Origin of the sequence: Rhizobium sp. IBUN, assembly GCF_000510625.1 — a bacterium.
Taxonomy (GTDB): domain Bacteria; phylum Pseudomonadota; class Alphaproteobacteria; order Rhizobiales; family Rhizobiaceae; genus Rhizobium; species Rhizobium altiplani.
Map to the genome: position 1 here is coordinate 55,833 of NZ_AZNV01000020.1, position 52,552 is coordinate 108,384.

General features: G+C 60.0%; 47 protein-coding genes, 1 pseudogene and 1 riboswitch (1 of these 49 running past the window's edge). Of the genes and pseudogenes, 15 read left to right on the plus strand and 33 right to left on the minus strand.

Annotated features, from left to right (window positions below; genetic code table 11):
• The 3 genes in view from cobN to cobU are tightly spaced (at most 10 nt apart) and all read right to left on the minus strand, a layout consistent with a single transcriptional unit that may run on beyond the window.
• Positions 1–645, minus strand: partial view of a cobaltochelatase subunit CobN gene (gene cobN, locus RHIBUN_RS0118635; protein WP_025660711.1) — the start only. Its footprint begins 3,123 nt before the window's first position; only the first 645 of its 3,768 coding nucleotides appear in the window; the start codon lies at positions 643–645; its stop codon lies beyond the left edge, outside the window.
• 10 nt (positions 646–655) lie between these two features.
• Positions 656–1,705 (minus strand): cobalamin biosynthesis protein CobW, encoded by a 1,050-nt coding sequence (cobW, locus tag RHIBUN_RS0118640; RefSeq protein WP_025660712.1) that lies wholly within the window; start codon positions 1,703–1,705, stop codon positions 656–658.
• Positions 1,706–1,710: 5 nt separating this feature from the next.
• Positions 1,711–2,235 (minus strand): bifunctional adenosylcobinamide kinase/adenosylcobinamide-phosphate guanylyltransferase, encoded by a 525-nt coding sequence (gene cobU, locus RHIBUN_RS0118645; RefSeq protein WP_025660713.1) that lies wholly within the window; start codon positions 2,233–2,235, stop codon positions 1,711–1,713.
• 128 nt (positions 2,236–2,363) lie between these two features.
• A riboswitch (cobalamin riboswitch) is annotated at positions 2,364–2,761 on the minus strand.
• Between the two features lie 247 nt (positions 2,762–3,008).
• On the opposite strand from cobU, the gene RHIBUN_RS0118650 reads away from it, so the two are divergent.
• Positions 3,009–4,799: a chloride channel protein gene (locus RHIBUN_RS0118650; RefSeq protein WP_025660714.1), complete on the plus strand. Its 1,791-nt coding sequence runs from the start codon at positions 3,009–3,011 to the stop codon at positions 4,797–4,799.
• Here RHIBUN_RS0118650 and RHIBUN_RS0118655 read toward each other — a convergent pair.
• Positions 4,796–6,250, minus strand: coding sequence for a cobyric acid synthase (locus RHIBUN_RS0118655; protein WP_025660715.1), 1,455 nt, complete (start codon positions 6,248–6,250; stop codon positions 4,796–4,798). The two genes, RHIBUN_RS0118650 and RHIBUN_RS0118655, sit on opposite strands and share 4 nt — an antisense overlap.
• A 520-nt stretch (positions 6,251–6,770) precedes the next feature.
• Between RHIBUN_RS0118655 and RHIBUN_RS0118660 the strand changes: the two genes are divergently transcribed.
• Both RHIBUN_RS0118660 and RHIBUN_RS0118665 read left to right on the plus strand, forming a co-directional pair.
• Positions 6,771–7,769, plus strand: a complete 999-nt coding sequence (locus RHIBUN_RS0118660) for a glycine betaine ABC transporter substrate-binding protein (RefSeq protein ID WP_025660716.1) — start codon at positions 6,771–6,773, stop codon at positions 7,767–7,769.
• A 171-nt stretch (positions 7,770–7,940) separates the two neighbouring features.
• Complete coding sequence (locus tag RHIBUN_RS0118665) at positions 7,941–8,288, plus strand: hypothetical protein (protein WP_025660717.1); 348 nt, start codon at positions 7,941–7,943, stop codon at positions 8,286–8,288.
• 7 nt (positions 8,289–8,295) lie between these two features.
• On the opposite strand, the gene RHIBUN_RS0118670 is transcribed toward RHIBUN_RS0118665, so the two are convergent.
• On the minus strand, positions 8,296–8,451 hold the full coding sequence (locus RHIBUN_RS0118670; protein WP_007788385.1) for an entericidin A/B family lipoprotein: 156 nt from the start codon (positions 8,449–8,451) through the stop codon (positions 8,296–8,298).
• Between the two features lie 88 nt (positions 8,452–8,539).
• The gene (locus RHIBUN_RS0118675) at positions 8,540–9,481 is read right to left on the minus strand and encodes a LysR family transcriptional regulator (protein ID WP_025660718.1); all 942 of its coding nucleotides are present in this window, start codon (positions 9,479–9,481) and stop codon (positions 8,540–8,542) included.
• Positions 9,482–9,805: 324 nt separating this feature from the next.
• Between RHIBUN_RS0118675 and RHIBUN_RS0118685 the strand changes: the two genes are divergently transcribed.
• The 5 genes from RHIBUN_RS0118685 to RHIBUN_RS0118710 all read left to right on the plus strand — a co-directional run bounded on the left by RHIBUN_RS0118685 (position 9,806) and on the right by RHIBUN_RS0118710 (position 14,362).
• Positions 9,806–10,606, plus strand: coding sequence for a methyltransferase domain-containing protein (locus RHIBUN_RS0118685; RefSeq protein ID WP_037217164.1), 801 nt, complete (start codon positions 9,806–9,808; stop codon positions 10,604–10,606).
• 325 nt (positions 10,607–10,931) lie between these two features.
• Positions 10,932–11,159: a hypothetical protein gene (locus RHIBUN_RS0118690; RefSeq protein WP_025660720.1), complete on the plus strand. Its 228-nt coding sequence runs from the start codon at positions 10,932–10,934 to the stop codon at positions 11,157–11,159.
• A 194-nt stretch (positions 11,160–11,353) separates the two neighbouring features.
• Entirely contained in the window at positions 11,354–12,508 is a 1,155-nt protein-coding gene (locus RHIBUN_RS0118695) for a glycosyltransferase (protein WP_025660721.1), read from the plus strand.
• Positions 12,509–12,848: 340 nt separating this feature from the next.
• Complete coding sequence (locus tag RHIBUN_RS0118700) at positions 12,849–13,046, plus strand: hypothetical protein (RefSeq protein ID WP_025660722.1); 198 nt, start codon at positions 12,849–12,851, stop codon at positions 13,044–13,046.
• A gap of 296 nt (positions 13,047–13,342) precedes the next feature.
• On the plus strand, positions 13,343–14,362 hold the full coding sequence (locus tag RHIBUN_RS0118710) for a GlxA family transcriptional regulator (RefSeq protein ID WP_018854697.1): 1,020 nt from the start codon (positions 13,343–13,345) through the stop codon (positions 14,360–14,362).
• A gap of 15 nt (positions 14,363–14,377) precedes the next feature.
• Here the strand turns inward: RHIBUN_RS0118710 and RHIBUN_RS0118715 are convergent, their stop codons facing one another.
• The 8 genes from RHIBUN_RS0118715 to RHIBUN_RS0118750 form a co-directional block, all read right to left on the minus strand.
• The gene (locus tag RHIBUN_RS0118715) at positions 14,378–15,709 is read right to left on the minus strand and encodes a diguanylate cyclase (RefSeq protein ID WP_025660723.1); all 1,332 of its coding nucleotides are present in this window, start codon (positions 15,707–15,709) and stop codon (positions 14,378–14,380) included.
• 184 nt (positions 15,710–15,893) lie between these two features.
• The gene (locus RHIBUN_RS0118720) at positions 15,894–16,724 is read right to left on the minus strand and encodes a response regulator (RefSeq protein ID WP_025660724.1); all 831 of its coding nucleotides are present in this window, start codon (positions 16,722–16,724) and stop codon (positions 15,894–15,896) included.
• A gap of 145 nt (positions 16,725–16,869) precedes the next feature.
• A complete protein-coding gene (locus RHIBUN_RS0118725) occupies positions 16,870–19,383 on the minus strand; it encodes an FAD-dependent oxidoreductase (RefSeq protein WP_025660725.1) in 2,514 nt (837 codons plus the stop codon).
• Positions 19,384–19,590: 207 nt separating this feature from the next.
• Entirely contained in the window at positions 19,591–19,854 is a 264-nt protein-coding gene (locus tag RHIBUN_RS0118730; protein ID WP_025660726.1) for a hypothetical protein, read from the minus strand.
• Positions 19,855–19,975: 121 nt separating this feature from the next.
• Entirely contained in the window at positions 19,976–22,522 is a 2,547-nt protein-coding gene (locus RHIBUN_RS0118735) for a mechanosensitive ion channel family protein (protein ID WP_025660727.1), read from the minus strand.
• Positions 22,523–22,604: 82 nt separating this feature from the next.
• Positions 22,605–23,162 (minus strand): DUF924 family protein, encoded by a 558-nt coding sequence (locus RHIBUN_RS0118740; protein ID WP_025660728.1) that lies wholly within the window; start codon positions 23,160–23,162, stop codon positions 22,605–22,607.
• A gap of 40 nt (positions 23,163–23,202) precedes the next feature.
• The gene (locus tag RHIBUN_RS0118745; protein WP_025660729.1) at positions 23,203–24,642 is read right to left on the minus strand and encodes an MFS transporter; all 1,440 of its coding nucleotides are present in this window, start codon (positions 24,640–24,642) and stop codon (positions 23,203–23,205) included.
• Between the two features lie 183 nt (positions 24,643–24,825).
• Positions 24,826–25,689 carry a cysteine hydrolase gene (locus RHIBUN_RS0118750; RefSeq protein WP_245271688.1) on the minus strand — a complete coding sequence of 288 codons (864 nt, stop codon included), beginning with the start codon at positions 25,687–25,689 and terminating at the stop codon, positions 24,826–24,828.
• Between the two features lie 186 nt (positions 25,690–25,875).
• Between RHIBUN_RS0118750 and RHIBUN_RS0118755 the strand changes: the two genes are divergently transcribed.
• Complete coding sequence (locus tag RHIBUN_RS0118755; protein ID WP_025660731.1) at positions 25,876–26,988, plus strand: acetate/propionate family kinase; 1,113 nt, start codon at positions 25,876–25,878, stop codon at positions 26,986–26,988.
• A gap of 10 nt (positions 26,989–26,998) precedes the next feature.
• Here the strand turns inward: RHIBUN_RS0118755 and RHIBUN_RS0118760 are convergent, their stop codons facing one another.
• Positions 26,999–27,655, minus strand: a complete 657-nt coding sequence (locus RHIBUN_RS0118760; protein WP_025660732.1) for a CBS domain-containing protein — start codon at positions 27,653–27,655, stop codon at positions 26,999–27,001.
• A 241-nt stretch (positions 27,656–27,896) separates the two neighbouring features.
• Positions 27,897–29,051, minus strand: a complete 1,155-nt coding sequence (locus RHIBUN_RS0118765) for an amidohydrolase (protein WP_025660733.1) — start codon at positions 29,049–29,051, stop codon at positions 27,897–27,899.
• Positions 29,052–29,305: 254 nt separating this feature from the next.
• Between RHIBUN_RS0118765 and RHIBUN_RS0118770 the strand changes: the two genes are divergently transcribed.
• Complete coding sequence (locus RHIBUN_RS0118770; protein ID WP_025660734.1) at positions 29,306–30,091, plus strand: IclR family transcriptional regulator; 786 nt, start codon at positions 29,306–29,308, stop codon at positions 30,089–30,091.
• Between the two features lie 201 nt (positions 30,092–30,292).
• Positions 30,293–30,652, plus strand: coding sequence for a response regulator (locus RHIBUN_RS0118775; RefSeq protein ID WP_018117053.1), 360 nt, complete (start codon positions 30,293–30,295; stop codon positions 30,650–30,652).
• A gap of 79 nt (positions 30,653–30,731) precedes the next feature.
• Here the strand turns inward: RHIBUN_RS0118775 and RHIBUN_RS0118780 are convergent, their stop codons facing one another.
• The 11 genes from RHIBUN_RS0118780 to RHIBUN_RS0118830 all read right to left on the minus strand — a co-directional run bounded on the left by RHIBUN_RS0118780 (position 30,732) and on the right by RHIBUN_RS0118830 (position 43,430).
• Positions 30,732–32,396, minus strand: coding sequence for a phosphoethanolamine--lipid A transferase (locus RHIBUN_RS0118780; RefSeq protein WP_025660735.1), 1,665 nt, complete (start codon positions 32,394–32,396; stop codon positions 30,732–30,734).
• A gap of 147 nt (positions 32,397–32,543) precedes the next feature.
• Positions 32,544–33,122, minus strand: a complete 579-nt coding sequence (locus RHIBUN_RS0118785; RefSeq protein ID WP_025660736.1) for a dual specificity protein phosphatase family protein — start codon at positions 33,120–33,122, stop codon at positions 32,544–32,546.
• Positions 33,123–33,216: 94 nt separating this feature from the next.
• Positions 33,217–34,731 carry a glycerol kinase GlpK gene (gene glpK, locus RHIBUN_RS0118790; RefSeq protein WP_025660737.1) on the minus strand — a complete coding sequence of 505 codons (1,515 nt, stop codon included), beginning with the start codon at positions 34,729–34,731 and terminating at the stop codon, positions 33,217–33,219.
• A gap of 138 nt (positions 34,732–34,869) precedes the next feature.
• Positions 34,870–36,594, minus strand: a complete 1,725-nt coding sequence (locus RHIBUN_RS0118795; protein WP_025660738.1) for an ABC transporter substrate-binding protein — start codon at positions 36,592–36,594, stop codon at positions 34,870–34,872.
• A gap of 77 nt (positions 36,595–36,671) precedes the next feature.
• The gene (locus RHIBUN_RS0118800) at positions 36,672–36,953 is read right to left on the minus strand and encodes a DUF2160 domain-containing protein (RefSeq protein WP_018117058.1); all 282 of its coding nucleotides are present in this window, start codon (positions 36,951–36,953) and stop codon (positions 36,672–36,674) included.
• A 16-nt stretch (positions 36,954–36,969) separates the two neighbouring features.
• Entirely contained in the window at positions 36,970–37,797 is an 828-nt protein-coding gene (locus RHIBUN_RS0118805) for a carbohydrate ABC transporter permease (protein WP_025660739.1), read from the minus strand.
• A 14-nt stretch (positions 37,798–37,811) separates the two neighbouring features.
• Positions 37,812–38,678: a sugar ABC transporter permease gene (locus RHIBUN_RS0118810; protein WP_018117060.1), complete on the minus strand. Its 867-nt coding sequence runs from the start codon at positions 38,676–38,678 to the stop codon at positions 37,812–37,814.
• Between the two features lie 2 nt (positions 38,679–38,680).
• Positions 38,681–39,751 (minus strand): ABC transporter ATP-binding protein, encoded by a 1,071-nt coding sequence (locus RHIBUN_RS0118815; RefSeq protein WP_025660740.1) that lies wholly within the window; start codon positions 39,749–39,751, stop codon positions 38,681–38,683.
• An 11-nt stretch (positions 39,752–39,762) separates the two neighbouring features.
• On the minus strand, positions 39,763–40,839 hold the full coding sequence (locus RHIBUN_RS0118820) for an ABC transporter ATP-binding protein (RefSeq protein WP_025660741.1): 1,077 nt from the start codon (positions 40,837–40,839) through the stop codon (positions 39,763–39,765).
• A gap of 41 nt (positions 40,840–40,880) precedes the next feature.
• Positions 40,881–42,398 (minus strand): glycerol-3-phosphate dehydrogenase, encoded by a 1,518-nt coding sequence (gene glpD, locus RHIBUN_RS0118825; protein WP_018117063.1) that lies wholly within the window; start codon positions 42,396–42,398, stop codon positions 40,881–40,883.
• A 213-nt stretch (positions 42,399–42,611) separates the two neighbouring features.
• The gene (locus RHIBUN_RS0118830; RefSeq protein ID WP_025660742.1) at positions 42,612–43,430 is read right to left on the minus strand and encodes a helix-turn-helix transcriptional regulator; all 819 of its coding nucleotides are present in this window, start codon (positions 43,428–43,430) and stop codon (positions 42,612–42,614) included.
• 108 nt (positions 43,431–43,538) lie between these two features.
• Between RHIBUN_RS0118830 and RHIBUN_RS0118835 the strand changes: the two genes are divergently transcribed.
• From RHIBUN_RS0118835 to RHIBUN_RS0118850, 4 genes are all read left to right on the plus strand, one after another.
• Positions 43,539–44,750, plus strand: a complete 1,212-nt coding sequence (locus RHIBUN_RS0118835; RefSeq protein ID WP_037217171.1) for an MFS transporter — start codon at positions 43,539–43,541, stop codon at positions 44,748–44,750.
• Positions 44,751–45,171: 421 nt separating this feature from the next.
• The gene (locus tag RHIBUN_RS0118840) at positions 45,172–45,645 is read left to right on the plus strand and encodes a nuclear transport factor 2 family protein (protein ID WP_025660744.1); all 474 of its coding nucleotides are present in this window, start codon (positions 45,172–45,174) and stop codon (positions 45,643–45,645) included.
• A gap of 3 nt (positions 45,646–45,648) precedes the next feature.
• The gene (locus RHIBUN_RS0118845) at positions 45,649–46,230 is read left to right on the plus strand and encodes a TetR/AcrR family transcriptional regulator (RefSeq protein ID WP_025660745.1); all 582 of its coding nucleotides are present in this window, start codon (positions 45,649–45,651) and stop codon (positions 46,228–46,230) included.
• A 53-nt stretch (positions 46,231–46,283) separates the two neighbouring features.
• On the plus strand, positions 46,284–46,580 hold the full coding sequence (locus tag RHIBUN_RS0118850) for an AraC family transcriptional regulator (RefSeq protein WP_245271690.1): 297 nt from the start codon (positions 46,284–46,286) through the stop codon (positions 46,578–46,580).
• A gap of 1 nt (position 46,581) precedes the next feature.
• Here RHIBUN_RS0118850 and RHIBUN_RS0118855 read toward each other — a convergent pair whose 3' ends face one another.
• The 6 genes and pseudogenes from RHIBUN_RS0118855 to RHIBUN_RS0118875 all read right to left on the minus strand — a co-directional run bounded on the left by RHIBUN_RS0118855 (position 46,582) and on the right by RHIBUN_RS0118875 (position 52,392).
• Positions 46,582–47,349, minus strand: a complete 768-nt coding sequence (locus RHIBUN_RS0118855) for an SDR family oxidoreductase (protein WP_025660747.1) — start codon at positions 47,347–47,349, stop codon at positions 46,582–46,584.
• Positions 47,350–47,752: 403 nt separating this feature from the next.
• Positions 47,753–49,012, minus strand: a complete 1,260-nt coding sequence (locus RHIBUN_RS0118860) for a glycerate kinase (protein ID WP_025660748.1) — start codon at positions 49,010–49,012, stop codon at positions 47,753–47,755.
• 78 nt (positions 49,013–49,090) lie between these two features.
• Positions 49,091–49,339 (minus strand): annotated as a pseudogene (locus tag RHIBUN_RS37375) (GMC oxidoreductase); the annotation flags it as partial.
• Positions 49,340–49,377: 38 nt separating this feature from the next.
• Positions 49,378–50,493, minus strand: a complete 1,116-nt coding sequence (locus RHIBUN_RS0118865; protein ID WP_025660749.1) for an ABC transporter ATP-binding protein — start codon at positions 50,491–50,493, stop codon at positions 49,378–49,380.
• A gap of 4 nt (positions 50,494–50,497) precedes the next feature.
• Entirely contained in the window at positions 50,498–51,442 is a 945-nt protein-coding gene (locus tag RHIBUN_RS0118870; RefSeq protein WP_018117075.1) for a carbohydrate ABC transporter permease, read from the minus strand.
• Entirely contained in the window at positions 51,439–52,392 is a 954-nt protein-coding gene (locus tag RHIBUN_RS0118875) for a sugar ABC transporter permease (RefSeq protein ID WP_025660750.1), read from the minus strand. The genes RHIBUN_RS0118870 and RHIBUN_RS0118875 overlap by 4 nt, the downstream gene beginning before the upstream one ends.
• Positions 52,393–52,552: the final 160 nt, after the last annotated feature.

The window sequence follows — 52,552 nt, forward strand, 5'->3', positions numbered from 1 at the left end:
ATAGAAGCTGACCGCGACCACAGGCGTTTGTGACACTCCCTGTACGAAGCGCACCCGTTCGTCGCACGCCGACCTCCACTCTTCGACGCCGACGACGCCCTTGCCCGGCCACCAGATCCCAGCCTTCATCAGCGGCGATGCCGCCTCCGGCTTTTCAGTTCCCGAGAGCATCGCACCGGCATAGTCCAGAAACGCCCGCGAATTGGCATCGCCGCCTTCGATGAGATAGGCCCAAAGGGCGTTCAGGTCTTCAAGCGGTACATTCGAAAATGGTGTCAACCCCGCATCGGACTTCGAATCTCCGGGCAGCACGGCGATGAACGCGCCAGATCGAGCTGCCGCCGTATGGAGGGCCTCCAGCGCATAGTGGAAGTAGCTGGCGCCACCCAGCGCCCTCACGACGATCAGCTTGGAGTGGCGGGCCGTCCGCTCGATATAGGCATCGACCGACATTGGATGCTTCAGGCTCATCAGGCTTGCCAGCCGCAGCGAGAAGCCGGCCGACGGTTCGTCATAAGCGGCGGCTATCGCGGCAAGCTCGGTATCGGCAGCCGACAGGAACAGGACATCGCCGGGCGATTGACCGAGATCGATCGCCTCCTCGGCGTCACTGATTGTTCCCTGCTGTGCCAGAAGCAGATGCATCGGTCTTGCCTTATGCCAGCGCTTCGATCGCCTTGCGCACCGCCGCTTCGTCCATCTCGTGCAAGCCGATGACGACAAGACGGGTGCCGCGTGCTTCGCCCGGCGCCCAGGCGCGATCGAAATAGTGGTCGATCCGGCTGCCGACCGCCTGCAACTGCAGGCGCATCGGCTTGCCGGGAACATCGATGAAGCCCTTGAGCCGCAGCACGTCATGTTCGCCGATGATGCCCCTCAGCGCATCCACGAAGGCTGCCGGATCGGCAACAGGACCAAGCTCGACCACGAAGCTGTCGAACTCGTCATGATCGTGCGGCACGCCGTCCTCGTGTTCGAGTTCATGGTGGGACTTGCGATTGACCACATCGTCTTCCGTACCGACGCCGAGCCCGAGCAGCACGCTTGCCGGAACCTCGCCATTGCGCGCCTCGATCATGACAGGCTTGCGAGCGATACGGGAAGCAACCTCATCGCGCACGCGACCAAGGCCGGCGGTGTCGAGAAGGTCGGTCTTGTTGAGTACGATCATATCGGCGCAGGTCAGCTGGTCCTCGAAAAGCTCCTCGATCGGGCTCTCATGGTCGAGCGACTCGTCTTCGACCCGACGAGCCTCGACGGCATCGTGATCGTCCGCGAAGCGGCCCGCGGCAACGGCGGCGCTGTCGACAACGGTAACGACGCCATCGACGGTGACCTGCGTGCGGATATCAGGCCAGTTGAACGCCGCAACGAGCGGCTGCGGCAGCGCGAGACCGGATGTTTCAATAACGATATGGTCGGGGCGCTGTTCGCGCTCCAGAAGCTTGGTCATCGTCGGAATGAAGTCGTCGGCAACCGTGCAGCAGATGCAGCCATTGGTGAGCTCGATGATGTCATTCTCGGTGCAGTTCTCTGCGCCGCAGCCCTTGAGCACGTCGCCGTCGACGCCGAGATCGCCGAATTCGTTGATGATAAGCGCGATCTTCTTACCGTTGGCATTGGAGAGCAGATTGCGGATCATCGTCGTCTTGCCGGCGCCGAGGAAACCCGTGATCACGGTCGCCGGAATTTTCTGCTGGTTCATGAAATTCAACCCTTCATCTTCAACGGCAGTCCAGCCGCGATAAAATACACATCCACGGCCTCGGCCGCGATCATTTGATGCAGACGGCCGGCATGGTCCCGAAACTCCCGCGCCATGCGGTTTTCCGGCACGATACCGAGACCGACCTCATTGGAAACGATGACGAGACGGGCTTGTGCCGTCGGCAGATACGCCACAAGCGAGGCAAATTCCGCCCCTATGTCGCGGTCTTCCATCATCAGATTGGTGATCCAAAGCGTCAGGCAATCCACCAAAACTGCCCGCTTCTCGCCATCGATCGCCCGCAGGCAGCCGACAAGATCCAGCGGCTCTTCATGGGTATGCCAGAGATCGCCGCGATCGGCTTTGTGCTTGTCGATCCGGGCGCGCATCTCGTCGTCCCAAGCCCGACCCGTCGCCACGTAATGGTGCTCCAGGCCGCTCGAGACGACCAGTTGCTCGGCAAAACGCGATTTGCCCGAGCGCGCGCCGCCCAGGATGAAAGTCGCGCCTGATGATATCGGGCTCATGGAAAACGCTGACCGATCTTCGGAAGCCTTCCGCGAGAGACCGGAACGACTGCGGAGCGCAGCCGGCAAATCTGTCTTTCAGCCATGACAACCTCCGTGCTGGCAGCGGGCATCACCCAGGAATGGGCTTTTCGCCCGGCACAGTTGGCAGGTCTCCTGGCTCGCGGGTCTTGGCCGCGATCGGGGCAAACCGGAAACCGGTCGCCCCAGATCGTGCCAGCGGATCTTCCTCGCCTTCCCGGCTGCATTTCATGAAAAGGCGGACGATTCGTAGACGTAAGAGGCGTCCTGCCCCGGTTGATCATGATGCACTGCCAGTGACTTTTCCGTCGCCACTTTCGCACAGCCCGCCTGCACCCTTGCAGGCTGTCAGCCACGCGAAACCAACGCCGGACGGAAAACCCTGACCGCTCTACAGTCGCGGGGTCGGCTATGATGACGGTGCCCGAATTGGGTCCACCGCTTCACATTCCCTTTTCATCCGCACCGATTCAACCGGTCCGGAACCATCCGTTATGGCGTCATCGTTAGGCAAGGCCACTCCTGAAGTCAATCAAAAGCCGTCGCTCCTAAGATTGCCGTCATCGCCGCGAAACGCTGTCAAGTCGACCTACTCTACAAGATTTATCGTCTTTTATCAGTGGCTTACGTCATAAATAATTATTGTCCGCGCCGGTCTTTTGCCGCAATTGCATCGCAAGCGGGTCGCGCCACTGATTTGCACCTCCCTTCCTCGCACTTGAACGCGCCTGCGCCCGCCTAGTTTTCCTGCCATGCTCCTCAAAATCGATATTCGCCGCTTCGGTCCGTTTCATACCCTTCTCGATATCGGGCGGATGCGCGCCCTGCTGCGCCGCAGCGAGATGGGGATGGTCATCGCCGGCGCGATCGTCGGTGTCATATCGGGTTTGGCGGTGACCGGTATGGGTCTCATTTCCCGCGAAATGCACAGCCTGATCTTCGGAATCAGCGACGTCGAGAGACTGAGTTCGTCGCAGATCGACAACAAGCTGCTGTTGCTGACGGCGCCGGTCTGCGGCGGCATTCTCCTGGGTCTGTTGCTGTTCGTGCTTGCCAAGACCCGCAAGAAGCCGATGGTGGACCCGATCGAGGCGAACGCACTGCATGGCGGTCGGCTATCTCTCACCGATAGCATTCTGGTCGCAGTCCAAAATCTTATTTCTAATGGTTTCGGGGCCTCCGTCGGCCTGGAAGCCGGCTACACGCAACTGGCGGCCGGACTGGCCTCGAAGCTCGGGCTGAAGCTGCAGCTTCGCCGCTCGGACCTGCGCGTTCTCGTTGGGTGCGGCGCAGCGGGTGCGATTGCCGCTGCCTTCAATGCCCCGCTGACCGGCGCATTCTACGCCTTCGAGCTCATCATCGGCTCGTACACCATCGTCTCGCTAACGCCGGTTGTGGTTTCTGCGCTGGTTTCGACGCTGGTGGCTCGGCTGCTCGGTGGCAGCGATTTCCTGATCGACGTTGGCGAATTCGGTACGGTCATGCCGGCTGATTACGTCCCGGCTCTCCTGCTCGGCGCATTCTGTGCGGGTGTCGGTATCATGATCATGCAGGGCGTTGCCTGGATCGAGGAATTGGCTCGCCGGAGTTCGATCGCGACGCCGCTGCGCCCTGCCCTTGGCGGCATCGTCGTTGGCCTCCTCGCGCTGATCACACCGCAGGTGCTGTCGGCAGGACATGGCGCGCTCCACCTCAACCTCGGGCGCGACGTCGCGATTCCGGTGCTCGTGGGCCTGTTCCTCCTGAAAGCCTTCGCCTCCGCGATCTCGATCGGTTCGGGCTTCAGAGGCGGTCTGTTCTTCGCGTCGCTGTTCATGGGCGCGCTGGTAGGCAAGTTCTTCGCCTATTCCGCCCCCTACTTCGCTCACGCTACGCTGACACCGGTCATCTACGCGGTCGTCGGCATGAGTTCGCTTGCGGTCGCCGTCATCGGCGGGCCGCTGACGATGACGTTCCTTGCTCTCGAAATTACCGGCGACTTTCCGATCACGGCGCTTGTGCTGGCGTCGGTCATCACCTCCTCGCTCGTCGTCCGCAGCACCTTCGGCTACTCCTTCGCAACATGGCGCTTCCACCTGCGCGGCGAGAGCATTCGCAGCGCGCACGATGTCGGCTGGATCCGCAACCTAACGGTTGACCGGCTGATGCGCGCCGATGTGAAGACCGCCAATGCCGCTCTCTCGATCGATGAGTTCAAGGAACGCTTCCCCATCGGCTCGGCGCAGCGGGTCGTCCTGGTCGATGGTACCGGCAAGTACAGCGGCCTCGTGCTCGTTCCGGAGATTTACGCGAACCTGACCGATACCGACGAAACCGGCAAGGATCTCAGCGAATTTGTCCGCTACAAGAACGATTTCCTGCAGCCGCAGATGAACGCCAAGCAGGCAGCCGCCATCTTCGACAAGACCGAAAGCGAAGCGCTCGCCGTCGTCAACAATCTGATTGAGCGCAAGGTTGTCGGTCAGTTGAGCGAGGCGCATACGCTGCGCCGTTACAGCGAAGAACTCGATCGCCGCCGCCGCGAAATATCCGGCGAGATCTAGCCGAGAAGTTCGTCCAGCCAGCGCCGGTCAAGACAGGCTTCCAGCTCGGCCGCAACGTCGTCCAGGGCTTTCTCGACGCCGGCACGATAGTCATTCGTGTCGCCCGAAAGGCCAAAGCTGCGCAGCAAGCGAGAACGGTAGATGTCGCTGGCGAACAGCCCATGCAGATAGGTTCCCGCAATCCGGCCGTCTGCCGATACCGCGCCATCCGGCCTGCCATCGACGATCGCGAACGGCCGGCCACAGTCTTCGCCGGAGGTGATACCGAGATGGATCTGGTAGCCGGAAAGCGGGGACCCGTCCTCCACTGCTGTCGCAACACTTTTGCGGACGGTCTTTTCAGGCGCCATCTCCGTCTCGACGTCAAGCAGCCCGAGGCCCGCCATATCCACCGCATGTCCCTCGATGCCCAGGGGATCATGGACCTTGCGCCCGAGCATCTGATAGCCGCCGCAAATCCCGATCACCCGACCACCCCGCTTCACATGGGCCAGTATGTCGGCATCCCAACCCTGCGCACGCATATCAGCCAGGTCTGATATCGTTGATTTCGAACCGGGCAAGATCACCAGCCGCGCGTCCGCAGGCAGCCGCTCGCCCGCGCGGACGAAAACCAAATCGACATCCGGCTCCGCCTTCAAGGGGTCGAGATCGTCGAAATTTGCGATGCGGGTAAAGACCGGCACGGCGACCTTGAGTGCCCCCGTGCCGCCGCGTGCGAGGCGTTCCAACGCCACCGCGTCCTCGGCCGGCAGACGCGAAGCGTGCTTGAGCCACGGCACGACACCGAAGCATGGCCATCCGGTGAAGCGGCGCACCGCATCGATACCCGTATCAAAGAGCGAGACGTCGCCACGGAACTTGTTGATGAGGTAGCCGGATATCATTGCCCGGTCGCCCTCGGAGAGGATCGTATGCGTCCCAACCAGCGAGGCGATCACGCCCCCGCGGTCAATATCGCCGACAAGCACGACAGGCACACCGGCACGGGTGGCAAATCCCATATTGGCGATATCGCCGGCCCTGAGATTGATTTCGGCGGGCGAACCTGCGCCTTCCACGATCACAAGATCCGCTCCGGCCGAAACGGCCGAAAAGCTCTGTATTACGTAGTCGAGGAGCGCTGGCTTGAGTTTCTGATAGTCCCGTCCCTTGGCCTGCCCCCAGACCTTGCCCTGAACGATGATCTGGCTGCCGTATTCGGATTGCGGTTTGAGCAATACAGGATTCATGTGCACCGAGGACGGCACACGCGCGGCAAGCGACTGCAGCCATTGCGCCCGGCCGATCTCGCCGCCGTCGTCGGCGACCGCGGCATTGTTCGACATGTTCTGCGGTTTGAAGGGACGGACCGAAAGGCCACGATTGGCAGCAAGACGGCAAAGCCCCGCGACAAGAACGGTCTTGCCGACATCGGAGCCGGTCCCTTGCAGCATGATGGCCTTGGTCATTGTCACGGAACTCCGGAGAACCCGACCCCGGCCTACAACGGCCTCTCTGCCGTGGTCAATCGCAAGCGCCGAAAATGCGAAGGCCACGTCACCCGCTTAGGGTAGCGCGGCCTGCCGAAATACGCTGGCGCATTCGCCCATACACGGCGAAGCTCACGTTCTCCGGGACGCATTACCTGATCCGGAGAAGCGGCGGTGTCCCCCGCCACGGAAGAACAGATAGCGCCACATTGTTACCGGACGGTTAGCAACTCCCTAAGCAAAGATGAATTTCGGCATTTTCCGGCTTTGGGACGCTCGTGGTAACCTTTTGGTGGGGCTGGCAATACGTTTTCAAATCAGACGCTTAGACTTCACGCCTCATGCACAGAAGAACGATTGATTTCCACAGCCGAACGCGTAGGCTGCCATTCCAAGGCATCAAGACGAGCGCCACAGCAATAGCCGGACAAACAGGATAAAGATCTCCGCAAGACGCGGAACGCCTAGTTGTGGCGGGGCAGCAAGAATGGGAAGGCAAATGAGATCTCTCTGCACGTCGATCCTGCTCGCCGCAGGAATCTGTGCGGCCGCTACGACTGCGCAGGCTGCCGAATGCGGCAACGTCACCATCGCTGAAATGAAGTGGGCTTCGGCGGGTATTGCGGCCAACTTCGACAGGTTCATTCTTGAGAAGGGTTATGGCTGCTCTGTCAAAATCGTCCCGGGCGACACGATGCCGACCTTCCTGTCGATGAACGAGAACGGTGAGCCGGATATCGCTTCGGAGTTCTGGATCAATTCCGTCCGCACAGAACTCGACGGTGCGGTCAAGGAGGGCAGGCTGATCCTGGCGGCGGAAATCCTTTCGGAGGGAGCTGTCGAAGGTTGGTGGATACCCAAATTCGTCGCCGACGCTAACCCCAATATCCGCAGCGTACAGGATGCGCTCAAGCATCCGGAACTCTTCCCCGCGCCGGGAAATGCATCGCAGGGCGTCGTCTTTAGTTGCCCCGTCGGCTGGAGCTGTCAGATTTCGACATCCAACCTGTTCCGCGCGCTGGACGCCGAGAAGAGCGGGTTTCAGTTGATCGAAACCGGCAGCCCACAGGACCTTGATGATTCTATCGCAAGCGCCTTCCAGAAAAAGGAGGGCTGGCTTGGCTATTACTGGGCACCCACGGCCGTCCTCGGCAAATACGACATGACGCGCCTGAGCTTCGGCGTGGGTCATGACAAGGCAGAATGGGATAAGTGCACATCTGTCCCCGGCTGCGCGCGGCCGCAGGTGAATTCCTATCCCGTCTCACGGGCCTTTACGATTGTCACCAAAGCCTTCGCCGACCGTGCCGGACCGGCCATGGATTACCTGAAGCTCCGCTCGTGGGACAATACGACAATCAACGAAGTGCTCGCCTGGCAGGATGACAACCACAAGAGCAACGAGGAAGCCACCGTCTACTTCCTCCAGAACTACGCCGCGCTATGGACCAAATGGGTTCCTGCCGATGTCGCGCAAAAGGTCAAGGCCGGGCTCTAGGAAGAGCAAAGCAATCGCTCACCAGACGGTGCAATATTCTTCGATTGGTCAGCGCAGGATTCGCGCAAGAGTGAGCGGGCAAAAGGAGCAGCCGTCTTCTGACGGTATCGGTTTCCTGTAAGCGGCGGCACAAATCGTGCCAAGCTGCTTGCCCAGACGAAGAGAAAAAAGATGACATCCGCCCCGTTTCCCGACCGCGACACAATCGCCTCGAAGCTTGCCAGCCTGGAGGAGCAGGAAAAATCCTACGTCTCCCTGCTGATGGAAAATGCGGCACAGGACGAGAACGTCATCAATGGTCTTCACCGTCACCTGAACAATGCCGCGAGCGCGCCATTCCTGAATACGCTGAAACTCGAGAGCCTTGGGAAATGGATTGGCGGCGCAGCGCCGGCCCGCCTGCAGATACGCCTCATGGAGGCTGCGAAATCAAGCCAGCACCCGGCCTATGCGGCGTTCCGGAGTGGGCTTTCGCGTTCCGGCGGGCTGGAAAGGGCCTACCCGCCGGCGGTGATCTGACGCCGTCTTACCTGGTGGCCGCGCGACCGACCGAACGACCTGCATCCTGAGTCGCGTTTACGGCATTTGCCGTGTCGCGACCGATGCCGCGGATTGTGTTTCCACACGAAGAAAGCACGAGCAGAATTGCGAGGGCGGAGCCGATCTTGGCCATTGTCGTCATTGCGAAATCCTTCTTTTCAATCGTCCACGCGCGGGTGACTCCGCGCGCATTAAACCCCAGAGGAAGAAAAGAGGTCCGTACTAAGTTGTCAAGCCGCTACGGCCTTGGCTTTTTCCGCAAAGGCAAAGCGGATGCTATCGGCTACCGCCCGCATCGGGTTGTTCATCTGTGACGCAGTGAGCAGCCTGATGTCGAAGGAACCGAGTTCGGGTAGCCCCTCCTGCACGCCGAGAATTGTCATCTCATCAGTGACATAGGAGCGCGGCAGGGGCGCGATCGCGAGGTCGGAAACGACGGCCGCTCGCTGGGCCATGGTGTGACCGCTAAGAAAAGCGACACGATAGCCGCGCTTCATTCGCTCAAGCTGAGACAGTGCCTCAGAGCGCCAAATGCAGCCATCCTCCCAGATCGAGATCGGCAGCGGATCGCGGCGGTGCGCCGTACCACATTTGGCACCGGCCCATACAAGCCTCTCGCGGAAGACGATCTCCCCATCCGTCGGCAGCGGACGCGTCGCGCAATTGATCAGTGCCAGGTCCAGGCGCTGCTCTTCCATGCGCTTCTTGAGGCCGATGCTCATGTCAATGGTGACATCGACCATGATGCTCGGGAAACTCTCTGCGAAGCTTTTCAGGATATTCGGCAGCAGCCGTTCGCCGATATCTTCAGGCGCGCCGAGCCGCACCACGCCGCTCAGCTCGGGCATGATGAACCGCGAGACGGCCTCGTTCGACAGAGCGAGGATGTTGCGCGCGTAGGAGAGCAGCACTTCGCCATGCTGGGTCAGACTGACCGATCGCGCATCACGCAGAAACAGCGTGGCGCCGAGTTGCTCTTCCAGCTTCTTGATCTGCATGGATACCGCCGACGGCGTCCGATAGACGGCTTCCGCGGCCGTGGAAAAATTGCCGGTCTCTGCAATGGCAACGAAGGTGCGCAGCACGTCGTTGTCAAGCAAAGGAATGGGACGGCGAAAGGGAATGCTCATCGTCACATCTTTCAATTTTTCTGAATTTGACTTCCATATCATTTTGTTTGATTGAAAGTCAACCCGACAATACCCTTGGTGCATAGCGGCTAGTACTGATGAAAGGAGGCCGCGATGAACACGCTTATTGTAATCTTCGACATCTTCTACGCATTCAGATCTCGTCAGATCTCACGTCAGACACGCAATCGCACACGAGATCAGTTGGCTCGGCTGCCGAGGCATCTCGCTGATGACCTCGACCTACAGGCACTAGGTATGACCGTCCCTCGCTGAAGATGCGAGCGCCGCCACCGGCTTCAAAGACGCATCGAAAGGTTCTAATATACGCTCCGGGCGCGGCGACGGAGCGTAAGGACGATCGCGATGAACGATGCGTGTTTCCAAGGCGATATCCCTGCAGCATACGATCGGTATCTGGTGCCGATCCTGTTTGACCCTTATGCCGCCGATCTGGCGCAGCGCCTGGCATCGGTTCATCCGCACCGCGTTCTCGAAGTCGCAGCAGGGTCCGGGGCCCTCACGCGCGCGATATCGTCGGCGCTTCCGGACGCCCAAATCATCGCCACCGATTTGAACCAGGCGATGCTGGATGTCGCCGCATTGAGACATTCTGGCGGGCATATCGCATGGCGACAGGCTGACGCGTTGAGCCTGCCCTTTCCCGATCAGATCTTTGACACCGTCACATGCCAGTTCGGTGTCATGTTCTTTCCCGATAAGCAACGCGCCTACCGCGAAATCCTCCGCGTGCTCAAGCCGCAAGGGACCTTCCTCTTCAGCACCTGGGACTCCCTCGAGAGCAACGCCTTCGCAAAGGTCATCATGACTGAGACGGATGCATTGTTTCCAGAAGATCCGCTGGACTTCTTCCGGCGAACGCCGCACAGCTATTTTGATGCCGAGGCGATCCTCTCGGAACTCAAACGGGCCGGATTCGAGTCGGCCGCTTTCACCAAGGTCGAAAAAACTGCCCATGCGTCCTCGGCAAGGGACGCCGCAACCGCCTTCTGCAAGGGCAGTCCGCTCCGCATGGAAATCGAAGCCCGCAACCCGAAATTCGACGTCGTGGCACGAGTCACGGCGGCTCTCGAGCAGGCTTTCGGCAATGGTCCGATCGAAGGGCCGATGTCAGCGCTGGTGTTCACCGCCGAGGCGCCACGGTAGATATCACGCGCACGGCAGCCGCTCGTTGTGCCGACGCGCGAAGGCGCGCACCAAAACACGGCTCGTCCGACAATGCCTCGAATTGTCGGAACATCCGATGCAAGGAGGCGTTCCTTCTGGGCAACGCACGCTTTGCTTTGTCGTTGCGCTGACTGCGTTTCCCTCAACTGCAGTCGCAGAGGCCCGGCGCTGTCCGAAGCAGCACCGGGCTTTGTCCGCTCATCTCGACGATCTCCCCTCCATCTATTTCAGTAATGACTAAAATAAAACTTGAAATCGCCGCGTCGGAAACGATGATGCTTGCTGTCAGCTAGGAGGGGCGTTGATGTCACAGTATCAGGAGACGCGGCGGTTCAAATGCACGGGCGGCGCAGGAAATCCCTGCATTGTCATCGAACAGATCAGGGTTGCCGATGAAGCCATCCCTAGGCCCAGAACCGATTACATGACAATGGATGGCGACGTCGCCAATCGCCTCGACAAGAAGCACTTCCTGATCTTGATGAAGGGTGAGGTTGTGAAGATCCAGAGGGCGTTGAGGAAGAAACACTGAGCCGGAGCCTGTCGGCATCGGCGTCGCGGCGGGCAAGCCGGCCCTCGTCGGCAGACAGATCCTGTGGATCTTCGCATGACTGAGGCGTCACCGTTGGGTAGATGTCATCATCGCGTCATCTGACGGTGATGTTTTGACTCACCGAGCGCTGAGACTCGTTTTCATTCCGGCGCTGTTCACCGCTGGAATGACTGATGCTGTATATCATTGCCGTCGCCGGTGCCCTGCTGGCAGCCAATACCCTCAGCCTTATGATCGCGGGATGGCGAATTCGGTCCCGCCAAGACAAGACGCCAAGTGTCGCTGGGCGTCCGCCTGTCTCGATCGTGATACCCCTTTGCGGCATAGAACAGTTCTCGCGGGAAACACTCGAAAGCGCGCTGATCCTGGATTGGCCCGACTACGAAGTCATTTTTTGCGTTGCAGACAAGGCCGATCCGATCATTGGTCTGGCGGAGAACACCCTCCGAGCAAGGCCGCTGGCAAATGCAAGGATTTTGATCGGGGATGACCGCATCAGCGCAAATCCGAAACTCAACAACTGCGTCAAGGGCTGGAGCGCGGCGGCGCATGAATGGGTCGTCCTTGCCGATTCCAATGTCCTGATGCCGGCGAACTATCTCGCACGCCTTATGGCCGCATGGCGACCCGACAGCGGCCTCGTTTGCTCGACGCCACTTGGCTCCCGTCCGAGCGGATTTTGGGCGGAGGTCGAATGTGCTCTTCTCAACACCCACCAAGCCCGTTGGCAATATGCCGGGGAAGCGCTTGGATTCGGCTTCGCGCAAGGCAAGAACATGCTCTGGCAAAAGACGATCCTCGACGCCCACGGTGGCATCCAAGCCCTTGCGGCCGAGATCGCAGAAGACGCCGCCGCCACAAAGCTGGTCAACAGCATGGGCCTCAAGGTGCATCTCGTCGCCGGACCATTCGAGCAGCCCCTAGGCAGAAGGACCTTCCGCGAGCTCTGGGCCAGGCAGTCTCGTTGGGCGCGGCTGAGACGCGTCACTTTCCCGCACTTCTTCGCGCCGGAGATCCTGCTTGGCGTAGTTCCTCCCCTATTGCTGGGCCTGAGCGCTGCCGTCGTTTCCGGCACCAGTCTCGTTACTACAACCCTGGCAGTCTTATGCACCGCCTACGCGCCGGAAGTTATTCTTGCAGCCCGCAAGCATTGGCACCTATCCCTGCTGTCACTCCTCGCAATGGTTACCCGCGATGTCTTGCAGCCAGCGATCTGGACACGGAGTTGGTTGAGAGGCAGTTTCGATTGGCGCGGAAACATTATGGTGATCAGATCGCAGGAATCGCGCCTGGAGGGTGGAGTAGCCGAACCGATTGCAGGCCCCTAAACTAGGGCAATCGACATACCGCGGCGGCCGCCAGCCGCCCAAGTTGCCCTCGGGACATATGAATCCGCCCCGCCAGATCGGCCACTGTTCCGCCGGCAGCGCTGTGCCCGCATCTCCCTTTAGATCAACACCATGCGTGGCGGCTCCTCCCGCGCCGCCGGTAGGCACGACGCCCCTCGAATTGAATTGGCCGTGTCGGCGGATATCCAATCCGCCGCGCGTCGCCATCGTTCAAAATCACTGATGATATCCATAAATGCTATTCGTTTGATTGATGGGACGAAAACACCCATATTTTACTCATCAAACAAGGCGTCATCCGACGAAGAAAGGAACGGCTATGACGACGATTACCTTCAGGCACACCAAGGCGTCCTCAAGCGAAGTTCATGCGCATATTGTCGACTATGCCCGCAAGCTGGTTCATGCTTGGCACCAGTGGCAGGCCGCCCGCGAAATCGAATCCATGCCCTTCGACATGCGTAAGGACATTGGCTGGCCGTCGGCGGATGGCGCGGATGAACGCAAGGTTATGTAATGAATCCGACATTCCTCCCCGCGTGAGAGCGGCGCCCGCCTTCGTGCAGCGCCGCTTTCTCCGTCTTTAGGGGCTCCTAATTAAATCTTGAATTTCAGACACATATATTTTCTTCGAGCACCTTTTTCGAACTTTTGAAGAACTCAAACGTCATTTGACCATCGTCAATTTCAGCAATGTCGCAAATTTGCTCTTTGCGGCCGCATTTATCCATGAGAATGTCGCTTTCAGGATATCGAAACGACGTATTCCAAGCAACGAATAGTGCATTCGCACCTCCAGAACGGATTTGTCTCATGAACAAGATGTCGCACAAGCAACGCTCTCTCGTCTTCTTCATGGTTCCGCAGTTTACGATGCTGCCCTTTTCAGCGGCGATCGATACCCTGCGCATAGCCAACCGCATGCTCGGCTACCAGGCCTACACGTGGCGGCTGACCTCGGTTGACGGGCAGAAGGTCTATTCTTCCTGCGGCATCGGCGTCGAGGCAAATACGTCGCTGGCCGATGAGCGCCGCAATCTCGGCGGCGAATATCGCCCGAGCATGGTGCTGGTCTGTTCCGGCATCGATGTCGAAGACTTCAACAACAAGTCCGTCAGTGCTTGGTTGCGCGAATCCTACAACCGCGGCGTCGCCGTCGGCAGCCTTTGTACCGGCGCGCACATCCTCGCACAGGCGGGGCTTCTGAACGGCAAGCGCTGTGCTATCCACTGGGAAAACCTGCCGGGCTTTTCGGAAGCCTTTCCGCAGGCCGAGGTCTATGCCGATCTCTATGAAGTGGACAGTAATCTCTACACCTGCGCCGGCGGCACGGCGTCGCTGGACATGATGCTGAATCTGATCGGCCAGGATTTCGGCGAAACGCTGGTGAACCGGGTCTGCGAGCAGCATCTGACGGATCGCGTCCGCAGCCCGAACGATCGCCAGCGCCTGCCGTTGCGCGCGCGCCTCGGCGTCCAGAATGCCAAGGTTCTCTCCATCATCGAACTGATGGAAGGCAACCTCTCCGAACCGCTGTCGCTGCTTGAGATCGCGGACGGCGTCGACCTGTCACGCCGCCAGATCGAGCGGTTGTTCCGTCAGGAAATGGGGCGCTCGCCGGCGCGGTATTATCTGGAAATACGGCTGGATCGCGCCCGCCACCTGCTGGTGCAGTCCTCCATGCCGGTCGTCGAAGTCGCCGTCGCCTGTGGCTTCGTTTCGGCCTCACACTTCTCCAAGTGTTATCGCGAACTCTATCATCGCTCGCCGCAACAGGAGCGCGCAGAACGCAAGATGACGATGGCAACCGCACGCCAGGCCATCGCCGCGTGATCTCAGCCCGGGCGGCTATTGAGCCGCCTCCGCCGTCATCCGCGCGTCGGAATAGACCTGATTGCGCCCTTTGTGCTTGGCCATATAGAGAAACTGGTCGGCGGCATTGAGATAGTTGTCGAAGGTTTCATAGTCGGAAATCTCGGCAACGCCGATCGAAACGGTGACGGAAAGCTCCTCGTCATCGGCCATCACCTTCATGCGTGAGATATCCGACCGTATCTCATCACACAGCTTGCTCGCGGCCATTGAATCCATCATCGGGAACAAGATCGCAAACTCCTCACCACCGAGGCGCGAAAGAAGGTTGTCGCTTCCCTCGAAGATCGTTGCAAGCCGGTCTGCGACCGCCTTCAGCACCTCGTCTCCGATCTCGTGCCCGTATGTATCGTTCAACCGCTTGAAATGATCGATGTCGAGGATCGCGACAGCGGCCGCGGTCTTCTGGCGCAGGCAGTCATTCACCAGCTTCGGCCCGAGATCGTAGAAGTAGCGGCGATTGTAGAGGCCAGTGAGGTAGTCGCAGGCCGCAGCCGCCCGAAGCTGCTTCAGCTGCGCCAAAGTCTCGACGTTGTTGGCGACCCGGCACTGCAGTTCCTCAGCCACGAACGGCCTATAGAGAAAATCCGAAGCGCCGGCCTTCAGGAAGCTCGCAGAGAGCAGGCGATCGCTCGAAGATGAAACCCCGATGATCCGCAGCCGGTCAGAGCAGAAGTGCCGCCGTATCCGCCGCGTCAGCTCGCAACCGCTCATGTCGGGCATATGATGATCAGTGATGACGACCTCGATATCGTCGTAGGTCTCAAGCGCGGCGAAGGCCTCGAGGCCGGAAGCGGCTTCCACAACCATATACTGTTGCGCTTCGAGCAACCCGACCAGGAGTTCGCGCGCGGAAGGGACATCGTCGACCACGAGCACCCGTATCTTCCTGTTCGATAATGCCCGCCTGACGCTGGCAACAACGCTATCGAGCGCGAACTCGTTGTCTTTCAGCACATAGTCGATGACATTGCGCTCCATGATGCGATTGCGCGTATCGAGGTCGAAAGTGGCGGTGAAGACAATGGTCGGGATACTGGCCTGTATGGTGCAGTCGAGCGCCTCGCCATAGGGTGCGTCCGGCAAATTGAGGTCGACAATCGACATTGTGTAATCGTTTGGCGACTGGGCGATCGTCTCTTCGAGGATTTTCAGGGAGGCGCACGGTTTGACGTTCAGGCCGAGTTCTGCATGAAGCCGGTGGCACAGAACCGCTGAAAACATCCGGGAATCTTCAACCAGGAGTACCCGCTGGCCACCAAAACGTGGCCCGAATCCATCCCGATGGAGATCCTCCTGGAACGCCATTCACTCCTATCCCCCAGAAAGCCGCCGCAGTCCGAATCGACCGTCTTCTCGACTTTTATGAAGATAACTCACAGAAACACGCCTGAGAAGATATCGAGACTTGGCAACACCGGAAATTGCATAAATCTCCGTTTCCGGGGGCGTGAATGCGTCCCACCTACAATCCTCGAGCGCAGGAAGTGCGTCAGGCAACGGCCCGCTCCCTGCGCATCGACTGGATCTGCAGCAGCGTGTCGAGGTTCTGGTTGACGCGGCAGTAGAACTCTTCGTCGATGAATGGGCGCAGCATGAAGTCGTTACCGCCGGCTTTGAGGAACCGCGCCGACAGAAGCCGGTTGGACGATGACGACACGCCGATGATGCGCAACTCGTGCGAGCCGATGTTGGCGCGTATGCGTCGCGTCAGCTCGAAGCCATCGATATCGGGCATGTTGTAGTCGGTGATCATCAAGCCGATGTCGCGATTCGCCTTGAGGATTTCGAGCGCCTTGGCGCCGCTCTCCGCGGTGTTGACCCGGAAATTGTAGCGCTTGAGGCGGCTCGAGAGCAGCGCGCGGGCCGTAGCGCTGTCATCGACAATCAGAACATGATGACGATGATTGGTAAGGAAGCGGCAGATCGATTCGGCAAGAAGATCAACCGCGAAGACATTGTCCTTGAGGATGTAATCGACGATGTCCGTGGCGATCAGCTTGTCGCGCATACCTTCTTGGAACGTGCCGGTGAAGACGATGGTCGGGATGCTGAGATCGACCAGATATTCCAATGCTTCGCCATTTTCGGCACCGGGCAGATTGATGTTGGAAATGGCAAGCGTGATCGGGTCGGTGGACTTGTCATATGACAGCTGCAGCTCTTCAAAACTCCGGCAGATCTCCACGTCGATATCGAAAAGCTCCTTCAGCCGCCTGCCGATCATCGATGTGAAGACATTGGAATCCTCGGCGAGAATAATGCGCGCACCGGCAAACATGCCTCCGGAATATTGCATTCCTGAAATACCCAAAAACGCCATTTCGAAACCTTTTGATAAAATAGTATCCCCGCTTCAAAGCGGTACAGTAGCCGGTTTGAATAAGTATTAATCGGCTGCGGTCACTGACCAACAAAAAGGCGGCCACGAGGGCCGCCCTGACTTTCTTCGAAACATGCTTAAAGGACTATGCCCTCAGCGCGGCGTTGTCCGGATCGAAGGGGCTCTCGCCGACGACGGTGGCGTTGTACGTCGTGCCGAGGATCTTGATCTTCAGCTTCGTGCCTTCCTTGGCGTAGTCGGGACGCAGCATCGCCAGCGCCAGCGACCGATTGATGCGGAAGCCGAAGGTGCCGTTTGTCGCACGTCCGACGAGCTCGCCAGCCTCGTTGTAGATGGCTTCGGAACCGCGGGCATCGACATCGTTGCCGGTCTCGACGACGAGGGTCGCGAAGTTCCACTTCAGCCCCTTGTCCTTGTAGGCCAACAGCCCCTCACGACCGAGGAACTCCTTCTCCGGCTTGATGAAGCGATCAAGCGCCGATTCATAGGCGTTGTACTCGATCGACATCTCGCGGGGGATGAGACGGTAGGACTTCTCGATCGACATCGACAGCATCGCGCGAATACCGAACGGCTTGATGCCGAATTCGGCCCCGGCTTCCATCAGCTTGTCGAAGATGTAGTTCTGCATCTCGATCGGATGATGCAATTCCCAGCCAAGCTCGCCGACGAAATTGACGCGCAGCGCATGTGCGCTCGCAACGCCGATCGAGATCTCCTTGCCCGACAACCACGGGAAGTCCTTGTTCTCAAGGCTCGTCCGCGTGAGCTTCTTGAGCAGGTCACGCGACTTGGGACCGGCAAGCACCAGCACACCGAGTCGCTGCGTGATCTGCTGCAGCCGAACGGAACCATCAGTCGGCGCGAGCCGGCGCAAATAGTCATGGTCGTGCGCCTCGTAGGCGCCGGCTGACACAAGGTAGAAGCGGTTCGGAGCCCATTCGTAGACCGTGAACTCGGCGCGAACGCCACCGTGAACCGTCAGCATGTGGCAGAGCGCGATGCGACCGCGCTTCTTCGGGATGGCGTTGGCAAAGATCGATTCCAACCAGGCGCGTGCGCCGGGGCCGGAGACTTCCATCTTGGCGAAGGCGGACATGTCGAGCACACCGACATTCTTGTGCACATTCATGACTTCGTTGCCGACATGCTCGAAGTAGTTCGAGCGCCGGAACGACCAGCGTTCAAGGATGCGACCATCCTCTTCAGGATCGGAGTGATTATGGTTGGTGAGGACATCCTCGCCAACGCCAATCTGATCCTTCGGCAGGTCGTAGCCTTCAGGTGCAAACCAGTTGGCGCGCTCCCAGCCATAGACGGAACCGAAAACAGCACCCAGCTTCTTCAGGCGATCGTAGACCGGCGTCGTCTTCAGCGGACGAGCGGCACCGCGCTCTTCATCAGGATAATGCATGGTGAAGACGTTGGCGTAGGCCTCTTCGTTCTTGGCGATGAGGTAGCCTTCGGTCGCATAGGGACCGAAACGACGCGGATCGACGCCCATCATGTCAACGGTCGGCTCGCCATCCACGATCCATTCCGCCAACTGCCAACCGGCGCCACCGGCTGCGGTGATCCCGAAGGAGTGCCCCTCGTTGAGCCAGAAATTGCGGAGGCCCGGTGCGGGACCAACAATCGGGTTGCCATCGGGCGTATAGGCGATCGCGCCGTTATAGACCTTCTTGATGCCGACTTCACCAAAAGCGGGGACGCGGGCAATCGCGGTCTCGATATGCGGCATCAGGCGATCGAGCTCTTCCTGGAAGAGTTCGTACTCGCTCTCATCCGACGGACCGTTGACATAACAGACTGGCGCGCCGTGCTCGTACGGCCCGAGAATGAGGCCGCCATTCTCTTCGCGCATGTACCAGGCGCTGTCGGATTCGCGGAGCACGCCCATCTCCGGCAGGCCCTTGGCCTTGCGCTCGAGGATCGCCGGATGCGGCTCGGTGACGATGTACTGGTGCTCTACCGGGATAACCGGAATGTTGATCCCGACCATCTCTCCGGTCTTGCGGGCAAAGTTGCCGGTACAGGAGATGATGTGCTCTGCCGTGATCTCGCCCTTGTCCGTCGTCACCTTCCAGAGACCATCATGCTGCTGCTCGATCGCGGTGACTGTGGTGTTGCGATAGATCGTGGCACCGCGGTCGCGCGCACCCTTGGCGAGCGCCTGGGTCAGATCTGCAGGCTGGATGTAGCCGTCATCGGGATGCTGGATCGCGCCGAGAAGACCATCCGTCTCGCAGAGCGGCCAAATCTCCTTGACCTGCTCCGGCGTCAGTACGTTGACCTTGACGCCAATCGTCTCCGCGATGCCGGCATAGTACATGTACTCGTCCCAGCGATCCTTGGTGCGCGCCAGACGAATGTTGGAAACCTGGCTGAAACCGACATTCATGCCGGTTTCCTTTTGAAGCTCCTGATAGAACCGAACCGAGTACTTGTGGATCTGACCGACCGAGTAGCTCATGTTGAACAAAGGCAGCAGACCCGCGGCATGCCATGTCGAACCGGAGGTCAGTTCCTTGCGTTCGATCAGGACGACATCGTCCCAGCCCTTCTTGGCGAGGTGATAAAGCGTCGAAACGCCAACGACGCCGCCGCCGATGACCACTGCGCGCGCATGTGTCTTCATGGAGAATTACCCTCTGTTCTACTAACCTGTCCGACGAATGCCGCCGACGCAAATCGCCTTAGCGAACTATGCAGCGAGGCCGGGCTTGCCAAATGCCTGTTTACGACATGCGAAAAGCTTGCCGCGACTGCATGCAAATAGGCAAGCCGCAAAAGGCCTTTGGTCGAAAATCCGTGGACAAAAATTGTGATCAGAGCGCGCCGTCGTTCACTTTACGACGGCCGATCCCTTGATGATGTCGATCGTTTCGCCGCCATCGAGCCCGATGCGATCACCGTCAGGCGCTGTGATGAAGCAGCCCGACTGGCAGAACGTCTCGGATGCACCAGCATCGAGCACGAGCTGCATCTTGTGACCGCCCTCGGAAAGGACGATCACAACAGCGGCGCTATCGGTATTGGTGATGGAAGCTGCGTGAGTTTGGCCTACGGCCATGAGCGAAAAAAGCAGTACGACGGCAAATCTTGCCATGCAGTGCGGCGCGGATGTTGCGCCCTCCCTCGGAGCGTCTCGGCGCTGCTGCCCCCAGCAGCGAAAACCCGATTGCAGGCGTTATACGGCGACCGCTATGAACGATCGCTGAACAACGCCTTTACCCCTTGAGATTGCCATCAGCCGACTTACCGCGCAACCGGCGCACAGTGCCGGCCTCGTCGTCCATTTCGCTCGTCTCGGAGACATCTTCGATCTTCGCCGGCGCCTTGCTTGCGGGAGTTGCCCCTCCGACTTGGTCCGGCTGGCGATGGAATACGACATCGCTTTGCGGAAGCGGGATTTGGACGCCCTCCTCCCTGAATCTCTTAAGGATCGCGATCCGGAGATCGTTCCGGACCTTCAGGCCGTCCCCCATGTCAGCAAGCATGAAGCGAAGCTCGAAATCCAGCGAATACGGCCCGAAGCGAAGGAACTCGACATGCGGCTCAGGATTGCGCAGGACGACAGGCACGGCATTCACCAGCTCCAGCAGGATGTCCATCACCTTCTGCGGATCGGAATCGTAGCTCACCGAAACCGGAATTTCGGAGCGCCCCATCTTGTTGCGATGGGTCCAGTTACCGACCGATGCGTTGATCAGCTCGGAATTCGGCACGATGATCGACTGCTTGCGGAATGTCTCGATCTCGGTTGCGCGCACGGAGATGCGCTTCACGATGCCCTCAGCGGTACCGGAAACCACGTGGTCGCCGACCTTGAACGGCCGTTCTACGAGCAAAATCAGACCGGAAACGAAGTTCGACACGATGTTCTGGAGGCCGAAACCGATGCCGACCGAAAGCGCCGAGGCAACGAGCGCGAGGTTTGAGAGGTCGATGCCCGCAGCGGAAACGCCGACAATCGCCGCAAGCCCAACGCCAAGGTAGCCGATTCCTGTCTTGACCGAATTTCGAACGCCGAGGTCGACGTGGCTCCGCGCCATGACGTTGCTGTCGAGCCAGCGCTGGATCCAGCGCGTCAGCAGGTAGCCGCCTGCAAAGAGAAGGACACCAGTCATTATCCCGACCAGCGAAATGCTGATCCCACCCAGCCTGACCTCCGTGAGAAGGCGATAGGCGATAAGTTCAAGATCCTGGATGTGGAAGCCCCACAGGAGCAGCACCAGCGGAATCCCAACTATCAGCGCGACGGCCGAGATGCACATGCCAACCAACAGGCCCGCTTGGTCGATGGCAACAGGGCCGAGTTTGAAACGCTTTTGGAGGAAACGACCAAGCGATGTCTCGCCAAAAGTCTCGCTGCGTGAAATCGCTTTGCCCGACAGGAGACCGATATAGGTCGTGACGATGATCGCGCCGGTGATGATCAACTGGGTCGCAACAAAGCGCGCAAGCCCGACATAACCAGTCAGCGCGGTTATGATCAGCCCCGCACCCAGGACGCGCAGAATGATCGCCATGCCCCGCGGCCAATGGCGTCCCGGCGCGTCAGGATCGCCATTTCGCGCCAGCATCGGCCTGCCAAACGAGGCAGCGATCAGGATGAAGCCGATGATCAATGCCGCAATCAAACTTTTGACCACGGTCAGGACGAGTGGGGACCCCATCGCCTCGCTGATGCTGCCGAAGAGGTAATCAAGCGCATTGACGATGGCCATCGCGAGCAAGCAGGCTCCGATGGAGCTCGCACCGCGGTTGGAAAGCTTGACGAGACGCCATTGCGGCTCCTTCGGTGCGAACACCGCATTGGTGAAACGCCTGACGAAATAGATCAACCCGATCGCACCGAAGAGCGCCCCGATGATCGGCGCGATATCCGGTCTCAGAACGTTGAAACTGTTGAGGAAGAAATAGGAGGTCACCAGGAGCGTAGTAAGCGCGAACGTCCGGATCAGCGTCGACCAGAAAGCAATCGAGAGACGATTGATATAGGAGGGCTGCTCGTCCGTTTCCTTACGCTGCAGGTAGCGACCGAAGATGCGGTAACCGCCGGACAACAGCACCAACGCCGTCACAAGCGACATGAAGATGGCCGCGAAGAACGCGAAAGCCTTGAACTTCAGTACAAATCCCAGCCAGCTTCCAAGGGCTTGGACAAACTCCGACCCCTCCTGGACGAAGGCGCGCGCCGCATCGTCAATAACGGAAACCGAGACATCGGTGCGTCGCAGCAAGGTCGCGGCGAAAAGCTGTCGGCGTGTTTCAGCGATAACGTTACCAAGCTTACTGATGGAAGCAGACAGGGTCTCGGCATCACCGGTAACGGCGTTAATCTGGGCGCGCTCGGCCGTCAGGGCGTTGCGTTCGGTCGTAACGATCTCCGCTTCGGCCGGCTGCCCTTCCTTTGGTGGATCGCCTAGCTCGCCAAGGCGGTTCTTGATCTGGTCGAGCCGCGGCCGGAGGCCGACGGATATGTTGAGAACCGAGCGCCCAAGTTCGTCGGTCTTTCCGGCGAGAGCCACCAGCGCGTCGTCATCGTCGCCTTTCTGCCTTACGCCGTCCTCGAGCGCGACGAGGTCCTGCTTCGCCTTCTCCAGCGCCTTAGCGGCCTGCTCGATCGGACCGTCAGCAACTGAAGCCTGCTCGGTCGCCTGGGGCTGTTTCTCGACCTGCGGTTGAGGCGCCTGCGCGCTTGCAAGGCTCGCGCCAGCGGTCGCCAGCGCAGCGACTAGGAAAATGCGAAGCAAGAGTTGGGTCGGCCGCAAAATATCCCCGCTCGGAAGGTTCTGGATCAAAATTGGAGTCCAGTTTTTCATAAGAAAGAAAGGCAACAGAAAGGCGACGCGCTCAGAAGCCTGCGCCCGGCTGTGCCAGATATTCTAGTTCTGCCGCGGTCGATTGTCGTCCGACGATGGCGTTTCGATGCGGAAATCGACCGTAGGCGGCAATCACCTTATGGTGGCGAAGCGCATAGTCGATATATTCCTCATCGCCAAGCGCCCTGAATAGTGCCACGGCACGATCCTGCTCGGCCAGATCTTCGCAGTGCTCGAAGGGCATGTAAAAAAACGTCCGGCATTCCGGGCTGACCTGCTGGTCGGCGCCAGCTTCCACGGCAAGCTTTGCTTCGTGCAAAGCAAGCCCATCGGTAGCAAAAGCGAGCGGTGTCGCGCGGTAGATGTTGCGAGAAAACTGGTCCAGCACGATTACCGCGGCAAGCCTGCTGTGGGGCGTCGCACGCCACTCCTCCGACACGTCGCGCGAGAGCGCAAGATGCGTGTCGCGGAAGCGCTTGCGAATATCCCGATCAAGCGCCGTCGACGCTTTGAACCATTGATCGCGGCCGCACTCCTCGAACCAGAAGTCGAAGACCTCCTCTGGCGTGCAGACATATCCGAGTTCCATATTTCCTCCCGCAAGAGCCGCCCGACTGCACGGCGGCCAACTATTTCGTGCCGATCTTGTGACCCGAAACCTCGGCGCCTGCATCCGGCACCAGCCGCAGGAAGCTCACTGACGATATGATGCCGATTGCGCCGACGACAAGAAACGCCCATCGGAAATCGACGAGCCCCGGCCCCTCGACACCGCGCAAGGCGACGGAGATGTTGAGCACCGCCGCCGCGATCGCCACGCCGAGCAACATCGAAATCTGCTGCAGCATGCTCGACAGAGTGGAAGCCGAACTGCGTTGTGCAGAACTGATATCGGCAAAGGCCAGTGTATTCAGTGCCGTGAATTCCATTGAGCGCGAGAGACCCGCGGTCATCAACAGCACGTAGATAACAATACGCGGCGTCTCGGGTACGAGAAAGCCGCAGGCGGCAATCGCCGATGCAGCAATCAACCCGTTGAAGAAGAGCACCACGCGAAATCCAAACCTGGCGAGCAGCGGTGTCGTGACGACCTTCATGCCGAGGTTTCCGAGAAAGTAGACCAGCAGATAGGCACCCGCTTCGATCGAGCTCAATCCGAATCCGAGTTGGAAGAGGAGCGGCAAGAGGAAGGGCGTCGCGTTGATCGCGAGACGGCTCGCCGTCCCGCCTGAAAGGGTCGCGATCGCAAAGGTTTGCACTTTGAAGGCAGACAGATCGAGCAATGGATTGCTGACTCGCCGGAAATGCCGGGTCGCCATGACCGAGAGCACGAGCCCTGCCACCAGCATCAGCAAAATTGGTACCAGCCCGCCATGCCATTTCACCGAGAACTCAAGTGCTGCCAGCAGGAAGGTCAATCCGCCGCCGCTGAGAACGAAGCCAAGTAAATCCAGCCGCCCGGCATCTTCCTCGCGCTGTTCCGGCACGAAACGAAGAACCAGCGCCATGCCGAGCACCCCGATCGGCACATTGATGAGGAAGTTCCAATGCCAACTTGCGTAGGTGGTGATGAAGCTGCCGAGCAGCGGACCGACAACGGGAGCCGTCAGCGCCGGCCAGGTTATCAGCGCGATCGCCTGGACGAGCTCCGATTTGCGGGCATTCTTGAGGACAATGATCCGGCCGACCGGCGTCATCAGCGCACTGCTCGCGCCCTGCACCGCGCGGGCGATGACAAACTCCGCAAGCCCATCGGAGAGCCCACAGAAGAGCGAGGCGATCGTAAAGACGGCGATCGAGGCCATGAAGACGCGCCGTGCGCCGTATCGATCCCCAAGCCATCCCGAAAGCGGAATGAAGGCCGCCATCGTCAGCATATAGACCGTGATGCCGATGCTCATGGATATCGGTTGAACGCCAAAACTCGCCGCCATCTGCGGCAATGAAGTGGTGACGATGGTGCCGTCGAGAATCTGCATGAAAAACGAAACGGCAACGACCAGCGCGACGATCTTTGCCCTGCGGATGCTCTCCACATCGTCTTTCTCAGTCGTCTGCATAGCTGTCATTGGTCTGCCGATGTGGAATTGGATGCATCCGGATAGAATGGACACAGAAGCGGGATCCGAGGCGTGCCGAACAGCACTACCGCTTGATAGGCCGATCGGCGCAACCCGAAAAGAGAAAAATCCTGAGATCTCAGAGGATTTTGTGAGTAGGGGCACCGATCAGCGGCGGTTGCGGCTTGCCCCCTACCCGGCTTTTGCACTTCTGGATAAGGCGTCAATCACCGCCTCGGACTCCGCTGTCCAACCGAAGAGCAGCTCGATTGCGAGCAGCGACGCTTCATGGTTGCTGCGCATTGTGTCAGCCGCGATTAGTTCTGCCGTACAGTCCCTAAGCACGATGCAACGATAGTCGCGAAAAGTCGCGTCACGGACTGTGGACTCAACGCAGATGCTGGTCGTGGCACCGGTGAAGATGAGCGTGTTGATCCTCCTGGCGCGAAGGAGGGTATCGAGCGACGTTTCGAAAAATGCACTGTAGCGATGCTTGGAGATCACGGCGTCACCTGGCTGAGGCTCGAGTTCCGGGATAATTGCAGTGTTCCAGGTATCGCGCACCAGGATTTGGCTTTGGATGCCGTTTGGGGCTACCACGGCTGCCCCGATATTCAGGCGCTTGTGCTTGATGCGATGCGGAGCATCTTCGTTACCGGCATCGGAAAGGTCCGCATTATGCTCTTGCCTGGTGTAGACGATGAGCAATGCGTTACGCCGCGCCGCTTCGAGCAACCGCGAAATCGGCTGAACGAGATGCGCGATGGGCACGACGTCAAGGCCGGCGCGATCAAACATTCCACCACGGCAGCCGAAGTCGTTCTGCATATCGATGACCATGACGGCAGTCCGGCTAGGATCGAAGCTGACCGCTTCAGGGCGAGCAGGAATGGATAGCTGCATTTCCATTCCCATCCCTCCCAAATCGAGTAGCGTGGTGCTCGAGCGGCCCACAACAATAACACGCTGGAGTCTGCCTGCATCGACTACGGCAAGTCCAAACCCTCGGGAATAGAGCCGGCGACCATAACCGCATAAAGGCAGGATTTGATCCACCGCAACGCCACCTGACAAAGAACTCGTTATACGCGAATCCTGAAACAGAAACAATTTGACACTTGCATCTTCTGCGGCCACCCTGCCGCAGCAGAGGGGTACTCAGTGCCGGCGCAGGGCAATTGCGACGCCCTGACACACCGTCCCGCTTTTGTACTCTCTTGATCGGCCTCGGAGCACAATTCGATGATCGACACGCTGCTTGTTCTCAACACCGGTTCATCGAGCCTGAAGTTTCAGATCTTCGCGGAACGGGACCTAAACGTGCTGATGAGCGGCAAGGTCACCGGTATTGGTGACACGCCTGAGATGCGTGCGAAGCTTCCCAATGGTGAGGAGACGCGAAGTACCCTGCCCGCGAGCACTGATCACAATCTAGCACTCCGCGCGGTGACCGAGCTCATAGGCGGGCACGATCACGGCTGGCACACAACAGCCGTTGCCCATCGCGTCGTCCATGGTGGACAGACCTTCCGAGAGCCCGTCATTGTCACGCCGGATGTGATGCGCCGCCTCGAGGCGCTGATCCCGTTAGCGCCGCTTCACCAACCCCACAATCTCGCCGGTATCACCGCTTCGGCGAGAATCGCGAGCGGAGCGCCCGATATTGCCTGCTTCGACACAGCCTTTCACGCAGGCCACGACGAGTTGACCAGCAGCTTCGCACTACCGCAGGAGATGCGCGACAAAGGCATGCGCCGCTATGGCTTCCATGGGCTTTCCTATGATTGGATTTCTCAGGTGCTGTCCAAAGACTATCCGGACCTCCGTGCCGGCCGTGTGGTTGTTGGCCACCTCGGCAATGGCGCCAGCCTCTGTGCGTTGAAGAACGGCGTCAGCGTCGATACGACGATGAGCATGACCGCGCTCGACGGCATTCCTATGGGAACCCGCAGCGGCTCAATCGATCCGGGCGCCATTCTCTACATGATCCACGACCTGGAGCTTGGCGTCGAAGCGGTCCAGGATATCCTCTATGAGTGTTCGGGCCTGAAAGGCTTGTCCGGCATCAGCAACGACGTCGAGGCATTGCTTCAAAGCGACGATCCCAAAGCCGCCTTTGCGCTCGAGTATTTTGCCCGCAAAACGGCTCAGCATATCGCGATGATGGCCGTCTCCCTAGGCGGCATCGATGCGCTTGTCTTTACGGGCGGGATTGGCGAGCACGCCGCCCCTGTCCGCGAGGCAATCCTGCGAAGGCTGCGCTTCCTGGGTGATTTCAAAACGCTAGTGATCCCGACCAACGAAGAACGACTGATGGCAACACAAGCGAAAAAGCTTCTCCGTACGGTAGCCTGAGGATCTCCGATCAGGCAACACCGAGCTTGTCGATGAAGCCGCTGACGCCCTTGACGTTCTCTACCAGGACACGGATGGCGCGCCGCTCCAGTTCGCTCGATACGGTCCCTTCAAGCACCGCTCTGGAATCCTGAACCGATACCTTGATCGCATCGGTGTCGAGACCAAGGTCACCCTGCAGTCGCGCGCGGATGGCGCGGGCGAGAGCATCGTCACCACTTGCCGTTCTCTCGGCCGGCGACGCAACGATTGCTTTGAGGAGATCGATACGGCTGACGATACCGAGAAGGCGCTTGTCGCTGACGACGGGCACCCGCTTGATCTTGTGCTGGAACATCGCCTCGGCGATCGCCGCAACCGGCGTATCCGGCGTCACGCTGATCACGCTTGCGGACATGACATCCGATACCCGCCAGCTGCGGCTTCGGATATAGTCGTCGAGGTCGACGAGTGACGTCTCATCCGGCTTGCCGGCCGATCTGCCGCCACCGAACTCGATGCGCCGGAGGAGGTCTCCTTCTGTCAGCAGGCCACAAACATTGCCATCGTTGTCGATAACAGGCAGGCCGCTGATATTCTTGGCAACCATCAGGTCTATTGCCTGATGGATGCTGCTATCGGCGCTGATCGTTGTGATGTCGGTGTTCATGATGTCTTGAGCAAACATGCTAATCCCATTGCACTCTGGAGGAAGTCAAATGGTTCCGACGTGACGCTGCGCGAACCGCGCATGCATCCGATGCTGAAAATATTGCGCAAATCCACTCCCAAGTCGATCAGGGATTGCGATCTAATTTGACCGGAGATGCGAAGGCACCGCGCCGACGGAACGGAAGCAGGGTCCTCGCCATCGGCCAATCACCGGCGGGAATGTCCGGCACCTACTACAGGGGCCGCCGGAGGGTAGCTCAGCCGAGAATGTTCCTGATGGCCCGCATGAAGACCCGCGATCCGGTCGCGATCAGCTCATCGGGAAAATCGTAGTCGGGGTTGTGCAGTCGCGGATGATCTTCACCCGCCCCGAGAAAGAACATCGCTGCGGGCGCCACAGTCCGGAACAGACCGAAGTCTTCAGAAGCTTTCATTGGCAGCAGGCTACTGGCATCGTCATGGCTGACGCCCTCGTCATCCAGGGCACGCCGCAGCTCCTTGACCGCTTCGGCGGAATTGTAGCACTGGCGGAACACGTCCTCGTAGCTAATCTCCACTTGCAATTGCCCGGCCTTCGCCTGGGTCTGCACCAGTTCCTCGGCGCGGGAAACCAACGCGGCCATCGCTTCATCGGTCAGCGTCCGCAGGGTCGCCCAGATCTGCGCTTCGCCGGGACTGATCCCAAACGCCGGCTCCCCGAGCCGCGCATGTGTGACCGTAACCAGCGAGTAGTCCGGCCCAAGCGGCCCATTGTTGCCCAACGCCGTCAGATCACCGAGCAACCGCGCCAGCACGAAAGTCGGCGCAATGCCCTGCTCCGGATAAGAGGCGTGCGATGTCTTACCCTTTAGAATGATCTTCATTCCGCGCGATGCGCAATTGACCGGCCCCTCCTTGAGAAGGACGTGTCCGAGCCGGATACCCGGGAAGTTATGAAGCGAGAGCGATAGATCCTGCGTCAGCGTCGCAAACTTCGGATCGGCAAGCACGGCCGCTGCCCCTGCACCGTTCTCCTCGGCGGGCTGGAACATCAGGATAACCCGCCCCTTCGCAGGCCGCTCGTGCCCAAGACCCTTCGCGAGTGCCATCAGGATCGCCATGTGACCGTCATGGCCGCAAAGGTGGCCCTTGCCCGGCACCGTCGAACGGTGCGCGACATCGGAGATTTCCTCGATCGGCAGGCCATCCAGTTCCGCACGGATCATGATCGTCGGACCTGATGCCACTCCTTCATAGACGGCCGCGAGGCCATGGCCGCCGATGCCGGCAACGATGCGATCTGGCCTCGTCCGGCCGAGTTCCTCTGTAACGCGGGATGCGGTTTCCGCCTCCTCACCCGAGACTTCCGGATTGCGATGAAGTTCCCGTCGAAACGCTTTGATTTCGCTTAGTTCTCCATCAGTCAAAAACATCACCAGAATCCTCGGAACACGAACAGCCTCACCCCAAGAGCGCGAGCCTAACCTGCCTGTTTTCCATAGTCGATGAAGAAGTTCACTACTAAGGTCCGCCACGCGCTGCGGATCGGCAGTTCGCGCCGGCAACTACCCATATATGAGGTTCCTTTTCATATACAGGCGACGCTACCGACCGAACCGAGCTGCACGCTGCGCTTTTCGGCAGCTACGCATTTGTATATGTAAGGTGGCATTCACAGGAGAAATTGATGGAAGCAGATGACGCTGATCGGTACCGCGCTCCGGCGCTGGACAAGGGGCTCGATATCCTCGAGCTTTTGGCCAGCGTCGAGGAAGGGCTGACCCAGGCGGAGATCGCCAAGCGTCTCGATCGTAGCCCCAACGAATTCTATCGCATGCTCGATCGCCTCGTCCGCCGCGGCTACGTGACGAAGCTGGAGGGTGACCGGTTTACACTGACACTCAAGCTATTCGGGCTGGCCCAGTTGCACGCGCCAACACGCCGGCTGGCGTCTTTCGCCATGCCATTGATGCGTGAACTAGCGCAGAAGACCAAACAGGCGAACCACCTGGTCGTCTTTGACCGCGGTTCGGCGGTGGTGATCGCGCAGCACGAGGCGCCGGATTACTGGGGTCTCTCGATCCGCATCGGGTCGCACATCAGTCTCTTCGACACCGGCTCCGGCCACGTGCTTCTTGCGTTCCGAAGCGATGAAGAGCGGCAGATGATGATCGCGGAACACGTGCGCAGCCGCGCGGAAGTGAATCTCGGACCGGAATTTTACGAGCGCCTCGCCCAGATCCGCGAACGCGGTTACGAAATGATGGCGAGCGCCCAGACGGCAGGCGTCAATAACCTTTCCGCTCCTATCCTTGGGCCGGACGGACGCTGCATTGCGGCCCTCACCTGCCCCTATATCGCGCTGGTCAATGCCTCGGCAGCGCCCGATATCAGCCAGACGATCACCATGGTGATGAAGACCGCCAACGAGCTTTCGCTGCTCGCCGGTTCTGACGTCGGAATGCCGACATGACCTGGCAGCACGCCGACACATATTCTCACCTGCGGGCCAGTGCCGAGGAAGCCGGGATCACAACCGCGTTTAATGCCGATCCCCGCAAAGCCTTAAGGTCATTGTCAGCTAGCGATCTCATTAGAAATCCTGGCGACGGATAGACGCCGTCATGGCCATGGAGGATGCCGCCGGAAGGCAGGCATTCAAGGGAGATAGCGTGTGAACGTATTGCTGGTCGAGGACAACGTCCTTTTGGGAGACGCCGTGCGCGATCACATCGCGGCCGACGGTCATTCGGTCGATTGGTGCCTCAATCTCGCGGAAGCAACCCAAGCGGCCGAAACCGGCAAATACGGCGTCATCCTGCTCGACCTGCGCTTGCCCGATGGTAATGGCTTAACCCTATTGAAGGCGCTTAGACGACAAGCGAACTCCGTCCCCGTCATCATTCTGACGGCGCACGACCAGACTTCGGATCAGATCGAGGGCCTGCGAAGCGGCGCGGACGATTTCCTGGTGAAGCCCTTCGGGCTCTCCGAGCTTTCAGAGCGGATGAAAGCGGCAAACCACAAGCACTGAGACCTGGATTGGCATCCCGAGGCAATCGATACAACGATAGAGCCTAATCCGGCTGTTGCGTTGCAGCAGCCTCGCTGTCTCATCGCTGAAGGCTTGCGAGTTTATCCGCCTGTCGGCGGCATCCGGCGAAAACATCCAGATTCGGATCGTAGGCCTTGGTCGCCACGTCCATGAGCCCGAGCACACTGTGGAAGAAGTTGTCGTGCGAACGGTCCCTGTCTGCCTGCTTAGCCATGCAACTCATATCGAAGCCGGCCCCCTTCGCGAGATCGTCACTGACCCACGCCAGGAACGGCACGTGCGTCTGCTGCGACGGCGCTACGATATAGGGCGCGCCATGCAGGTAGATTCCGTTTTCGCCAAGCGATTCACCGTGATCCGACACGTAGATCGCTGCACCGGCAACCTTGTCGGAATGCTGCTTGAGCTTATCGATGACCGTCGAGACAATGTGGTCCGTGTAGAGGATCGTATTGTCATAGGCGTTGGTAATCTCTTCGGCCGTGCAGCTGCCGAAATCATTCGCCCGGCAATCAGGAACGAAACGTCGGTATTCATCGGGATAACGAGCGAAGTAGGCTGGCCCATGGCTTCCGAGCTGGTGCAAGACCAGCACGCTGTCACCCTTTACGTGGTCGAGCCAATCGTCGACCTTGTCGAGAAGGATAGCGTCGAGGCACTCACCATCCTTGCAAAAACGTGGATCGGCCGACTCCGGCAAGAACGTGAACGGGACCCGGTCGGTGACATGATAGCTGCCGGTGTCATTATCCAGCCAGGATACGTCCACCTTGGCATGGCTCAGCACATCGAGGAGGTTCTCGGTCGCAAGGCCCTTCCGATGCGTATAGGCTGTTCGCGGATAGACCGAAAACATGCACGGGATAGAAATTGCCGTCGCTGTGCCGCAGCTGGTCGTTTTCGGAAAATAGACAACGTTCCGCTTTTCGAGCTCCGGATTGGTTTTCCGCGCATAACCGCCAAGCGAGAAGTCATCGGCACGCGCTGTCTCGCCCGCAACGATGATCGTTACGCGCGGCTTGTTAAGGCCGGCAGTGTTCACCCGATGCGCATCCGTACCGAGCGGCTCGGCGACGACATGCGCATCCTGCTCGGACGAAACCGCAAAGCGAATGGTGCTGGTGATCGGTACGAATGGGTTCAGCCGGTCGAGGATGTCTCTGTGGGCGCGCCCGACGCCCGCAAAGGCACGGTAGTCGCCGAATCCGACCACGACGAAGACAGCCAGGCAAGCCACGATCACGCCGGTATTATGAGCAAGTTTGGACAGCACCGGGCGATGCCGGATGCGTACCCAGAGGATGACGAGTGACGGAAGTATACCAGTGAGCATCAAATAAAAGGCAAAACGCGTCGTTATCAGATGCCCTGCCTCCGCGCCCGTCGACACCGCCGCGTTGCGGATCATTTCCTTGTCCACGACCACGCCGAACTGATCGGTAAACCAGGAGCCGGCGGCTGCCGCGAGAACGAAGAAGATCAAAAAAGGCTTGGTGACATATTTGGCGGAGAAGGCCGTGATGATTGCCATGCTCACAGCCGAAATGCCGACGACAAAGAGCACGAACGAGAGATGATCGGCCGCAAAATAGCTATAGGCCGTGCTCCAGAACGATCTGTTTGTCACAAGAAGCAGGTAGAGAGTCGTAGCAAGGCAAAGCGTCACGCTACCGATTGCGGGCCGCCGCTCGATCAGGCGGACCTTGGTGGCATTATCTTCCAATTGGTCGTCTCCGCGTCCAGATTTTGGCGTCGACGGAACCAGGATCGAATCATCTGTAGTTGATGGCCGTCGAAGAATATTCGCCAGCCATGACCGGGTTTTCTGACAGTCACCTGAATAACCTTGGGAAGCGCTTCGGCCGTTCGGCTACCCCTGGATGCCAAAATACCTTTCGAGGCCCTTCCAGCTCTTGTCCATCGCGTAGGTTCCCGACAGGTAAGGAATGGCAATATGGCCGTAGTAGACCGAGAGCTGACGCTCGGCGACGTCCTCATTGATACCGGCCACTTGTTGGCTGTAGAGGACCGACACGAGCCCTGTCCTATCGGCGCCAGATTGGCAGTGGAGAAGGATGGGCTTTGGTGCCGCTCTCATGATCGCCAGCAGCTGCTCGGCGCGCTCGGGCGACAAGACCTTGGACGGCGACATTTCGAAGTCGATATGCTGAACGCCGAGACCGCGTGCAGTTGCAATCTCGTCGGCATACCATTTCTTGCCAACGTGCATCCCGCGCAGGTTTATGACCGTCTCGATGCCATGACTACGCACGTAAGATGCCAGCTGCTCAGGCGAGGGTTGCGCCGAACGGTAGAGTTGATCCGCGATGACGGCGTGAAAATTCCCGCTCGCTTGGAGATAAACAATATAGCCCCCGAACATCGCGCCAATCGTAACGGTGCCGATGAGGGATGCCTTCCACCACCGAAAATTCCACAGGCGTTTCATGCCAACCTCGTCGCAACTTTTGCAGCGAGCTAGCATTGCCGGTTTGGCCTGACAACCACCTGAAAACGGCGTCCTGATGGTGGCGTGACGACGGTTAGGCCAACTGATTGCTGAATTGCGCGCCCGTCAAGGTGCGTGAGACCGCATTGCGCCAGCCAGCGATCTTCCTTTGTCGCTCTGCCTCCTCCATGGAGGGTTGGAACCGCCGGCTGCACGCCCATGCTTTTCCGAAATTCTCCTTGTCGGGCCAAACCCCTGCTCGCGAACCGGCGAGCCAGGCCGCGCCGAGCGCCGTCGTCTCGACGACAGCCGACCGATCCACCGGGTTTCCGACAACGTCGGCAAGACGCTGCATCGTCCAGTCGGAACTTGCCATGCCGCCATCGACGCGCAGGACCGTCTCAATGTGATGGCCGCCCCAATCCTTCCGCATCGCGATGAGGAGATCGAGCGTCTGGTAGGCGACAGACTCGAGCACGGCGCGCGCCAATTCCGCCGGCCCGCTGTTCCTGGTCAAACCGAAGATCGCACCCCTCGCCTCCGGGTCCCAATAGGGAGCACCGAGGCCGGTAAAGGCCGGCACCACATAGACCTGCTGATTGGGATCGGCCCTCATCGCCAGCGTGCCGCTCTCCGATGCGTTTGAAATCAAGCCGAGGCCGTCGCGTAGCCATTGCACCGCCGCACCGGCGATGAAGATCGACCCTTCCAGCGCATAGGTGGTTTCGCCGCCGAGCCGATAGGCGATCGTCGTGATCATCCGGTTGCTGGATGTTACGCAATCCCGCCCCGTATTCAGCAAGGCAAAGCAGCCCGTCCCATAGGTCGATTTCATCATGCCCGCTTCGAAGCAGGCACTACCGATAGTTGCTGCCTGTTGGTCGCCCGCAACACCGAGGATCGGTATCGGCGCACCGAAGATATCCGGATCAGTGACGCCGAAATCGTCCGCGCAGTCCTTGACCTCCGGAAGCATGGATGCCGGGATCCTGAGCAGGCCGAGAAGCTCCTCGTCCCACCTGCCCTCGGTAATGTTGAAAAGCAGCGTTCGCGACGCGTTGGTGGCATCAGTCGCATGAACGCGTCCGCCAGTCAGATTGAAGATCAGCCAGCTGTCGACCGTGCCGAAACAGACCTCGCCTGCCTCGGCGCGCTCCCGCAATCCGTCGACGTTGTCTAGCAGCCAGCGCAGCTTGGTCCCGGAGAAATAAGGATCGAGCAGCAGACCCGTCTTCGCGCTGAACAGTTTCTCATATCCATCCGCCTTGAGACTATCGCAGACTTCAGCCGTCCGCCTGTCCTGCCAGACGATCGCCTTATTAAGCGCCCTGCCCGACTTGCGTTCCCAAACGACCGTTGTCTCGCGCTGGTTGGTGATGCCAATCGCGGCGATATCGGTGAGTGGAATGTTGGCATTCGCCAGCGCTTGCCGCGCCGTGCTAACCACGCTCGTCCAGATCTCATTCGGATCATGCTCGACCCAGCCTGGCTGCGGATAGGATTGTTTGATCTCCTCCTGTGCTGACGAGATCATCTTCATCCCGGCGTCGAAGACGATCGCACGCGAGGACGTCGTGCCCTGGTCGATCGCGAGAATATGGCCGCTCATTGTCTTCTCCGGCGCAATAGCTCACCTCGCCGGCGCGAACGCGCCAGCGGAAGCGATAGGTCATTCATAGGAGGGTGTAATGCCGACGTTATGCGGTCGGCGGTTGGCCGGGGCACACACCCCGGCCAACCTTGCTGATCAGTTCGACTGCCAGCTCTTGACCAGTTCGTCGTAGTTGACGGTAACCGGCTTTTCCTTCTCGTTCTCGATCTTCAGCTGCGGCGCGAGGTTGCCCTTGGCGACCGCATCCTTGTTCCAGAACTCGAGATCATGCTCTTCGGCGAGCTTCGGACCGATATCGCCCTGCACTCCGGCGCGTTCCAGTCGCTGCATCACCTTTTCCTGTTCGGAGCAAAGCGAGTCCATCGCTTCCTGCGCGGTCTTCGCACCGGACGACGCATCCCCGACCGCCTGCCACCAAAGCTGAGCGAGCTTCGGATAGTCAGGAACGTTCGTACCGGTCGGCGACCACTGGACGCGGGCGGGCGAGCGGTAGAACTCGACCAGACCGCCAAGCTTCGGAGCCCGCTCCGTGAAGCTCTTGTCGCGAATGGTGGACTCGCGGATGAAGGTCAGACCGACGTGGCTCTTCTTCACGTCGACCGTCTTCGAGGTCACGAACTGCGCATAGAGCCAAGCGGCCTTGGCGCGATCGTCAGGCGTCGACTTCATCAGCGTCCAGGAACCGACGTCCTGGTAGCCGAGCTTCATGCCGTCCTTCCAGTAGACGCCGTGCGGGCTTGGCGCCATGCGCCACTTCGGCGTACCGTCCTCGTTGACGACTGGCAGACCGGGCTTGACGGCATCGGCCGTGAAGGCGGTGTACCAGAAGATCTGCTGGGCGACTTCGCCCTGCGCCGGCACAGGACCGGATTCGGAGAAGTTCATGCCCTGCGCTGCCGGCGGTGCATAGGCCTTCAACCAATCCAGATACTTCTGGATCGAGTAGACGGCAGCCGGGCCGTTCGTATCGCCGCCACGCGCAACGCACGAACCAACCGGACGCGAGTTCTCGTCGACCTTGATGCCCCACTCGTCGACCGGAAGGCCGTTCGGAAGTCCCTTGTCGCCGTTACCGGCCATCGATAGCCAGGCATCGGTGAAGCGCCATCCGAGTGATGGGTCCTTCTTGCCGTAGTCCATGTGGCCGAAGACCTTCTTGCCGTTGATCTCACGGCCGGTGAAGAATTCGGCGATGTCCTCATAGGCAGACCAGTTGACCGGAACGCCGAGATCGTAACCATACTTCGCCTTGAAGTCGGCCTTGTTCTTCTCGTCGCTGAACCAGTCGTAGCGGAACCAGTAGAGGTTCGCGAACTGCTGGTCGGGAAGCTGGTAAAGCTTCTTGTCCGGTGCAGTCGTGAACTTGGTGCCGACGAAGTCGTTGATATCGAGGCCCGGGTTGGTGACATCCTTGCCTTCGTTCGCCATCCAGTCGGTCAGCGAGCGGGCCTGCTGGTAGCGCCAATGCGTACCGATGAGGTCCGAGTCATTGACATAGGCGTCATAGATGTTTTCGCCCGACTGCATCTGCGTCTGCAGCTTTTCGACAACGTCGCCTTCGCCGATGAGATCGTGCGTGATCTTGATACCGGTGATCGCGGTGAAGGCCGGCGCCAGAACCTTCGATTCATATTCGTGCGTCGTCAGGGTTTCGGAAACGACCTTGATGTCCATGCCGGCGAAAGGCTTCGCCGCATCCATGAACCACTGCATTTCCTTTTCCTGGTCCGCTCGGGAAAGCGTCGAAAGATCGCCGATTTCCTTGTCCAGGAAAGTTTTCGCTTCATCCATGCCGGCATAGGCGGCGCCCGCCATGGTCAGCAACATGCCTGCTGTTGTCGCTAGTAAATGCCTTCGCATAATATCCTCCCAGGGTTGCGATTGCAGTCTTCACGTTCAGGCGGCCAGTACCCCCGGCCATCTGTATTTCCCTGCCGTCACACGTAGCGGAAGACGCCGATGGCGTAGACTACGGAGAGGGCAAGAGCCCACCACAGGTTGGGTCCGACAAGACCCAGCCATGCGAGATGTATGTATGCTGCGCCAAGCAGCGACACGAAGAGGCGATCCCCTCGCGTGGTTTCGAACCTGAGGATTCCGACGCGCGGCGAGCCGCCAGGCACGAAATACTCCCAGATGCTCATGCCAACGAGCAGCATGAAAATCGCCAGGAAAAACAATGCAGTCGGCAGCGTCCACGCCATCCAGGAAAAGTTCATGAGTGGTCCTCCCTTGTCAGACGCGGCCGAGCGCGAAGCCCTTGGCGATGTAATTGCGTACGAAGTAGATGACGAGCGCGCCGGGGATGATGGTCAGCACACCGGCAGCCGCCAGCACACCCCAATCCATCCCTGCAGCGGAGACGGTGCGCGTCATGATCGCCGAAATCGGCTTTGCGGCAGTCGTCGTCAGCGTGCGGGCCAGCAGCAGTTCCACCCACGAGAACATGAAGCAGAAGAAGGCGGCGACACCGATCCCTGACGCGATCAGCGGCATGAAGATCCTCACGAAGAACCGCGGGAAGGAATAGCCGTCGATATAGGCCGTTTCGTCGATCTCCTTCGGCACGCCGGACATGAAGCCTTCCAGGATCCAGACTGCCAGCGGCACGTTGAACAGGCAGTGGGCGAGCGCCACGGCGATGTGCGTATCGATCAGCCCGAAAGCCGAATAGAGCTGGAAGAACGGCAGCGCGAAGACGGCCGGCGGTGCCATGCGGTTCGTCAGCAGCCAGAAGAACAGATGCTTGTCGCCCAGGAACCGGTAGCGCGAGAAGGCATAGGCCGCAGGCAGCGCCGCCAGCACCGAGATCACCGTATTCATGACCACGTAGATGATCGAGTTGATGTAGCCGTTGTACCAGGAGGGATCGGTGAAGATCACCATGTAGTTCCCGAGCGTCGGGTTCTGCGGCCACAGCGAGAAGGTGCCGGTGATCTCGGCATTCTCCTTGAAGCTCATGTTCATCAGCCAGTAGATCGGCAGCAGCAGAAAGATGATGTAGACCGTCGAAACGACCCAGGAGAAGTTGCCCGCAGGCTTGTATTTCATTGTTTGAGCCATGGTCCTCTCCTTTCTCAGGCGTTCGCGTCGCTGCTGGTCATGACGGTGTAGAAGACCCATGACAGAAGCAGGATGATAAGGAAGTAGATGATCGACATTGCCGCTGCCGGACCGAGGTCAAACTGGCCAACGGCCATCTTCACAAGGTCAATCGACAGGAAGGTGGTCGAGTTGCCGGGACCGCCGCCGGTGACGACGAAAGGTTCGGTGTAGATCATGAAGCTGTCCATGAAACGCAGCAGGACGGCGATGAGCAGCACGCGCTTCATCTTCGGCAGCTGGATGTAGCGGAAGACGGACCAGCGCGACGCGCCGTCGATCTTCGCTGCCTGATAATACGCATCCGGGATCGAAACGAGGCCGGCATAGCAGAGCAGCACCACAAGGCTCGTCCAGTGCCAGACGTCCATCAGGATGATGGTGATCCACGCATCGAGGGGGTCGCGGACATAGTTGTAGTCAAACCCCATTGCCTCAAGCGTATGACCGAGCAGGCCGATGTCGACACGACCGAAAACCTGCCAGATGGTGCCGACCACGTTCCACGGAATGAGCAGCGGCAGCGCCATCAGCACGAGGCAGATCGGTACGCCGATCCCCTTCTTCGGCATGTTGAGCGCAATGAAGATGCCAAGCGGGATCTGCAGCGCCAGAACGATCAGCGAGAAGACGAGATTGCGCTGCAACGCCGCCCAGAAGCGGTCGGAATGAAGCGTCTGCACGAACCAGTCAGTCCCCGCCCAGAAGAACTCGTTGTTCCCGAACGTATCTTGGACCGAGTAGTTCACAACGGTCATCAGCGGAATGACGGCCGAGAAGGCGACCAGCACAAGGACCGGCAGAACCAGAAACCAGGCTTTGTTGTTCCAGGTCTTTTCCATGCTCAGCCCTCCCTGCCGACGCGCCAGGAATTGGCGTAAATATTGATGGCAGCCGGATCGAAGGTCACCCGCGCATCAGCCGGGATTTCGGAGTCCTCCGTCACGACGATGGCGATCGGCTGGCCGGCAAAGGTGGCGCGCACGATCTTCTGCCGTCCAATGTCCTCGACCCTGTTGACGGTGACCGGCATTCCTTCGCGGCCGATATTGACGAACTCCGGGCGTATGCCGAGCTCGGTCTTGGCGCCGGCAGCCGCTTGCGGCGCGTAGTCCAATGACAGCGTCTCGCTGCCGATACGCACCGCATTGCCCTGCAGTTGCACCGGCAGGACGTTCATGCCCGGCGACCCGATGAAGTAACCGACGAAGGTATGGCTCGGCCGCTCGAAAAGCTCTGCCGGCGTGCCGATCTGGACGATTTGTCCTTCGTACATGACGACAACCTTGTCGGCGAAGGTCAGCGCTTCCGTCTGGTCGTGCGTCACATAGACCATGGTGAAGCCGAACTGCTTGTGCAGGCGCTTCAACTGCGAACGCAGTACCCACTTCATGTGCGGGTCGATCACGGTCAAAGGCTCGTCGAACAGGATCGCGTTGACGTCGTTGCGCACTAGTCCGCGGCCGAGCGAGATCTTCTGCTTCTGGTCGGCCGTCAGGCCCTGTGCCTTGCGCTTGGCCATACCGCCGAGATCGATCATCTCGAGAATGTCGCGAACGCGCCGATCGACTTCCGGCTCGGGGACCCTGCGATTGCGCAGCGGGAAAGCCAGGTTGTCGTAGACAGTCATGGTGTCGTAGATGACCGGGAACTGGAACACCTGCGCAATGTTTCGCGCCTGCGTGGAAAGGTTCGTCACATCCTGGCCATCGAAGAGGATACGGCCGTGCGACGGCTGCAGTAGGCCGGAAATGATGTTGAGTAGCGTCGTCTTTCCGCAGCCGGATGGTCCGAGAAGCGCGTAGGCGCCGCCGTCCCGCCATTCGTGATCGACTTCACGAAGCGCATAGTCTGCGTCGGACTTCGGGTTCGGTCCGTAGGCGTGGCGGATGTGGTCGAGCGTGATACGTGCCATGTCCTTCTCCCTTACGCCTTTGGGCCAGTTGCGATTGCCCGGCCATCGGTGCCGAACGCCATGACGTGACGGGTGTCGAGGTAGATGTCGACCTCGGTATCCGGATCGATGTTGTGAATGCCGTGGGCAAGCATGACCCAACGGACACCGTCGAAATCCATATGCACAAAGCTTTCGGAGCCTGTGATCTCGGAAACCTGCGTGCGTGCCTGCAGTTTTGCTGCCGTCTGAGTCTGCGGCGAAAGAGCGAGGTGGTGCGGATGGAAGGCGATCGTGACCGGACCATCGGCCATGTCGTCCAAATGCGCGGGCACCGGCAGGATATCAGCTCCTTGCCTCTGGAACGAACCGCCGGCCTTTATCACATCCATGAAATTGAGCGGCGGATCGGCAAAGGTCTTTGCAGTTACGAGGTCGAGCGGATTTCGGTAGACGGCAATCGTCGGTCCGAACTGCGTCACGTGGCCTTCCGAAAGGGTGGCCGTGTTGCCGCCGAGCAGAAGCGCTTCGGAAGGCTCCGTTGTGGCGTAGACGAAGATGGCGCCGGACTGCGCAAAGATCCGCGGCAGTTCGGCACGCAGTTCCTCGCGCAGCTTGTAGTCGAGGTTCGCGAGCGGCTCGTCCATCAGCACAAGGCTGGCATTCTTCACAAGGGCACGCGCAAGCGCCGTGCGCTGCTGCTGGCCGCCGGAGAGATTGAGCGGGGTGCGATCCAGATAAGGCGTAAGGCGCAAGAGTTCGGCGGCCTTGCGCACCTCACGATCGATCGTCGCGGTGTCCTTGCCTGAAATCCGCATTGGCGAGGCGATGTTTTCGTACACCGTCAGGGCCGGATAGTTGATGAACTGTTGGTAAACCATCGCGACGTTGCGCTTCTGCACCGGCATTCCGGTCACGTCTACGCCGTCGAAATGGACGGAACCGCTCGTCGGTCGATCGAGCCCGGCCATCAGTCGCATCAGCGATGTCTTGCCGGACAGCGTCGGCCCCAGCAGCACATTCAATGTGCCTTTTTCAAATGCAAGATTGGTTGCGTGGATGTGATACTCCCCGCCCACCATCTTTGCAGCGTTCCGCAATTCAAGCATTCCGGTTCCCGTGCCTCCTCAACAGCGGGGACATTACCGCTTCAACCAGCCATCTGCGCCGGTCGCGCGGCCATGTACTCCTCCAATAGCGCAGCCTGTTCCTTGGTCAGGCGCAGGCCGACTTTCGTTCTTCGCCAAAGCACATCCTCTGCGCGTCTGGCCCATTCGTGATCGATGAGATAGCGAACCTCTGCCTCGAAGAGATCGCCTCCGAAACAGTGTCCCAGGTCCTCCGCGCTGGCGGCCCGCCCGAGCAGGACCGACGCCTTGGTGCCGTAGCGGCGCACCAGTTGGCGCGCATGCCGGTCCGCCAGGAACGGATAACCGCCCTTCAGCTTAGCAACCTCCGCCTCGTAGCCGGTCGCGGCGAAATCCCCGCCCGGCAGATGGCTCTTCGCTGTCCAGGACGCGCCTTTGGCGCCGATCGCCTCGGCGATCCTTTCCAGTGCGTGTTCGGATAGGCGCCGATAGGTCGTGAGCTTGCCGCCGAAGACATTGAGCAGCGGTGCGCTTTCACCCTCGCCTTCGATCTTCAGCACGTAGTCGCGGGTCGCCTCCTGCGCCTTGGAAGCGCCGTCGTCAAATAGAGGCCGCACAGCCGAATAGGTCCAGACGATGTCTTCCGGCCGTACCGGCTCCTTGAAATACTCGCTCGCCGCGTTGCAGAGATAGATCGTCTCTTCCTCGGATATTTTCACATCCTTCGGATCGGCCGAGTAGTCGCGGTCGGTGGTACCGATCAACGTGAAGTCCTGCTCGTACGGGATCGCGAAGATGATGCGGTTGTCCGGGTTCTGGAAGAAATAGGCCCGCGGATCGTCGAACTTCTTCTTTACGACGATGTGGCTGCCCTGCACGAGCCGCACGTGGCGGGCCTCGTTCTGCCCGAAGGCCGTGCGAATGACCTGATCGACCCATGGCCCGGCAGCATTCACCAGCATCCGCGCCTGAAAACTGTTGCCCTGCCCGCTGACGGTGTCGACCGTCTCGATCGACCACAATCCGTTCTCGCGCCGCGCCGAAACGACTCTCGTTCTCGGCATGATCAGCGCGCCGCGGTCGGCCGCGTCCCGCGCATTGAGCACTACCATACGCGCATCGTCGACCCAACCATCCGAATACTCGAACGCCTTCGTGAAGAGTGCCTTCAATGGCTCGGAGGCCGGGTCGCGGCGCATGTCGAGAACCGCGGTCGGCGGCAACAACTTTCGTCCGCCGAGGTGATCGTAGAGAAACAACCCGAGACGGATCAGCCATGCCGGGCGGATGCCACCCTTGTGATAGGGCAGCACGAAGCGCATCGGCCAGATGATGTGCGGCGCCATCGCCCAGAGCACTTCGCGCTCCATCAGAGATTCGCGCACCAGACGAAACTCGTAGTGCTCGAGATAGCGCAAGCCGCCATGGATGAGCTTGGTCGCGCCGGAAGACGTGCCCGAAGCGAAATCGTTCATTTCCGCAAGCGCGACCGAATAGCCCCGCCCGATCGCATCCCGCGCGATCCCGCAGCCATTGATGCCGCCGCCGATAATGAAAAGATCGTGAATCTGACGGCTCACGTTCCCCCTCCGAGCCAGAATATGCCGCAACGCAACATGCTCGCGCATTTGCGAAAGTCAGAGCAATTAAAGCGAAGATTATTCGAATGTCAAACGAATGTTTTTCGAATTCTTAAAACTCACAGATTTGCCGTGAACGTAAATGTTAAATCGAGGACGCAGCGCGTCATCGCCCGGTCCTGCGAGACGGCGGATCCATGCTTGGGCAGAGGCTCAATATTGTTCGGGTGCCCTGAAATACGCGCGGGGAGCGGCTCCCATCGTCCGCCTGAACATCGTGGTGAAGGCGGCGACGCTGTCGTAGCCAAGGTCGAGGGCAACGGCTGTAACCGCCTCCCCGGCTGCGAGGCGGGGCAAGGCGGTGAACACCGCCGCCTGCTGCCGCCAGGTTGAGAGACTGATACCCGTTTCCTTGCGAAAGAACCGAGTAAAGGCGCGCCGGCTCATGGCAAGCCGCTCCGCCCAATCGTCGATGACCAGCCTTGCACTCGGACTTTCCATGAAGCCGCGGCAGAGCGTCGCCAGGCGCGTATCTGAGGGGAACGGCAATCCCAACGGCCGGTCGGGAAGCCGTAAGACCTCCTCGAGCAGCAGCGCCATGATGAGATCCCGTCTGCCGCTCTTGGCCTCGGGCGGCGCAACAGCCTCGGTGATCAACGCTCTGGCAAGATCAGTCAGCGCCACGACGCGGATGGCCGTCGGTGGATCGGCCAAGGCCCGGGGCGAGACATAGGCCGAAAGCATCGCAACATCGCCGAGCATGTCGACGGTGTGGACAAGTCCTGCCGGTATCCACAACGCATGCTGCGGCGGCACCATCCAGCGCCCCAGTATCGACGACACCATAAGCACGCCGGACCGAGCATAGACGAACTGTGCACGGCTGTGACTATGGGGTTCCACATGGTAGCCGGCCGGATATTCCGAGGGGATGGCATAGACCGGCTCTGAGGCTGCCTCAATGGCAGCAAGACGCTCCACATGGAGCTTGGCCAACTCACTCGTCGCCAGGCTTTGCTTGGATTTCATCAATTTTGGCCCACTTGCGAAATAGCAAGACCAAAACACGAAAGCGGGACGACCACAAGTCGGTTATTCCAAAGCCTCGTAGGACGGAGCAGAATCGTGACAGACAGCGCAATGACGGCAGAGAGGCACTCTGCGGAACAGACGGTTTTCGGCATTATCATGGCGGTAAGCTTCTGCCATCTTCTCAACGATACCATGCAGTCGCTGATCCCCGCGCTCTATCCGATGATCAAGGACGGCTACGGCCTCGACTTCACGCAGATCGGCTTCCTCGGCCTCGTGTTCCAGGTCACCGCGTCGCTCCTGCAGCCGCTGATCGGCATTTACACCGACAAACGCCCGTTGCCTTACTCATTGTCTGTCGGCATGGGCTTCACGCTGATCGGCCTGGTGCTGCTCGCATATGCGCACGCCTATTGGGTCTTGCTCATCGGCGCGGGTGTCGTCGGCCTCGGCTCCGCCGTGTTCCATCCGGAATCCTCGCGCGTTGCCCGGCTGGCATCAGGCGGACGCCATGGCCTTGCCCAGTCACTGTTCCAGGTTGGCGGCAACTTCGGCTCGGCGATAGGTCCGCTTCTGGCCGCCTTCATCGTACTACCGCGGGGCCAGCATAGCGTTGCATGGTTCTCGCTCGCAGCTCTGACCGGCATGATCGTCCTGTGGCGCGTCGGCGTCTGGTACGCCGATCACCGCAAGAATAACGCCGGTCGCAAGGCGGCGGCACCCGCGGTCCATCTCCCACGCAACAAGGTCATTGCGGCGATCGGTGTCCTGGCACTGCTAGTGTTCTCGAAATACGTCTACATGACGAGCCTTTCTAGCTACTACACTTTCTATATGATCGAACGCTTCGGAGTGTCGGTGCAGCACGCGCAGATTCTGCTGTTCGTATTCCTCGGCGCCGTGGCCATCGGCACCGTCGCCGGCGGCCCTGTCGTCGACTGGTTCGGCACCAAGTTCGTCATTTGGTTCTCGATCCTCGGCGCCCTGCCCTTCACCCTTGCCCTGCCTTATGCCGACTACAACTGGACGGTCTTCCTGACCTTCCTGATCGGCATCATCCTGGCCTCCGCCTTCTCGGCCATCGTCGTCTTTGCGCAGGAGCTGGTTCCGGGTCGTGTCGGCATGATTGCCGGCCTGTTCTTCGGCTTTGCCTTCGGTATCGGCGGCATTGGCGCAGCAGGCCTCGGCATGGTGGCCGACCACATGGGCATCGAGTTCGTCTACAGAATCTGCTCGTATTTACCGCTGCTCGGCCTGTTGACCATCTTCCTGCCGGACATCGGCAAGGGCCGCCGCCACACCACGAAAGCGGGCAAGTAAGCGAACACCCGCAGGATTACCAATCGGCATAGGGGGCGATCGATGTGATCGCACCCCTGCCACACCACCCGGCATGCGGGTCCGCACCGGGCGGTTCGAGAGATTGAGGTTAGGCGAGCCTGGCATTCCAAGTTGGTCAGCCCATCATGCGCCCATGCTGGGCGCACAACGACAAGGGCCGAGATCACCATCTCGGCCCTTTTCAGCCTTCGGCAGCTGGCGTGTACCTAAACCCTGTCGCACTCAGTCTGCAGTGGTTGGCACTTGCTGGACTGCGTGCTTTCCAACCCGAAAACTTTCGATTCGCACGGCAAAAAGATGCAGTGCCTGGCGATTGCGTTGACTCTGCGCACCCTCGATTGTACCGATTGACATACTGTTTACCGATCGGTACAGCACCGAACACTAGGAGATCGAAACCATGCCTGAACACCGCCCACCACTCCCTCCCTTCACCCGCGAAACCGCGGCTGCCAAAGTCCGAGGCGCAGAGGATGGATGGAACAGTTGCGATCCCGGCAGGGTGTCACTCGCCTATACCGTTGACAGTTACTGGCGCAATCGCGCGGAATTTGTCCAAGGGCGGGAAAAGATCGTCGAGTTCCTGACCAGGAAATGGCGCAAGGAACTCGAGTATCGGCTGATCAAGGAACTGTGGGCCCACGACGACGACCGCATCGCGGTTCGCTTCGCCTACGAATACCGCGACGACTCCGGGAACTGGTATCGGGCATACGGCAACGAGAACTGGGAGTTCGACGCGAGCGGCCTGATGCACCACCGCTATGCTTGCATCAACGATATGCCCATCAAGGAATCCGAACGCAAGTTTTTCTGGGATCGGTCCGGCCCCAGGCCTGCTGACCACCCAAGCCTTTCTGAATTGGGACTGTAACACATGCCAAAGATCGTCGCCGAGCGCACCGACGCAATCCCATCCCTGGCCGAAGTCTTTCGGGAGTATGGCTTCGAGGGCGCAAGTCTTTCAACCATCACGGAAAAAACAGGACTCGGAAAGGGAAGCCTCTATCACTTCTTTCCCGGCGGAAAGGAAGAGATGGCCATAGCCGTGCTCGGCGAGATCGACGAATGGTTCGTGACACAGGTTTTCGAACCGTTACGGAACGCGGATGATCCGCGCTCCGCTATCTCCGACATGTTTCGCTCTGTTTCCCGGTATTTTCGCTCCGGCAGCCGAGTGTGCCTCGTTGGTGCGTTCGCACTCGATAATGTCCGCAACCGGTTCAGCGCTCAGGTCAGGGACTACTTCGCCGAATGGCATAGCGCGCTTGCCTCAGCTCTCACGCGAGCCGGATGCCTCGAGCCGGATGCCGCCGCGCTGGCCGAGGAGACCGTCGTTGCCGTTCAGGGAGCCCTCGTGGTCGCCAGAGCACTCGACGAGCCTGAGGTTTTCGAACGGACCCTTCAGCGGGTCCAGTCCCGACTTTTTGCCGCGACCAGTGGAGAGAAGCAGAGATGAAGAAGCACCGGAATAATTCCGTCATCCTCGCACCCTGGCGGGTTAAGCGCGCCGTGGATTTCATCGAACTCAACCTGGCGACCTCGCTTCGGCTCGCGGACATCGCGCACGCAGCGGGGCTCAGTCCAATGCACTTCGCAGCAGGGTTCCGGTCGGCGACGGGCTTCAGTCCACACGCCTATCTGCAGGAACGTCGGATAGAGCGCGCGAAAGCGAAGCTGATCAGCGATGGCCTGAGCATCGATGAAATCGCGATCGACGTCGGATTTCGATCGCGGACCCATTTCATCACAGTGTTCCGACGCCAAACGGGGCATCCTCCGGCACGCTGGCGGCGTTGCAGCGTTTAATTTAGATAGCGGTGAAGCCGTTGTCGACGAAGAGATGCGCGCCATTGACGAACATCGACTCGTCGCTAGCGAGATAGAGCGCGGCGCGTGCCACGTCCTCGGGTTCGCCGATCCGTCCCTGCTGGGCGGCAATAGCCGCGTCCGACACATCGACGCCGAGTGCCTGCAATTCGCTGACCTCGCGCAATCCGTGCGGCGTGCGGATGAAGCCGGGGCAGACGGCGTTGCAGCGGATGTTGCGATCCCTGAATTCGACCCCGATCGCACGAGCAAACATATGCACCGCGCCCTTCGTCGTGTCGTAGAGCACTTCCATCGGCGTTGCGGCCACGGCCGAGATTGATGACGTGCAGACGATGGAACCACCGCCCGCGGCGATCATCCCCGGCAGGACCGCCCGCGTCATCAGGAACATCGATCGCACGTTGACCGCGTGCAGCCACTCCCACTCCTCGAGCGTGGTCTCCAGGAACGGCTTGATGACGATAGTGCCGGCGTGATTGAAGAGCACGGTGACGGCGCCGAACCTATCCTCCACACCCCTGACGGCCGCGACGACGGCGGCCTCCTCCGACACGTCGGCGACCCAGTAGTCGGCGACATGACCGGCGGAACAAATCTCCTCCGCCGTTTGCCGTGCTGCCGCTTCATTCCGGTCAACGATCGCTACCCTGGCGCCCTCGGCAGCAAAGAGGCGCGAGGCCGCTCCGCCCATGCCCGTCGCGCCGCCTGAAATAATTGCAATCTTCCCCTTCAGCCGGTCGACCATGACCCCAATCCCCTTGCTCCCGTTGTTCGCCGTCACTCACTCATCGTCGAGTGGGCGTCTGCCGATGCAGTGTTGAAGAGAGTCCCGGTCAATGTCCAGACGCACCTGCGTCGCCCGGTAACCTTACCAAATAACCAACAGAACAGCTTTCGGTTGTCTCAACACGCAACACCGGGCATGTGTGTTTCCAGCGGCTCACCATCAGCCGCGGTCCGGAAGGGGTCCGGATCGATAGAGCCCGCCCCCGAGGGGCCTGGGGCGGGCTTCCCAACTCTTACAAAGACATACGTGTCTGTGACAACCTACTAGGCGGGCTTGCGCCTTACTGATTTGGCGCCGCCGACGCTCCACGCAGGACGTCGGCAGCTTGGCACACGCTAAAGCTGCTCGGCCTTGTGGCCCGCTATTCTACAAGAAAAGCGCGGAAATCATTCACGTTGGTACCTGTCGGTCCCGGAACAAACAGATCGCCCGCGAGGTTGAAGGCCGACCACGCATCATGGCCCGCCAGGAACGCGCGCGCATCGCCGCCGGCGCTCCTGATCCGCGCCACCGTCCCGCCGTCACAGAAGGCGCCAGCATTGTCTTCGGAGCCGTCGATACCGTCGGTATCAGCGGCCATCGCTACAACGCCATCGACTCCTTGTAGATCGATCGCCGCCGAGAGGAGAAGCTCGGAATTTCGCCCGCCCTTGCCATATGTTCCGGTTCCGATGCTGACCGTAGTCTCCCCGCCCGAAAGCAGCACGAGAGGCTTTGGAGCCGGCGGTCTCGTCAAAAACTCCCGAGCAAGCGCCGCATGCATCCGGCCGATATCCTTCGCCTCCCCCTCGATCGAATCCGAAAGGATGAGGGGTTGCACGCAGAGAGATCTTGCCCGATCGGCAGCCGCCTCCAGGGACACCCGCGCCGAGGCGATCACATGCACTTCGTTGTTGGCGAAGACGCGGTCACCGGCACTTGGCGCTCTGGTATTGCGGATACAATCGATCACGCGCGCCGGGAGATCGATCCGGTAGTCCCGGATCACTCGCAGCGCCTCCTCCGCATCGCTGCTGTCGGGAACCGTCGGCCCCGACGCAACGAAGGCCGGATTGTCGCCCGGAACATCGGAGACGACGAGGCTGACGACCTTTGCCGGATGGGCAAGTGCGGCAAGCCGTCCCCCCTTGATGCGGGAGAAATGCTTCCGCACCACATTCATCCCGGAGATCGGCGCGCCCGACGCCAGCAGCGCTTCGTTCAACGCGCTCTCGTCGGTGAGGGTGAAACCGGTCGGCGGGGCCGGCAGCAAGGCCGAGCCGCCGCCGGATATCAGTGCGATCACCAGATCATCACACGTCAGCCCATGCAGATGGTTCATCAGCGCCTCGGCGGCGACAAGACCGGCTCTGTCTGGGACCGGATGAGCCGCCTGGAGAATCTTCGTCGATCGGCACTCTGCGATTGGCCCATGCCTGGCAACAACGAGACCTTCGAAGGGATGAGACCAAGCGCGTTCGAACGCGGCCGCCATCTGGCTTGCGGCCTTCCCTGCCCCAACAACGATTGTCCTGCCTTTCGGCGGATCCGGAAGATGGCGAACCAGGGCCTCGTAAGGATCGGCGGCCTTGACAGCTTCGTGAAACAGGGTTTGCAGGAAAGCTCGTGGATCGGAAATCAAACCCTACTCCATTTTCAAAGTTCGCAGTCCGAACACCTGCCTAGTCTGGCGGGCGATTGCCCTGCCCTCGGGCGCGTTTCATTTGCGCTCGTGAGCGAGGATCGCGGCAGGCAACGGCGGAAGTCTCCGGATAAGGTCGGTCTCGTTCGCCAACCATGATGGTCGGTGCGTTGTTGTACGATGGAATTCGCGGCATGACCAACGAATCACGCACGCGAAGCCTCTAGACCATGGACCCTGGAATCGAGACCGACAACAGCTTCCGGTCCGATCCCTTCTCACGCGTACCGACGGATGCTGGTCTGTCTTGGCACTCGAGCAGCCCCACATCCGAGCTGTTCATGTTTGGAATCCTGGCTCCTGGTTTAAGCGATGCGGGTTTGGCTTTGCGGATCGAAGAACACGGCTTTGTCGAGGTTGAAGGCGAGGCGGGCGTGCTGGCCGGCCTGGATGCGGGCGTCGGCCCTGAGCCGCGCCACGACCTCCTTGCCGCCGAGCTTGGTGACCGCGAAGGTGTCGGATCCGGCCGGTTCCACCACCTCGATCAGGCAGTCGCTTTCGGCCAGCGCCTTGGCGTTGCGGTCCGCACCGTCAGGATCGGTCAGCGCCTCGGGGCGGATGCCGAAGACGATCTCGCGGCCGGTATGCGCTTCGAGCGCGCCGTTGCCCGCCGTGACAGGCAGCCGGATCGGCTCGCCCTGCGGACGTGAAAGCGACACGGTCAGGCCGGACGCCCCCTTCTCGATCGTCCCCGCGAGGAGGTTCATCGCCGGCGAGCCCATGAAGTCGGCGACGAACATGTTGGCCGGGTTGTTGTAGATCTCGGCCGGCGTGCCGAACTGCTGCACCTCGCCGTCGCGCATGACGGCGATCTTGGTGGCCAGCGTCATCGCCTCGATCTGGTCGTGGGTCACATAGACGATCGTCGTGCCGGTCGCCTGGTGCAGCCGCTTGATCTCGATGCGCATGTCGACGCGCAGCTTGGCGTCGAGGTTGGAGAGCGGTTCGTCGAACAGGAACAGCTTCGGGTCGCGCACCAGGGCGCGGCCCATGGCGACGCGCTGGCGCTGGCCGCCCGACAGCTGGCTCGGCTTGCGATTGAGCAGGTGGCCGATCTGCAGCACCTTGGCGACCTTGTCGATCGCCTTGTTGCGCTCCTCGACCGGCACGCCGCGCATCTCCATGCCGAAGGCGATGTTTCCGGCCACCGTCATGTTCGGGTAGAGCGCGTAGCTCTGGAACACCATGGCGATGTCGCGCTTCGACGGATGCAGGTCGGCAATGCTGCGGCCATCGACGCGAATGTCGCCCTCGGTGATCGATTCCAGGCCGGCAATGGTGTTGAGCAAGGTCGACTTGCCGCAGCCGGACGGGCCGACGAGCACGAGGAAGCCGCCCTTTTCCAGGTCAAGGTTGATGCCCTTGAGGATCTCCAGCGAGCCGAAGCGCTTCTTGAGACCTGAGATTTCGAGGAAAGCCATTGGATTATCCTTTGACAGCGCCCGCCATCAGGCCACGCACGAAGTAGCGGCCGGCGAGAATGTAGACGAGGAGGGTCGGAAGCGCTGCGATCATCGCCGCCGCCATGTTGACGTTGTATTCGACGACACCGGTGGAGGTGTTGACGACGTTGTTCAGCGCCACCGTCATCGGCATGGAATCGCCCGTGCCGGCATAGGCCGAGGCAAACAGGAAGTCGTTCCAGATGTTGGTGAACTGGTAGATGACGGTGACGACGATGATCGGCAGCGAGTTCGGCAGCATGATGCGGCGGAAGATCTGGAAGAAGCTGGCACCGTCGACCTGCGCCGCCTTCACCAGTTCGGTCGGAAAGGCCTCGTAATAGTTGCGAAAGAACAGCGTCGTGAAGCCGAGGCCGTAGACGACGTGAACGGTGACGAGGTTGACGGTCGGATTGCCGAAGCCGAGCGACATGCCGATCTGGTCGCGCAGCGTCGCCCCGAAGCGGCCGAGGCTGCCAAGGATGGTCGCCATCGGCAAGAGCACCGACTGGAACGGGATGAAGCAGGCAAACAGCATCAGGCCGAACACCAGCGTGTGGCCGGGGAAGCGCCACTTGGTCAGGATGTAGCCATTCAGCGCGCCCATGATCGTCGAGATCGCCACGGCCGGAACGACCATCTTGATCGAGTTCCAGAAGTAGCCCTTGATGCCGGCGCAGGTCAGCCCGACGCAGGCCTGCCCCCAGGCCTTGAACCAGGGCTCGATGGTCGGCGACTGCGGCAGCGCCAGCATGTTGCCGTTCTGGATCTCGTCCATCGTCTTGAACGAGGTCACCAGCATGACGAACAGCGGCATCAGGTAGATGATCGCGAAGATGACAAGCAGCCCGTAGATGAAGATCCGGCTGAACAGTCTGTTGCGCGAGGCGCTGGCCGCACTCGGCAGGGTCGAGGTGACGGCGCTCATCGCGATTTCTCCCTGAGTTCCGAATAGAGATAGGGAACGATGATCGCCGAAATCGTCATCAGCATGATCACCGCGCTCGCCGAGCCGACGGCCATCTCGTTGCGCTTGAAGGTGTATTCGTACATGAAGTTGGACGGCAGCCAGGCCGAGCCGCCGGGGCCGCCCGAGGTCAGTGCCACAACCAGATCGTAAGACTTGATCGCCATGTGGGCGAGCACGATGAAGGCCGACAGGAAGATCGGTCTGAGCAACGGGATGATGATGCGGCGATAGAGCTGCACGGTCGTCGCCCCGTCGATCTGCGCCGCCTTCATGATCTCGCTGTCGATGCCGCGAAGGCCGGCAAGGAACATCGCCATGACGAAGCCGGACGCCTGCCAGACACCGGCGATCACGACAGTATAGATCACGAAGTCCTTGTTCTTGATCCAGTCGAAGTGGAAGCTCGTCCAGCCGAACTGATGCAGCGTCTGCTCGAGCCCGAGCCCCGGATCGAGGAACCATTTCCAGGCAACGCCGGTGACGATGAAGGAGAGCGCCATCGGATAGAGGAAGATCGGCCGCAATATGCCCTCGCCGCGGATCTTCTGGTCGAGCAGGATCGCCAGGAACAGGCCGAGCGCCAGGCAGATGCCGACATAGAGCACACCGAAGATGCCCATGTTGGTGATCGAGGTGTACCAGCTGGACGGCGGATCGCTTTCGAACGTCCAGCGCCACAGCCGCTGATAGGCGCGCGGGCCCGTCAGCACGTAGGACGGAAAGGTCTTGGAATTGGTGAAGGACAGATAGATCGTCCAGAGGATGAAGCCGTAGACGAACACAAGCGTGATGGCGAAACTCGGCGCGAGCACGATCTTCGGCAGCGCGTCCTGCAGGCGCGAGCGGATGGAAATGGGCGTTCCACGGTGCGGCGTGAGAACGGTTTTATCGGTAGCGATGGTGCTCATGGGGTCATCTCCTCCAACGAGATCGTCCGTGGCGGAATCTTCCCCGCCGACACCGGCGGGGAAGACCGTGGGAGGCCTTGATTACTTGGCGTCGTCGATGGCCTTGACGAGCTCTTCGACCGCCTGGTCGGAGGTCTTGATCTGGCCATGCACGAACTTC

What these genes read in the sequence shown, in the direction of transcription:
- RHIBUN_RS0118805 (WP_025660739.1), bottom strand. Translation starts at nt 37,797, where the DNA reads ATGGCTCAAACAATGAAATACAAGCCTGCGGGCAACTTCTCCTGGGTC.
- RHIBUN_RS0118690 (WP_025660720.1), top strand. Translation starts at nt 10,932, where the DNA reads ATGTCACAGTATCAGGAGACGCGGCGGTTCAAATGCACGGGCGGCGCA.
- RHIBUN_RS0118865 (WP_025660749.1), bottom strand. Translation starts at nt 50,493, where the DNA reads ATGGCTTTCCTCGAAATCTCAGGTCTCAAGAAGCGCTTCGGCTCGCTG.
- RHIBUN_RS0118685 (WP_037217164.1), top strand. Translation starts at nt 9,806, where the DNA reads ATGAACGATGCGTGTTTCCAAGGCGATATCCCTGCAGCATACGATCGG.
- RHIBUN_RS0118725 (WP_025660725.1), bottom strand. Translation starts at nt 19,383, where the DNA reads ATGAAGACACATGCGCGCGCAGTGGTCATCGGCGGCGGCGTCGTTGGC.
- cobW (WP_025660712.1), bottom strand. Translation starts at nt 1,705, where the DNA reads ATGAACCAGCAGAAAATTCCGGCGACCGTGATCACGGGTTTCCTCGGC.
- RHIBUN_RS0118730 (WP_025660726.1), bottom strand. Translation starts at nt 19,854, where the DNA reads ATGGCAAGATTTGCCGTCGTACTGCTTTTTTCGCTCATGGCCGTAGGC.
- RHIBUN_RS0118695 (WP_025660721.1), top strand. Translation starts at nt 11,354, where the DNA reads ATGCTGTATATCATTGCCGTCGCCGGTGCCCTGCTGGCAGCCAATACC.
- RHIBUN_RS0118670 (WP_007788385.1), bottom strand. Translation starts at nt 8,451, where the DNA reads ATGACGACAATGGCCAAGATCGGCTCCGCCCTCGCAATTCTGCTCGTG.
- RHIBUN_RS0118745 (WP_025660729.1), bottom strand. Translation starts at nt 24,642, where the DNA reads ATGACAGCTATGCAGACGACTGAGAAAGACGATGTGGAGAGCATCCGC.
- RHIBUN_RS0118815 (WP_025660740.1), bottom strand. Translation starts at nt 39,751, where the DNA reads ATGGCACGTATCACGCTCGACCACATCCGCCACGCCTACGGACCGAAC.
- RHIBUN_RS0118755 (WP_025660731.1), top strand. Translation starts at nt 25,876, where the DNA reads ATGATCGACACGCTGCTTGTTCTCAACACCGGTTCATCGAGCCTGAAG.
- RHIBUN_RS0118785 (WP_025660736.1), bottom strand. Translation starts at nt 33,122, where the DNA reads ATGAAACGCCTGTGGAATTTTCGGTGGTGGAAGGCATCCCTCATCGGC.
- RHIBUN_RS0118835 (WP_037217171.1), top strand. Translation starts at nt 43,539, where the DNA reads ATGACGGCAGAGAGGCACTCTGCGGAACAGACGGTTTTCGGCATTATC.
- RHIBUN_RS0118665 (WP_025660717.1), top strand. Translation starts at nt 7,941, where the DNA reads ATGACATCCGCCCCGTTTCCCGACCGCGACACAATCGCCTCGAAGCTT.
- RHIBUN_RS0118720 (WP_025660724.1), bottom strand. Translation starts at nt 16,724, where the DNA reads ATGGCGTTTTTGGGTATTTCAGGAATGCAATATTCCGGAGGCATGTTT.
- RHIBUN_RS0118875 (WP_025660750.1), bottom strand. Translation starts at nt 52,392, where the DNA reads ATGAGCACCATCGCTACCGATAAAACCGTTCTCACGCCGCACCGTGGA.
- RHIBUN_RS0118700 (WP_025660722.1), top strand. Translation starts at nt 12,849, where the DNA reads ATGACGACGATTACCTTCAGGCACACCAAGGCGTCCTCAAGCGAAGTT.
- RHIBUN_RS0118660 (WP_025660716.1), top strand. Translation starts at nt 6,771, where the DNA reads ATGAGATCTCTCTGCACGTCGATCCTGCTCGCCGCAGGAATCTGTGCG.
- RHIBUN_RS0118820 (WP_025660741.1), bottom strand. Translation starts at nt 40,839, where the DNA reads ATGCTTGAATTGCGGAACGCTGCAAAGATGGTGGGCGGGGAGTATCAC.
- RHIBUN_RS0118650 (WP_025660714.1), top strand. Translation starts at nt 3,009, where the DNA reads ATGCTCCTCAAAATCGATATTCGCCGCTTCGGTCCGTTTCATACCCTT.
- RHIBUN_RS0118655 (WP_025660715.1), bottom strand. Translation starts at nt 6,250, where the DNA reads ATGACCAAGGCCATCATGCTGCAAGGGACCGGCTCCGATGTCGGCAAG.
- RHIBUN_RS0118770 (WP_025660734.1), top strand. Translation starts at nt 29,306, where the DNA reads ATGGAAGCAGATGACGCTGATCGGTACCGCGCTCCGGCGCTGGACAAG.
- RHIBUN_RS0118715 (WP_025660723.1), bottom strand. Translation starts at nt 15,709, where the DNA reads ATGGCGTTCCAGGAGGATCTCCATCGGGATGGATTCGGGCCACGTTTT.
- RHIBUN_RS0118795 (WP_025660738.1), bottom strand. Translation starts at nt 36,594, where the DNA reads ATGCGAAGGCATTTACTAGCGACAACAGCAGGCATGTTGCTGACCATG.
- RHIBUN_RS0118710 (WP_018854697.1), top strand. Translation starts at nt 13,343, where the DNA reads ATGAACAAGATGTCGCACAAGCAACGCTCTCTCGTCTTCTTCATGGTT.
- cobU (WP_025660713.1), bottom strand. Translation starts at nt 2,235, where the DNA reads ATGAGCCCGATATCATCAGGCGCGACTTTCATCCTGGGCGGCGCGCGC.
- RHIBUN_RS0118870 (WP_018117075.1), bottom strand. Translation starts at nt 51,442, where the DNA reads ATGAGCGCCGTCACCTCGACCCTGCCGAGTGCGGCCAGCGCCTCGCGC.
- RHIBUN_RS0118810 (WP_018117060.1), bottom strand. Translation starts at nt 38,678, where the DNA reads ATGGAAAAGACCTGGAACAACAAAGCCTGGTTTCTGGTTCTGCCGGTC.
- RHIBUN_RS0118855 (WP_025660747.1), bottom strand. Translation starts at nt 47,349, where the DNA reads ATGGTCGACCGGCTGAAGGGGAAGATTGCAATTATTTCAGGCGGCGCG.
- RHIBUN_RS0118800 (WP_018117058.1), bottom strand. Translation starts at nt 36,953, where the DNA reads ATGAACTTTTCCTGGATGGCGTGGACGCTGCCGACTGCATTGTTTTTC.
- RHIBUN_RS0118760 (WP_025660732.1), bottom strand. Translation starts at nt 27,655, where the DNA reads ATGTTTGCTCAAGACATCATGAACACCGACATCACAACGATCAGCGCC.
- RHIBUN_RS0118845 (WP_025660745.1), top strand. Translation starts at nt 45,649, where the DNA reads ATGCCAAAGATCGTCGCCGAGCGCACCGACGCAATCCCATCCCTGGCC.
- glpK (WP_025660737.1), bottom strand. Translation starts at nt 34,731, where the DNA reads ATGAGCGGCCATATTCTCGCGATCGACCAGGGCACGACGTCCTCGCGT.
- RHIBUN_RS0118765 (WP_025660733.1), bottom strand. Translation starts at nt 29,051, where the DNA reads ATGTTTTTGACTGATGGAGAACTAAGCGAAATCAAAGCGTTTCGACGG.
- RHIBUN_RS0118840 (WP_025660744.1), top strand. Translation starts at nt 45,172, where the DNA reads ATGCCTGAACACCGCCCACCACTCCCTCCCTTCACCCGCGAAACCGCG.
- RHIBUN_RS0118740 (WP_025660728.1), bottom strand. Translation starts at nt 23,162, where the DNA reads ATGGAACTCGGATATGTCTGCACGCCAGAGGAGGTCTTCGACTTCTGG.
- RHIBUN_RS0118675 (WP_025660718.1), bottom strand. Translation starts at nt 9,481, where the DNA reads ATGATATGGAAGTCAAATTCAGAAAAATTGAAAGATGTGACGATGAGC.